We start from the raw sequence: 57,671 nt of genomic DNA, 5'->3' as shown, positions 1-57,671 counted from the left end.
ATGAACCATCTCAGTCCTTCGCTTTTAGTATTCTTATTTTTTTTGGACACGGAGAATCAGGCAGGAATAATCCCCTTTTCTTTCATGCTGTAATATCGATGATCCCCGATAATGATATGGTCCAACAGCTCAATTCCGACAATCTGTCCCACCTCGACGAGGCGTTCCGTCACATGGATGTCCTCCCGGCTCGGTGTGGGATCCCCACTGGGATGATTATGTACGCAGATCACCCCCGCCGAGCTCCTGCGGATCGCCTCACGAAACACCTCCCGTGGATGAACCACCGACGAATTGAGACTGCCCACAAATATGCATTTTTTATCGATGACCCGGTTTTTGGTGTTCAGAAACAGACAAAGAAAATGTTCCTGGGACAGATGCCGCATCTCATCCATCACATAATCAGCGGCATCACCGGGAGATCGAATCTGGGTCCGCTCCGCAGGCAATGCTCGGTAGACCCGGCGCCCCAGCTCGATTCCTGCCAGGACCTGAATCGCTTTGGCTGGGCCGATCCCTTTAATCTGGACCAACTCGTTCAAGGTGGAATCGGCCAGTCCCTTCAATCCTTCTGACTGGGAGAGAACCCGATTGGCCAGTTGAATCACGGACTCTGAAGAGAAACCCGTGCGGAGCAGAATAGCAACCAGCTCCACATTGGAGAGTGAGGCAGGCCCTTCCCGGGACAAACGTTCCCTGGGCCGGTCTTCTACTGGGACATCACGAATCATCAATTGTTCCGGCGCACACAACTTCTAAAAAACCTCCCATGGACCGGTTAATAAGGAGGACCTGTTGCCTAATCTCAGTTGTTACGCCTTATTTTCCGGAGCAAATGATTCCTGGAGAACAGGGTAACCCATCTCATTCATCATGTCATAAAGCAGGGGAAGTGACATCCCCACCACATTGGAATAACAGCCGTCGATCCAATCCACCCAAAGCGAACCGATGCCCTGAATCCCGTATGCTCCCGCTTTGTCCACCGGCTCCCCGGTGGCAACATACCATTGGATCTCATCCATGCTCATGTTTCGAATCATCACTTCCGTCACCCGGTGTTTGATCAAGCGTTGGGATACCTTGCCGTCGTCAACCCTCACCAGAGCAATCCCGGTATAGACCTGGTGGGATTGCCCTTGAAGGCGTTGGAGGGCACGACAAGCGTCTTCCTCATCCTTCGGCTTACCCAGAATCTCATCACCTAGGGCCACGACTGTATCTGACCCGATCACCAAGGCCTGTTTTTTTGTATGAGCCACTGCCAGTGCCTTTTTGGCGGCAAGGATCTCCACCAGTTCCCCCGGCGCCGGATCTCCTGGAACTTCCTCCGTCACAAAACTGGGGTGAACCGAAAAGGAGAGACCCATCATTTCGAGAAGATTTTTTCGCCGCGGGGAGCCGGAGGCGAGTACGAGTTCCGGTTGCATGGGCCCCGACCTCCTTCATGACTGCCATGTTTCAATGGATGGTTTTCCATATATTATATTCGAACAACGATCGCTGCGAGGTGAGGAAGGCTTACCAATCATCCCTCTCACATTGTAAACAGGCTCTGATTTGAAGGAAGTCAGTCCGTGGCGAACCTGTTCCAACTAGATTGAACGTGTCGATAATATATGCAATAGAGTTGCAAACGAAGAAAATCGACCCTGCAAGGTCACCGACGGGATTCCCGGCCGGCCGTCCCGAATCCGGACAGACAGGATCGCTGCAAAGCTTATATCCATGTTCAGTTTAGCAAAATCAACGGAGGGGAACAAGAAAGAATCCCCTGTTAACGTAAAGCCTCCACAAATTTTTCATAAGCCAAGGCATAGCGGATCAGACCTTCCTGCATTTGCCACAACATGGCGCTTTCCAGTTGCTTCGGATTGGTTTGCCCACTTTGTACTACCTGATCCATCCCCCGTACCATCTGAACCAGCTGTGGCTTGGCTTTTGCCGGGATCCCCTTTTCTAGTTGGGGAGCTGTCTGCACCAAACGATTGTAATGTTGGAGAACCTCACTCCAGACCGGTTCCAGAGAAACTTCCTTTTTTTCCGAGACCAGCCCCTCTGCAGTCTTTTTTCCCAACAATTGGAACACTTGATGCCCATGGTTCAACCAAGTGACGAGGTTCTTCCCGTGAGAGTCCGGGATGGAGGAGCGGGGGATGGCTCCCTTCCCGAGCTGAACCGATTTTACATAGGTTTTCGAATCCTTTTTCTCCAGTACCTCTGTCAGCTTACGAGAAGCTTCTCGGTCCAGTCCCACTCCGTGATAGATCCGGTACGGCGGATCTTCCGTCGTAACCGCAGCCCATCCTTCGGATCGGTATTTCCGGACGGTCTCCAAAGCTCCTGCCTTTTCTTTGAAATTGCCACCTTGGACCAATACGGCTTGGAGTACGGGCAACTGCAAGGATTTTGCGGAGGATTTCTTCTTGGACGCTTGCTTTTTCTCTTCCACCTGGGCTTTAGACTCTTGGGCTCTGGACTCTTCTGCGTCCACAGGCCCCCGTCTCATATGGGAATCGATACTCCGGGTGGACAGATCCGGCTCCTCGGAAAAGAAGAGGTTGAGGATCAGTCCTCCCATCAAAATTCCCAACAGCACCGCGCTTGACACAGCTACTAGAATCGATCGGAGCCGCTTGTCCTCCCCCCCTTTTCTCGGCCTGCGTCCGGAATAAGGGCTCCCCCAACCGATCGGATCTCCTTCCTCCACTTCCCGGAGTGCCCACTCCAAGGGGCGTTTCCACCCTGGGGGCCTCCCCTCGGGTAACAGTGCTCCTCCTTCACCCCTACGTCGAAAATCTCGTCCCCCGGTCTGCCGATTCTCCCGATCGGTCTCCCTCTTTTGATTTAGCGGCTCAGTGATCGTAGCATCCTTGGCACGTACATTGATCCGGGGTTTCATCATCGGTTCATCGTCTCCTTCTTCCAACTGGTACTACCATGCCTATGAAATGATAGATTGAGATAGAACCGTCGAAAGACTGCTACAGAAGGAGAAGCGCCGATCCTTAGCTATACAGAGACAAGTAGCTATGGACTAGCTCTTCTCCCCACAGCCAGGATACGTAAAAACCGATCGCCAGATGAGGAGCAAAAGGAAGAGGGGTTTTACGATCCACCTTTCCGGTCAGCAGGAGAAAAAAAGCCCAAAGCCCACCAGATAAAACCGCAAATCCCAACCCCGTCGCCACCTTAAACCCGCCCAAAGCCAGGCCGGCAGCCGCCGCCATCTTCACATCTCCTCCTCCGATCCCTCCTCGAGAAAGAAGTGAGATGATCCCCAGTATGCCACCTCCGAGCAAGCCTGCCCCTAGCAACGGGAGAATCTCCGGACCAGACCAAAGATGAACCAACAAAAATCCAAGGGCCGCCATTCCATTCAGACGATTGGGAATTAAACCCCAAGACAGATCCAAAGCAGCCGCCGCCATTAAAAAGAGGAGTAACAACCCACCTATGAACTGCTCCTCCAGGGGTAAAGAAGAGGCCCCCAATAAATAGAAGCCCCCTGCACTCACTATCGCCATCCCAGGCCGAATGCCCCTCTTCCCCCTGGCTTCCGATAGAAAAAAACGACCAGACACCTCCGGAATCCACCATCCCACGAGACCACCTACGAACCCCATCAGCCATTCCATCGGTTCCCCTCGACCTCCGGCGCATGTAAGAAATTGGATTCCATCGATTTTATTATATTACAAATTACGACAGAATGGAAGCCCCTTTTTGAAAATTCAGCTTGGCCTTTCCCTGGATTTTCTCTGCTAATGGGATCCGGTAAATACATAGAGGATGGATTGCGAGAAAAGCAGAAGAGTGCAAAGCTAGAAAGGCTGGAGGCGATATGGAACCATGAATTGACGAAGGAAATGAATAAATAAGAGATGGTTTCAAATGAAACTGGAGACCCTAAAAGAGATCACGGTTGAAAAGGAAGAATCATTTTTGGAATGTGCCCAACAACTTAAAGACGGGAATTTTTCATGGGACTTATCTAGTCTTATAGCTTCAGATGTAAAAGTAATGGCGATCCAATCGCTTTGGGGTGACAAAGATCATAGAATTTAATCGTCGTCTCTACTTAGCAGCAAAATGTACTGAGGTTAACATCGGCGCGGAGACGAGATTATACGAATGTGGAAAAATTGTGCGCATCCCGACCATCGAATTGGGTTGGCTGACCCGATCGAGAGGGCTCAATGTAAGGATGGATCACCGCTCCCGAGGAAGTCTTTGCATCCCACGATTTCAGCTATCCAGACATGGATTTCCTCCCCAAGGAGATTCGGGAGCGAACGTGGCAGGATGTTGTAGAAGGTTGATGAATGGGTAAGGGGTGTCATAAATACATTCATCAGCCTGGGATTTTCCCCAAACTTTTTCTATTTCCCTCCGTATTTCCTTCGATAATGAGACAGAGCGGTTAGCGGCCAGACATAGCGATAACTGTGATAATGGATGTAAAACTGCCCTGAAAGCCCGCCACCGGTGGGATACTCTGCTTCCTCACCGGGATGCTCACACAACTGCAGGAGGCGGCGAATTCCGGCTTCAAGCGCCGGAGTCGGAGCCTCGTGAAGCTGGATCAAAGCGTCCACAGCCCACGCAGTTTGGACAGGTGTACTCATCTGCAGAGGAATATATTTCTGTTCCACATCGCTGGCACAGGACTCTCCCCAGCCCCCATCCTCCTGCTGCACAGATAACAACCACTGGATCCCCTTGTCGATGGTGGGATGCCCCTGGCGAAACCCTACGGAAGAAAGGCCCGTCAAGGCGGCCCACGTTCCATAAATATAAGTGATCCCCCAACGGCCGAACCAGGACCCATTGGGCTCCTGCTCTTTCATCAGAAAGGAGGCGGCACGATCAACAACAGGATGCCCCCGTTTCCAGCCGAGGTGGTTGCCGATCCACTCCAGTGTGCGGCCGGTCAGATCTGCTGTGGAGGGGTCCGTCCAAACCGTCTGAGCATCGGACTTGGGCAACAATATTTTCGGCCACTTTTTGTCCGTGTTTTTTTCAAAGGCGGACCACCCTCCGTCCCGGTTTTGCATGGACAACTCCCAGCGGGCACCTCGAGCCCAAGTCGGATATACCTGAGCGTTCTTTCGGGCCCAGGGACCAAGAGCCCGTAGGTTGTAAGAGGTGTCATCCACATCGGGATTGATCGTATTGATATCGGAGAACCCCCAGCCCCCGGGAGCCACCCCGTGATTTCGCAAGGCCCAATCCCCGGGACGAGTCTGCTGACGGCTGAGAAGATAACTTCCCGCCTTTTGGATCACCGGGTCCTCGGCAGTCATCCCCGCTTCCTGGAGGGCATAGCTGATCAGTGCTGTGTCCCAGACAGTGGAAGAGGTCTCCTGAAGGTGGAGCCCTCCCTTCACCGGTAAATAAAAACGTTCCAAACCGTTGAGGGCCCGCTGGAGGATCGGGTGGTTCCGTCGGTAACCCATCGCCATCAAAGCAAAGAACATTAAAAAGGTCGTGCTGAAATAACTGTACAAAGTACCGTCGCGTTCGATGCGATCCAGAATGAAGCGGAGGCCGCGTTCTTCGACCAATCGATCCCGTCTGCCCCCGCTGACGCTCAGGTTAAGGTGGGGCAATAATTCCTCAATCTTCTGCTCCAATGCGGAGGTCTCCCCATGTTCACGGGTCCCCCCTGCGCCGATCCACTGTGTCAAGTCCTGGGGACCTCTAGGCAACCGAACAGAGAATTTCCGATGAGACGCCAGTAAAATCGGAGCGATATGGGCCCGGGTAAACCCGACAAAATCGAAAAAATTGATGGGAAACCAGCGGGGGAGAAGAAGAATTTTAATCGGAATCTGGGCGTTCTCTGGCCATTTGTGCAGACCGGTCAAAATCATGGCCACTTTGGTCAGAGATCCCACCCCGTCGATTCCCCCCTGTTCCCGGACAAAAGCCTGGCTGTTTTGGATGAGGGGATCGGAAGCCTCCTTAAATCCAGCGGCCACCAGCGCAACAGACGCTTCCATGGTGGCAGAGGCACTCCCCTCTTTTTCATCGGGATAAGCTCTCCAGATTCCATGATCTGAAAGAGACAGGAGTCGCTGAGCCATCCCCTCTCGGTATTCGGGTCTTCCCGTTCCAAATATTTCGTATAGCAAGAGCATATATGCATCTGTCATGGCTCCGCTCTCAAAACAGAAGATCCACCGTCCGTCTGACTGTTGCTGTTGGACCAACTCTTCGACCAGCTGATTCATCCCCTTGGCTACCGCTTCCAGATGTTCCGGTGAACGCTGCAACTCTCTCCCCCCCTTTACCTCTCTTTACAACCATATGGAGGACTCCAACAGGGTATTCTCCACCTTGAAAAACCTGGACACCAGGGTACTCTCTGAGATAAGATGCAAAAGAGATGAATCGGGAAGGTGTGGTCCGTCTTTGCTGGAAATAACAAAACTGACAGGTGGGTACTCCGCCCGTCAACCGGTCATTCACGATCTTTCCTTTTCCGTTTCCCCAGGTGAGATGGTGGGGTTGATCGGTTTAAACGGAGCGGGGAAAAGCACCACCATCAAACAAATCATCGGATTTCTCCGTCCCAAAGCAGGAGAGATTCGCTTTAACGGTCACCGGATGGATGAAGATCCTGCCGCCTTTAAAAAGAAGCTTGCCTACATCCCGGAAACTCCATATCTATACCCTGAGCTGACCCTGCGTGAGCATCTAGAACTGACAGCAATGGCCTATGAGATTTCCCCGAAGGAATACGAGGAACGAACATCGCGGCTATTGGATATTTTTCAGATGAAAAATAAACTGGACTGGTACCCCGGTACTTTTTCCAAGGGAATGCGGCAAAAGGTGATGGTGATGGCGGCTTTTCTGGTAGAGCCCTCTTTGCTGATCGTAGATGAGCCTTTCATCGGTCTCGATCCGATGGCCATCCACAACCTGCTGGAATGGATGACGGAATTGAAAAAAGGAGGAACCGGTATCCTGCTGTCCACTCATGTACTGGCGACAGCAGAACAAAACTGTGATCGGTTTGTCCTGTTGCGGGAAGGACGCATCGCTCTAGCGGGAACCATGGAAAAGATGAGAAAAGAGGCTGGGATGCCCCAAGCCTCTCTGGACGAACTTTTCATCCATGCTGCAGGGGGGAGCCAACCATGAATCCCGTCGCATCCCTTTTTCAGCAGCGGAGCAAGCAAGCCTGGATCAAAGGGGCCCGTTATACCGCTCTGATCGCCAAGGGCCTTCATTTCCTGCCCATCGCGGTCTTGCTTCTCATCTATTTTGGCTACCGGGCCCTCCTGACGGGACTCCCTCCAGAATTTCCGATCCACCTGCTGTTGGCGATCCTGCTGACTTGGATTCTCTCCCGTACCGGAATCCGCACCTTTGTGAAAGCGGCGGACCCTGTTTTCCTGTTGCCAGCAGAGGAAGGACTCCGGGAGTATTTTCGGAAGAGCCTGTGGTATAGCGGACTTATGCAGTCATTGAAAGTCGTGTTCTGGATGATCTTTCTGTTTCCGCTGTTCTACACCCGGATCGGAGATGTGGGAGACTTTTTGGCAGCCTTGGCCCTCCTCCTCCCCCTTAAAATCTGGAATCTGTGGGCCCATTGGCTGGAGCTTCGGGCAGAGGAACGTCCCATACTTCACCTCCTCTTGCGCGTGGGTAGCAATGGGCTGATCACACTCTGGCTTTTCTCTGGAGGATTATTTGGCTGGCCCCTCCTGGTCGCCATCCTCTGGTTCGCCGCGCTCACTCTACATTATCGGCAGATGTATTCCCACAACCGGATTATCCCTTGGGATCGATTGCTCCTGCGGGAAGAACAGGCTGTCTCCGCCTGGTACCGGCTGGCCGGCCATTTCGTCGATGTTCCTCAGATCAGCAACGAAATCAAGCCACGTCCCCTGTTCAATCCTTTGCTCCGCCGCCTCCCTCGCCCCCAGCCGGAGAATACCTATCTGTATCTGTACTTGCGAACTTTCTTCCGTTATGGGGAACCCTTCGGTGTTTATGTGCGGTTAACGGGAGTGACGGCTCTGCTGGTCGCCTTCCTGCGGGAAGAATGGTGGCTGTCGGTACTGGTGCTACCCCTGGGCATGCTCCTCACTGGCATTCAACTTCCCTGGATTCGTCGAATCCACCGCTTTCAACCCTGGTTTCGTCTCTACCCTCGCCCGGACAGTCAGAAACGAACCGACTGGTCCCGGCTCGCCTTTGCTTTGTTGGCGGTACAAGCCACAGCAGTGGTGATCTTACAATGGTGGTTGTGGAGCCAACCTTTGCCTCTCCTCCCCCTATTGCTCGGGATCGGATGGGGTACAGCCTGGATTCTGGGCCGTCTCTGGTTACCCAAACGACTTCACAAACAAAGCAGCTCTCTCCTGTAGAGGAGAGAGCTGCTTTGTTTGTCATCATTTTTCCAGTTTGCGAATATCTTTCACCAGTTGGTCCAAATCCGGATTCAAACCGTCATAGCGCTCATAAACTTTTCCCTCTGGGTCCACTAGGAAAAAGGAGACGGGGTGACTGATGGTAAGCGGATCTTCCTTGGATTCGGGTTCATTTCTCTGAATACTGCCCTTAAAACCTTCCCGGACCAAAGTTTGGATCTCCTCATCCTTGTATCCGGTCAGAAAATGCCAGTTTCCAAAGTCGGCATCAAATTCTTCCCCAAAGGTTTTCAATTTTTTAGGAGTGTCATGGGCAGGGTCCACACTGAAGGAGACGATCTCTACATTCAGTCCCTCTTTTTTCAGCCGATCCTGGACTTTTTTCATATTAGCAGTCATCGGTGGACAGACATCAGGACAACGGGTGAACATCGCATTGGACAGCCATACCTTCCCCTTCAAATCGGACAGGCCGAAGGATTTCCCGTTCTGGTCCTTATATTGAAAATCGGGAACCTCCCAATTCAATGCTTGCTTCTCCTCCTGCTGTCCGGAATCATCGGTCCCTTTTTCATCTTCCGTCGCGGCTCCGCAACCTGCTGCCACCAGCAGAACCAGGGCCATCAGGAGTGAAATGGGCAAACGAAGCCATTTTGCATCGGACATCGTACGCTCTCCTTTCGGCAGTCTGTCCGCCATTGGAAACGTTGTGATTTAGAACATATCTGATAGGTCTCCGTTTCACATTCCATTGGGGTTGTCTACCGATCTAAAATCACTCCATGTGAAACCCAACCCTTCCTGTGACGGTTTTTCACAACGCTTTTAGGGCCAATCGGTGCAGACTGTCATGGAAATGCCTTTTCTACAGTGTAGCCCAAAGAAGGAACCCATGTCCGCCTCCTGGCAAAGTCGTCACAAACCTTTCAGACACCGATCATATTCCAGAACCCGATCTCCCGGAATCCCAGACGGCGGTAAATGGCCCCTGCCCGAGGATTATCGTAAAAGAGACACAAACTTTTTCCTTCGTCCCAGACTTCCCTACACAAGCGGATCATCAGCTGGGTGGCCAATCCCTGTCGACGGTATGCCGAGTGGGTGCCCACTCCCACCACCATCGCTGATGCGGGGTTTTCCGCCGCAGTCCGAACCATCGCCACCGCTTGATCCCCGTCTTCCACCCAGTATCCCCGAGCCGCCCCTGATTTCAGAGAGGCCCGTAGCTCCTCTGCCTGCCCCCCTCTGTCAAATTCCGCGATCTGTTCCGACAGGTGGGACAACATAGGGACATCTTCCAAGGTCATCCGTCGGATCGAGAAGGGGATTTCTCTCTCCATCTGGCCCCACCCGTCAACGTCTGTGAGGCAGGCAAAATGAGTCTGCCGCCGCTTCTCCCAGCGAAAGGGTAAACCGGGAATCCCCTGAAATTGCTCCGTCACCCGATCCACCCCGGAGAGCATCTCGATCTCTTGTCCGGTGCTGATTACCTCGGCAAATCCCTCCACATCCAAGGCCTCCGGTGCCCAGGGAATCCAGTTGCCCCGATACCGGTGCAACACACCCCGTAGTTGGCCCGTCGTATCAAAATCCCCCCAAAACTGCTGAAATTCCTGATTCAACCCCTGATTATAAATATTCCCGATTAAAAATAGATTGAGGGCACTTTCTGCCTGCAAAAACTGCAACGTCTGCTCCCGGTCTGCCTCCGTCAATTGCCGAATACCCATCTGGATCTCCTCTTCTCCATTGGAAAAATTGGATCTATTATACCGTCAGGAATGGAAGATTGACAAGAGAGAATCAGAACACCGCCCCTCTGCCTTCCTTATCGGACTTCCCCCGCCTCATCCCCGAAAAAGGAGTTTGAGAAGCAACTGATGAATCACACCGACAGGGGATTCCACATTGCTCACTATCACAGGTGGGTCCGGCCAAGTCCATATATGATTCCAACCCTTTAAGAACGCACTGATGCCAACATTTCCAAATGACGCCATAATGGAGGTGGTGTGATGCAGATTCGTCCGATCCGGGAGACCGATTTGAATGGTGTACGAGAGGTGGCAACAACCGCTTGGCTTCACACCTATCGTGGAATCCTGCCGGAGAGAGCTATTCAAGCCTTCCTGGCCCAAGCCTATTCCTTGGACAGCCTGAGAGCCTCCTGGAAAGCAGACTGCCACAGGCCGCAACGTCAGTTTTATGTAGTGGCTGACAAAGACCGAATGATCGGTTATGGAGAAGTAATGGAAAGGGAACCAGCCGTCTACGAATTGACCCGTATTTATCTTCTGCCCGACGTTCAAGGGAATGGCATCGGCAAATGCCTTTTGCAGCAATTGATTGATGCCGTGTCCCCCCTTCGCTCCCTATTTGCCTGGGTGGAAAAGGAGAACCTCGGCGGACGGGCATTCTACCATTCCATGCATTTTCATGCGGAAGAAGAGATCGCAGACCCCTTTTTCGGTACGATTACTCACTTGGTGAAATACGTCCGCGGTGGGAGAACGGGTAACCACAGACAGACTAGTAAAGCACTAAATTTGTCTGGTGAATTTTATGATAATGAGCAGAGAGAAAGCGGGAGAGGGCCAGAGGAGGCTGTTTGCCCCCGGGATTACCGCTCGCTGTAACAACAAGCTGATGTACAGCAACAAAAATCATTTAATAAAATATAATAATTCTCTTGACTGGATTGTGAATTATTGTTACATTTTAAATTGAATTTTAATTAATCTCTTGCTGGATGATAGAGTGGAATCTATGATGACAAAACAGTCAGGGGTCAAAGACATCTTTTCACCTGATTTATATCAATCTGTACGCCTGCCTTGTACCCAAGCAGAAACTCTTCCAACCTGGTGCTACACCTCTGAAGAATGGTACCAACGTGAATTGGAGAAGATCTTTCTCCCTGCATGGCACTTTGTTGGTCGCTTAGAGCAGATTCCGAATCCTGGTGATTACCTTACCGAATCCTTTTTCGGTAAATCGATGATTATCATCCGAGGAAAAGACCATCACATTCGAGCATTTTATAATAGTTGCCAGCACCGCGGCTCGAAATTATTAATCGGTAAAGGTAATTGCAAATTCATACAATGTAAATACCACAATTGGACCTACAAATTAGACGGAACTCTTAACGGGACACCATATATGGGAAAGGTCGAAAACTTTAATAAATGCGATTACAGCCTCGATACCCTCGTTGTGAGGCCATAGAAGGACTGATTTTCATCACCTTTAATAACTCGGCTCCCAATCTAGAAGATTACTTGGGGGATTACAGTACTCTAGTGGCCAAGCCCTACCGATTAATGGACATGGTGTGTGTACGGGAGAAGGAGTACAAGCTTAAGTCTAATTGGAAGTTTTATGTTGAGGTGGACATGGAAACGATACATACTCCAAATATTCACAAGAACTCTATTGGAGTACAGCATGTCGAGCGCCCAGCCACCCGTGGAGAGTGGGTATGCGTTTACCATGAATCTGAGGAGACTGTTGCACTTCATCCCGGAAAGCGGCATTTAGGTTTTCCTCATATTCAGGGTCTGACAGGTCAAGCTGCAAAGGGGACATTCTTCTCAATTCTGTATCCTGGATTTTTCATTGTCTCCACTCAAGATTCGATGTGGTGGATCCATAAAATTCCAGAAGAACCCGAAGAGACTCGTGTGAAAGTCGGGTTTTGTTTCCCACACATGACTGTCGAGCGAAATGACTTCGAAGAAGTGGCCCAGCGCTACTATGCACGGTGGGATCAGGTAATTGAGGAAGACAATTGGATTACTGAATTTCAGCAGGAAGTTATTCGTTCCAGCCGACCAGGTCGTTATTCACACAAAGAATTTGTAGTCCATGAGGTAGACAATTGGATTTTGGATAAAGTACTGGATTAAACAGGACGGCTATCTTGATACGCGACACTGGAAAGGGGGTTCCTATGACTGATCTCTCCAAATTCGGCTTCAACAAGATTCGATGGACCGTTTTCACTCTCCTCACCTTGTCGTTTATCCTCGGTTTCTTTCATCGGTTTGCTCCCGGCGCCTTCGCGGAAGCGGTCCCGGGTGAATTCAACATCTCCGCTGCTGCATTAGGGACCCTGGCCTCCATGCATTTCTATACCTACACGGTGATGCAAATTCCTTCAGGTATTTTAATCGATCGGTATGGAGCCCGAGTGAATGTGAGTATCGGGGCTGTCATTGCCGGTTTGGGTTCGATCCTGTTCGGATGGGCTCCCACTTTTGCCCTAGCAAGCCTGGGCCCTTTTATCGTTGGATTGGGAGTATCGACGATCTTTGTCGGAATCATGAAAAGCAACACCCTCTGGTTTCGGGAAAACCAGTACGGTTGGATCAGCGGCATCACCATGTTACTGGGAAACCTGGGATCGGTTTTGGCCGCGGGGCCTTTGGCAGCCCTCCTCGGATGGTTCTCCTGGCGAAGCATTTTCATCACCGCCGGATGCCTGTCCATAGTCCTCTCCTTTTTCACCTATATATTGGTGCGAGACTCCCCGCAACAAGCAGGGTTTCAACCGGGAAAAGGCTATCTGTCATCTCAAGGGTCTATCTCAACCAACCATTGGTTACGGGATTTAAAAGAAACAGTGGCCAACAAGGATATTTGGTTTACGCTTTGGGCAGGTGTGGGAACCAACTCTACATTTTATGCCTTCGCCGGACTATGGGGCATCCCCATCCTGCGGGATGGATTTTCCCTTTCCAACAACGAAGCCTCTTGGTATACCACATTGGCACTGGCGGCTTATGGATTAGCTTCCCTCGGGATCGGATGGTTTTCCGATAAAATCGGGTTGCGCCGTCCCTTGATCATTTGGGGAAACCTGCTCTCTTTTTTGGGTTGGATGGGTTTGGCCGTCCTTCCCTGGAGCCCAGGATGGAGCGGTTGGCTACTGTACATCCTAAGTCGGACTCTCTGCCTCCCAGATCGTGGTCACCTTTGCGGTAGTGAAGGAAGTAGTCCCCCCTGCCATCAGCGGAATGGCTTTAGCTTTTCTGAATACCGGCATTTTTTTAGGTGTGGCTTTACTACAATCCCTCTTTGGATGGATCATGGACTTTAGCTGGGCGGGATCTGTAGTGAACGGCATACCGCAATACACTCTCCAGGATTACACTTGGGGACTGATTCTCTTTTCCGGAATCAGCCTGATGGGAATCGTCTCCAGCCTGTTCGTCACAGAAACCTACAGTCAAAGTATAGAAGCAAAAGCGTCATAATTTAAACTCCAACCGTCGGGACTCCCCGGCGGTTTCTATTACCAAAATATAAAAAACAACCGTCCATTCCGGACGGTTGCTGTTCTTTCACTTGGCTTTCTCCTGCTGTCTCGCTTTCAGGGCGGGGACCAAATTGTGAGCTACGCGCCAGATGTCGCCAGCGCCCATGGTGATTACCAGGTCGCCGGGGCGGGCATGTTGGAGGAGGTGGAGTTCCACATCCTCCTTCGTAGCCCGGTACACCGTGTTGGGATTGCTATTCTCCCGCACCATTTGCGTCAATCGTTCCGATGTGACTCCAGGGATGGGAGGCTCCCCCGGCGGAGAATAGATATCTGTGATCACTAGTTCATCCACCTCTGGGAAAGCCTGGCTGAATTCCTCCATCAACAGATGGGTACGGGAGTATCGCTGGGGCTGAAAAACACCGAAAATACGACGATTCAAGGCCTTCAAGCCATTGATGGTGGCCTTGATCTCCGTTGGATGGTGGGCGTAATCATCCACAACCAAGATATCGTCCGCTTCTCCGATCACTTGGAACCGTCGCTTGGCCCCACGAAAACGGGACAATCCCTCTGCGATGGTATCGAAGGGAAGACCCGCTTCCAGACAGACGATGATCGCCGCCAGAGCATTGGCTACGTTGTGACGGCCCGGCACCTGAATGGTCACATCCCCGAGGGGGGTTCCCTGATAATTTACGGTGAATTGGGTCCGGTTGAGCACTTGATGGAGATGGGTGGCAGTGTAATCCGCCTCCCGATCCAGAGCGTAGGTGATCACACGGGCTTTGCATTCCCCGACGATCTCCGGGAGATACGGATCATCCCAACCGAGAATAGCCACACCATCTTCCTTCACCTGACTGAGGAAACGGCGATAGGCCCCTTTCAAATTCTCAAAACTGCCCTCATAGTTCTCCAGATGATCCGGTTCAATATTGGTAACCACTGCAATTTGGGGGTAATACTCCAAAAAGGTACCGTCACTCTCATCGGCCTCCGCCACCACATAGGGACTGTTGCCCGCTTTAGCGTTGCTACCGAGACTGACCACCTCACCCCCGATCACGTAAGTGGGATCAGCTCCCCCTTCCTCCATGGTCTGGGCAATCATGGAAGAGGTACTGGTCTTTCCGTGGGCACCCGCCACGGCGATCCCTTGCTTATTGTTAAGCAGAACTGCCAGCATCTGGGAACGGTGCAAAACAGGCATCCCCTGTTCCCGCGCTGCCTTCAGCTCCACATTGTCCCCAGGGATACTGGAAGAGTACACCACCCGGTCTGCACCCTCGATCAATACCGCTTGATGGCCGATATGGATTTCAGCCCCCCGTGTCACCAAGCTCTGCGTTAACTTATTTTCCGCCACATCCGAACCGGTCACCCGATAGCCCATCTCCAACAGGACACGGGCAATAGCGCTCATCCCGTAGCCACCGATTCCGATAAAATGTATATGTTCCTTCGGTTTCAACCAACTCACCCACCCTCAAGGCTTATTCCGACAACATGCTTTCTCTAATCTCTGATACCAAAAACAAGGTGCCAGCCACCACGATACAATCTCGCTCACCAGCTTCCTCCAGCAGACAATGAAGTCCTTCTTCTGCCCGGCTTGCCTGACCGATCTCCAGATCAGGGCGCAAACGGGCGGCTACTTCCCGCAGTCGGTCTGGTTCCAGTCCCCGTGGTTGATCCACTTGGGTCACGATCACCCGGTCCACCAAGGGAAGCAGCGGTTTTAAAATCCCTGTCGCATCTTTATCTTCCAACACGGCGGTCAACAACAGGAGGCGATCACAAGGGAGATCACGAAGGGCTTGGGCCAAAGCCTCCGCCCCTTCCGGATTGTGCGCACCGTCCAACCACACCGACGGCCGTTGTGAAATCTCTTCCAGGCGGCCCGGCCAGCGGACTTTCTCCATCCCTTTCAAAATTTCCGCTTCTTCTAACACCGTGGCATAATATTTCCGCAAAATTTCCAGGGTCATCAAGGCCACTGCCCCGTTTTTTACCTGGTGCTTCCCCCGCAGAGGAATCTGCACCCGATCCAGAGGACGGAAGGGACTGCTGAAAGAAAAGGATTCGCCCTCCTTCCCGCTGATACGGGAATTCACATCAAACTCCTGGTGAAGACGATACAGTCGGCACTGTTTCTCCTCAGCAACCGTGGAGAGGACAGAAAGTGCCTCCTCTTCTTCGCAGGCAGTGATCACCGGAACCCCCGGCTTAATAATCCCCGCCTTTTCCTCGGCGATTTGGGTCAAAGTTCCCCCTAATATATGGGTATGGTCATGCCCGACATTGGTGATGACCGAAACCAGCGGGTAAACCACATTGGTAGAATCCAGACGACCGCCTAATCCCGTCTCCCACACCACAAACCACGGAACCGCTTCCTTGGCGAAATAGAGGATCGCCACCAAGGTCCAGAATTCAAAGGGGCTAATACGACCGACACCTTCACGGTCCATCTCCTCCACCCATTGTGCCACCTGATCCGCCCAATAGATAAAGGATTTCTCCGGAATCGGTTCTCCATCCAGGGTGATCCGCTCCCCCCAATGGTGAAGATACGGGGACGTGAACATCCCCACCGGATAACCCGCCTCCTGCAGTACGGAGGAGACCATCGCCGCCGTGGATCCCTTGCCGTTGGTACCAGCGATATGGATAAACTTCAGACGGCGTTCCGGATGGTTCAGCCGCTCCAGCACCCATTCCATCCGCTCCAGCCCCGGACGGATTCCCTGAGTGCACCCTACCTCCATCCAATCAAAAACCTCTTTCGTTGTGGAAAAAAACGGTGCGTCAGCCATTTTTGTTTCTTCCTTTCCGGGCGCGTTGATTACTCCATGGGAATCGTGGTCTGCCGCGCAACCGTTGTACACCTACTCTCGACTTCCGTTGCGGCGGCGCACGATTCTCATACCATCGTTTATTTCCGCCTAATCAACAGGAGTCTTTCAATGGCCCTTCAGTTCTGCCAGTCGGTTGCGTACTTTTTCCCTTTTTTCCCGATACTCCTGACCTTTTGCTCGCTCTTCCTCTACCACATGGGCAGGGGCTTTGCTGGTAAATCCTTCGTTGGACAATTTTTTCTCCACCCGGTCCACTTCTTTGTCCAGCTTTTTCAACTCCCCTTCCAGTCTGGAGATCGTCTGCTCCAAGTCGATTAATCCTTCCAGGGGGAGGAAGATCTCCGCACCGGTCACGACTGCGGTCATCGCCCGCTCAGGTCGGCGGATCCCGGTGTTCGCTTCCAAACGGCGGACTCCGCACAAACGGCAAATCGCTGCCACGTTATTTTGGAAAACGGGGAGAAATTCTGTTTCCGCACGGATCAGGAGATCGATCTGTTTCTTCGGTGGGACGTCCATCTCCGCACGGATGTTCCGGACCGAATGAATGGTCTCGATCAGGACCTCCATTTCCTGAACCGCTTCCGGAGCTACAAAAGCGGAATCCGCCTGGGGCCAGGAGGCCACCGTAATACTCTCTCCTTCTACCGGCAGATGTTGCCAGATCTCTTCCGTGATGAAAGGCATGAAGGGGTGTAAGAGACGAAGGGAGTGATCCAACACATGGGCCAGCACCGCCTGAGTACTACGGCGGGCTTGCTCATCTTCCCCATACAGTGGCAGTTTGGCAAATTCAATGTACCAATCGCAAAGCTCATCCCAGATAAAGTGATAGAGTGCCTGCCCTGCCTCCCCGAAATCATAACGGTTCAAGCTCCGGGTGACTCTCTCTACCGTCTCGTTCAAGCGGTGAAGGATCCAACGATCTGCCGTGGACAGTTTTCCATCCAGGGAAATCTCTCCTGGTTTCACCCCGTCCAAGTGCATCAGCGCAAACCGGGAAGCATTCCAAATCTTATTGGCAAAGTTGCGGGCCGATTCCACCCGCTCCCAGCGAAAGCGCATGTCATTGCCAGGTGTGATTCCCGTGGACAGCATATACCGGATAGCATCGGCACCGTACTTCTCGATCACTTCCATCGGGTCCACACCGTTACCCAGAGATTTGGACATCTTGCGTCCTTCTGCATCCCGCACCAAACCATGGATGAGAACATCTTTAAAGGGTTTATTGCCTGTAAACTCCAGGGCGGTGAAAATCATCCGGGCCACCCAAAAGTAAATGATATCATATCCGGTCACCAGCACATCCGTCGGATAGTAACGTTTCAAGTCGTCGCTTTCCTCCGGCCATCCCAAAGTGGAGAAAGGCCATAACCCGGAACTGAACCAAGTGTCCAGCACATCCTCATCCTGTCGGAGCTTCCCGCTCCCGCACCGGGAGCAACGGTCCGGAGCTTCCATCTCTACCATCGTATTCCCACAATCGTCACAGTACCAGGCAGGAATCCGGTGACCCCACCAAAGTTGACGGGAGATGCACCAATCTCGGATGTTCTCGATCCAATGGAGATAGATCTTTTCAAAGCGATCCGGCACAAAGCGGACTCCTTCACCAGACCGGGTATCCTGGATCGCCTTCTCCGCCAAGGGCTGCATCCGGACAAACCACTGTGTCGACAGGTAGGGCTCCACTACCGCACCGGAGCGTTCGCTGTGCCCCACAGAGTGAGTGTGCTCTTCGATCTCCGTTAAGATCCCCTGTTCCTGCAGATCGGTGACAATCTTCTTCCGGCACTCAAACCGGTCCAGCCCGGTGTATGGCCCAGCTAACTCGTTCATCAACCCGGTCTCGTCCATCACCAGAATCGGCTCCAGATCGTGCCGTTGACCGATTTCAAAATCGTTGGGATCATGGGCCGGAGTGATTTTCACCGCACCGCTCCCGAATTCCGGGTCCACATGCTCATCGGCGACGATAGGGATTTCCCGGTTCACAATGGGCAGGATTACGGTTTTTCCAACCAGATGCTTATAGCGATCATCGTCAGGGTGAACCGCCACTCCGGTATCCCCTAGCATAGTCTCCGGACGAGTGGTAGCCACCCGGATCTGGCCTGGGCCTTCTTTGAGGGGATAGTTCATATGATACAGTTTTCCTTGAACCTCTTTATGGATCACTTCAATATCTGACAGGGCCGTCCGTGCTACGGGATCCCAGTTGATGATATATTTGCCCCGATAGATCAGGCCTTTGTTGTACAGCTGTACAAAAACCTCCCGCACCGCTCGGGACAGGCCTTCATCCATCGTAAACCGCTCCCGGGAGTAGTCAAGGGAGAGCCCTAACTTCCGCCACTGCTTACGGATGGTCTGGGCGTAGAGCTCCTTCCACTCCCACACCTGCTCCAAAAACTTCTCCCGGCCGAGTTCATGCCGACTGATCCCATCTTCCCGGAGATGGGCTTCCACCCGGGCCTGAGTTGCAATTCCGGCGTGATCTGTTCCCGGGAGCCAGAGGGCATCATACCCCTCCATCCGTTTCCAACGGATCAGGATGTCCTGCAGAGTCGTATCCAAGGCATGACCGATATGTAGATTTCCGGTCACATTAGGCGGCGGAATCACGATGGTGAAGGGCTCTTGATCCGGGTTTTTCCCCGCCTGAAAAAAACCTCCCTCCAACCAATAATCATACCATTTTTCTTCCGCCCGTTTCGGATCGTAGGCGGTGGGCAGTTGGGACTGTTGTTCAGCCATGATTGAACCCCCTCGAAAAATAAATAAAACCTTCCATCCCAAAGGACGGAAGGTTCCGCGGTACCACCTTTATTCATCGAACCCCCTTCGCTGATCCGCTGAGGGAGTCGATACACTCCATCCCTTAACGCGGGAGGACGGACCGCCCTACTCTTCACTTCAGGCGGACGGCTCTAGGGTGACGTTCAGCGGATTGCACCTGAAGACCTTTCAGCCAGGGGTCTTCTCTCTGGAGAGGATCCACCGCCTACTCTCCCCGTCATCACCGGTTCTTTGGCGGAGACTCCTTCTTCCGGCAGCCTCCGATGGCTCTTTTATTCTAACTTGTCAACCCACTCAAGTCAAATGATTCAAGCCCAAGCAGGCGGACAACCCCGTCCCCGCAAAGAATGATTCGGTCGTACCTTCTGACAACACAAAGCTAGACGGGGATGCCACCCACCTGTCTCTTCCACTCACCTGTGGTGAATTTATGGGCATCCCCTTCAGGAGACCACTCCCGACTACCCATTTCAATGAAATAATAACCTGGATCAGATCTGACACCTGCTCTCTCAGCACCTGGTTATTTCGCCATGCCGAAAGCCTGCTGTACAGTTTCCCACATCAGCTGCGGGTTCGCCAAAAAGGCAAGCAACAGCACCGTGCTGAGAAGCAGGAAGCTGAGAGCGAACAATATCAGAAATCCCCGATACACACTCCGTACCGTCGATTTCACCACGGCCAAGACAAAAACCCCCTTTGCCCACCGTACTCTATCGTTTATTTTGCTCCTTTCCCGACAGATTGTCCACCCTTTTTATTCACATTGTACGGGAATCATCCTTTCCATTCCTTTTTTATCGGAAAGCCCTCTTCTTTTCTCGCTGTTTCCTATTGGCAAATCCGAGAAACGCCATCAGTGGATCGTAAAAACTAATCGCTTTTTTCAAAACGGACACATTGTAATGGAGATGAGAAAAACCAACATAGATCATCCCTCGCCCCTTTTCAACCCTCAAGCCCGAACTGGGAAGAGAGAGACGGCATATAGTTGTGTTAAGGAAACTTTGTTGCCTGGGGTGAATTATTTTTTTATAAGAGGGTGTTTCCATGGAAACCATCTGGGCTTTGCTACTCTCACTGATTCTTTATCTTCCATTGCGGGGGATACAAGGGTGGCTGGGAATCTGTCCATACAAAAAACGCCGGTAACTACCGGCGTACCAGAGAAAAAAATAACCAGACCAAATGCATTCTTATCGGTTTTTTCGTCGGCTAGAACGGACACTCGCTGTCTGGCGTTGTTTTTGCGACTGGGGCTGTCTCTTGTTTGTGTTCCAGACACTTTGCACCCAATCCCGAAACAAGCGAAGCCGATCCATCTCTTCTGACAATGTGCGAACCGCCACGGCTTCCTCCCATCGATCCGGACGGGCGTAATAGGAGGAAATCGTCCGGATCGGGCCCTCCGGATACGCCAGATGAAGCGCTAGAAGTTTCTTTTCCTTTGCCTTCAGAGGGTATTCCGCTTCGTATTCTTTCAACAGGGCAAAGGGATCCACCACTTCATCCCGATCAAAAGGGACAAACCGCCGCAAAAACATCGCCAAGTCAGAAACCGGACTGCCGACATGTGCATGGTCAAAATCGATCCACCGCCAACCCGATGTTCCCACCAACAAATTATGAGGGTGAAGACGCCCATGCACCAGTGTGGTCCGAGGCAAAGCCTCCCCTGTACTTTTTTGCTTGCGCCACCCCTCCACAGAGAAGTGTAAGGCTTTTTCCAAATAATCCATATGCGAGAGTACCGCCTTTTCAAAAGGCGAAGCATACTCCCGTCCCCATGCCACCTCTCGCCATTGCCTCAACCGATCCCCGGCTTCCGTTTTCCCTTCCAACCCACTAGTAGCCACGGCGGAAGCCGGTATTTTTTTGTCGGCAAGCAAAGGTTCACTTAGCTTATGAAGCTGGGCCAACCCTCTGACCAGCTCTTCAAGGGGCACCTCGTCCCCCTTTTCCGCCGCCTCCCCATACCAGGGCAGTACGTACCAGCAACTCCCTTCCTCCTCTACAAAAAGAGGGGCCTCCTCTTTCACTTTCACCGGCAACAGCACATGTTCATACCCCTTCTCCTTCAATTGGGAGAGGGTTTCATGGAGAAAGGTGAGTTGTGCTGGTTCCGCCGCTGTTTTTTTTAGGGCGAATACACCGTCTCCGGTATCCACCCGGAGTACTCCCCGGATATAACGGATCTGCACAGGGGACCAACCCAATGCAGCAAACACCCGGGGAATGACAGGGCCATCCGTTTGGGGATCCAGTTTCAACCGCCTTCCCTCCTCTCATTCGACAAAAAGACCACTGCCCGTGAAGGCACACGGCAGCGGCCGTTTCCGGTCCCATTCATTCTTTGGTGGTGGGAAGATAGAGAATCTGCCCTTGTTCCAACAGATTGGATTCCAGCTGGTTCATCGTCATAATTTTGCTGGCAGGTACCTCATAACGATCCGAGATCGACTCAATCGAGTCCTCCTGATGAACGATCACCATACGCATTTGGGCAAATTGCTCCTTCTCTTCCCCCAAAATCCAGCGAGTCCACTCCAGACCAGGCCCATCCGACTTTTCCTCGCTGTCTTCTTCCCCTTCCACTGCTTGCCCGTCAGCCTCTTCTTCCCCTTCGAAAACTGCGGTTTCCTCTTCCAGTTCTCTCTCGACCATTCTCTCGATCCCGAACTTATCCCGTTCATCATTCAATCCTTGAAAGTCAAATTCTTCTGCATAAGGTTGCCGTAAGAGACGATCGGATAAGTTCTTTTCCTCCCGATCCTGAGTCGGGTGTGCCGGTTTGAATACGATGGTCTTCTCATCTTCTTTCGGCTCGTCGGTCGTCTCTACATCCTTTGACGGCTCCTGATCCGTCAGCGTCTCTGGGGGAGTGTGCGCACCGACCTCATGATCCAGAACCGTCTCCCCATCCGACTCCACCTGTTCCGGAGCGAGAGAGGGATCCGACCGATTCTCTTCGTCGCCCTCTTCCTCTCCTGCCCCCGCTTCCGACGAGGCGATCTCTGCTGGCGACTCCAGCTCGTCAGAGCCGCTTCTGGCGACGTGGACAAACTGATATTCCCTTTGCTGAGGCTCTAAATCCTCCCCTCTGTTCATCCGTTCTTCATCTTGCTCCAGCTCTTGTTCCGAGGAACCCTCTGTCCCCATCCCACCCGGATCCGGAACAGAGAAGGTGGCTACCCGATCCACCGTTTCCACATCTGAGTCTGCATCTTTTGCTGTCTCTTCCAAAAGTCCATCGATGGTCAAAACCGCCTCAATCTGGAGTTCAAAGGGCGACAATACCTTGTAATCGAAAGTCTGAACCTCTGAGGAGACCTGATTCATATCCACCCGATCCGCCGGCAGGGTGATTTCCACAGGAATTACATAGGCGATCTCCTCTGTGCCCGCTGATGCAGATATCCGGTCCTGAATCTCCCCTTGACTTTCCTCCCCGTCGGACAACGGCTCCCCACCCACGTATTCCCCGTTCAGACGGAGATAGCCATGGAGTTTCAGGTGAGTTCCCTGGTCTTCGATCTCAACATCCGGATACAGATCCAGATCCAGCAGACTCTGGATCCCCGGCTGCTGGGGATGCAACCGGACCTTTTCCAGAATGTCAAACCGGAGTTGGCTGTGATTGCTCTCCGTCAAAAAAATCCCCCCTCTATTGGATGTCACCCTCGATGAAACCAACGACATCCCAACAGAAGATGACGCCGGTTACCGACTGTACTGTAACTATATGCGGGTCCCGCCGGGATATACTTATGCCCTGTCCGTCCAATTGGAAGAGGAAGCCCCCCTAACATCTAAAAAAAGCCACCGATGGGAATCGGCGGCTTTCATTCTATTTCACAGTTGATTCATCACATGACGGCTGGCTTCCAGGGTCCGTTCAATATCTTCTTCCGTATGAGCCATGGAGATGAACATTCCCTCAAACTGAGAGGGGGGCAAGGAGATCCCTTGTTCCATCATTCCTCTGAAATACCGGGCAAACCGGTCGGTATCCGCCTGTTTCGCCTGTTCGTAGCTGATGACCCGCTCATCGGTGAAAAAGAGGCAGATCATGGAACCGATCCGGTTGATATGATGAGGAATCCCCGCCTGTTCAGCGTTCTGGTTCAAGCCTTCCTCCAGACGGATCGCCCGCTGTTCCAACTGCTCGTAGGCCCCCGGCTTACCCATTTCCTGCAGGGTGGTGTATCCGGCAGCCATAGCCAGGGGATTTCCGGAGAGGGTTCCCGCTTGGTAGACCGGACCATCGGGAGCCACCATCTCCATGATCTCCCGTTTCCCACCGTAAGCCCCCACCGGCAGTCCCCCGCCGATCACCTTGCCCAGGGTGGTCAGATCCGGTTCGATCCCGAACAAACCTTGGGCACAGTGGTAATCCACACGAAATCCGGTCATCACTTCATCAAAAATCAGAAGGCTCCCATAATGTCGGGTTAAGCGACGCAAACCTTCAAGAAAGCCCGGTTCCGGAGGAACCACACCCATATTGCCGGCCACCGGCTCCACAATCACAGCGGCTATATCATGTCCAAACTTTTGAAATGCGACCCGAGTACTGTCCAAATCGTTGTATGGCACCGTAAGCGTATGTTGACCGGTGTTTTCGGGAACCCCTGGGCTGTCGGGCAAACCCAGCGTAGCCACCCCGGACCCCGCTTTGATCAGCAGGCTGTCGGTATGGCCATGGTAACATCCTTCAAATTTGAGTATCTTGTTCCGCTTGGTATAAGCCCGGGCCAATCGGAGAGCACTCATCGTCGCTTCCGTTCCCGAGTTGACCATCCGAACCGTTTCCATCCCGGGAACCCTCTGTGTCACCAACTGCGCCAGTTGGGTCTCCATCACGGTGGGGGTGCCAAAACTGGTGCCCCGAGCGGCGGCCGCAGTCACCGCTTCCACCACGGCTGGGTGCGCATGCCCCAAAATCAGGGGGCCCCAGGAACAGATATAGTCGATATAATCATTGCCGTCTTCGTCAAAAATCCGGGAGCCTTCTCCCCGTTGGACAAATACCGGAGACATTCCCACACTTTTAAAGGCGCGAACCGGGCTGTTCACTCCCCCGGGGATCACCTGTTTTGCTTCCTCAAAATATGCCGCCGACCGTTCAAAACTTCTTGTCAACGGTCCATCCCTCCCTTTTCCTCAGCCCGCTACAAAAGTTCAAATCCATCCAGAAATCCCATCCCATCAAAAACCGCCCGGGCTTGGGGACCCACTGCCAACGAACGGATCCCCACAATTCCACTGAGCTTTTTGCCTCCTTGGGTTTCCATCACCAAAGTCAAAGTTCGGCCCCCATAGTAATAACAGTCGTCCAGCAACTCCGCTCCTGAAGCCTCGATTCCCGTGACGATCACCGACCAGCTCTTCAGATTAAAAGGTCCCGGCATCTCCAGTGAAAGCCAAGCTTCCTCGAAAGGGATGACAACGGAACGGTGCTCCGTTTTTCCCCGCAACAACCGGAGAGAATAGGTTTCGGCCACTCCTCCGCCTCCTTGACATCCGCTGTGTCCAGTACAATCCTTCGACCAATGGTTCTGTCTTCCTATATGAGACCTCAAGGGCGATTCGTCAACCACCGTGCCGCATCTTTGGCGTGATAGGTCAGAATCAGATCTGCTCCGGCCCGCTTCATGCTTGTCAATGTCTCCAAAACCACCGCCTGTTCATCGATCCACCCCTTGTCGGCGGCAGCCTTTACCATGGAGTATTCCCCACTGACATTATATGCCGCCACAGGCAGATGAAAGTTCTCCTTCAACTGATGGATGATATCCATATAGGCCAACCCCGGCTTCACCATCAACAGATCTGCACCCTCTGCCACATCGGAAGTGGCTTCCCGGAGCGCTTCTTTGGCATTGGCCGGATCCATCTGGTAGGTGCGGCGATCTCCAAATTGAGGGGTGGAATGGGCTGCATCGCGGAAGGGGCCATAAAATGCGGATGCGTACTTGACCGCATAAGACATGATCGGGATGTGGGTGAAGCCCGCCTCATCCAAGGCTTCCCGGATCACAGTCACAAATCCGTCCATCATATTGGAAGGAGCGATCAGATCCGCCCCGGCCTGAGCTTGAGAGACAGCCGTCCGGGCCAAGACTTGCAAAGATTCGTCATTGACGATCTCCCCGTTCTCCACCACACCACAATGGCCATGATCTGTATATTGACAAAGACAAGTATCCGCCATCACATACAAATCAGGATACCGCTGTTTCACTTGGCGGATGGCCCGCTGCACAATCCCCTCATCGGCATAGGCTGAACTGCCACAGGCATCCTTCTCCTGGGGTACCCCGAACAGAATGATCGAGGGAATGCCCAGTTCCACCACTTCATCCACCTCTTCGTCCAGGCGATCGAGGGAAAAGTGAAACACTCCGGGCATGGAAGGGACTTCTTCTTTAATATCACTCCCCTCCACGGCAAAAATGGGATAAATAAAGTCATCCGGGGATACCTGGTGTTCCCGGACCATCCGGCGGATATTCTCTCCACTTCTCAGTCTTCGGTGACGGGCAAAGGGTTTCATATTGATTCCTCCTCCAATGAGATTATGGCAATTGAATCATGGCTTCAATCAGACCATCGATAGTATAAACCTTGGCAACCGCATCTACCTGCAACCCGTATTCTTCCGCTGTCTGTGCAGCAATCGGCCCGATACAGACCACCTGAATGCCATCGAGCCATGACATCCATTGGGATTCCACGTTACTGAGGGCCTTCACAAAATTGCGCACCGTTGATGCGCTGGTGAATGTTATAAAATGGATCTCTCTCCGTTTCAACATCCCGGCCACCTCCCCGATTCCCTGAGAAGCGGGGAGGGTATCATATGCATCCACATCGGTCACCTGACAACCACAGTTCGTCAGCTCAGTGGCCAACAGTTTCCGGGCAATGTTGGCACGGGGAAGCAATATCTTTTCCCCTGGACTTACATGGGGTTTCAACGCCTCGATCAGATTTTCGGCCTGGTATGTTTTTGGAAGGATGTCTACCTGGAGACCCTTCTCTTCCAACGCTTGTGCCGTCTGAGAGCCCACCGCCGCTAACCGGGCCCGATGCATTCGCCGGATATCGATGCGCAGACGGTTCAAATGACGAAAGAAAAAGTCCACTCCATTCACACTGGTGAAAATCACCCAGTCAAAGGTCTCCAGACGACGCAGAGCTTGATCCAATAACTCCTGTTGTTGCGGCGGACGAATCTCAATCGCAGGAAATTCCACAGTCTCTCCACCGAGCCGACTGATTTTCTCCCTCATGGACTGATTTTGACCTTTCGCCCGGGTCAATAAGATCCGTCGTCCAAACAAAGGCTTTCTCTCCAACCAGGCGAGATTCTCTCTCGATCTGACCCCGTCTCCGAGGATCCACAGAGCAACATCATGTGACTCATACTCCTTTGTCACCCCACCGAGATAACCCGTCCACACTTTTTGTTCCATTCGACTTCCATTTTCAATCAGGGCCACAGGGGTATCGGGAGATAAACCGGCGTTCATCAGCTTCTCAGCCACCTGTTGAACCCCCTGTCCCTCCGGAAAAATGATCTGGGTACCGGTCGAATCGGCGACTCTTTCCCAGTTGAGGGTCTCCATCTCCGCAAATCGGTACACCGTCCAATTACCGCTCCCCCAGGCTGGGGCGATCCCCGCATAGGCTGGAAGAGTCGTCTCCAACGGCAATCCGGGAACCGGCTCCGTCTGAATTCCCCTGGCTGCCAGCTCCAGAGCTTCAGAGACTGTGCCCCGGTCGAGATAAGGATCCCCGCTCACCAACCGGACCACTTGCTGCCCCTTCTGACAAGCCTGGATGATTTTAAAGCCAGCGGTTCCGGTCTCCGCCGCTACTCTTCGGGCTCCCTCTGGCAAAAATCGGAACAGTGCTGGGGACACCCTTGGATCGTAAAACAGGATGTCTGCCTGCCGCAGTGTATCCCGACCCTTCAGCGTCAACAGATCCGGATTTCCGGGACCTGCCCCCACCAATGGGATGACCTGTTCCCCTTTCATGCTTCCATCCCTTTCTTCACTTCCTCAAGTAGAGACCGGGCTCCTTTCTCCATCAGTTCTTGAGCCAGACGGCCTCCCAGCTCCACGGGATCTGTCCCTTCCGCCTCCTCTCTCAGTATCGGTGTGCCTGAGGGATGCGCTACCAACCCGCGAAGATGGATCCGCTCCCCCTCCACCTTAGCTCGACCAGCAATGGGCAAATGACACCCTCCCTCAAAGGCTTGAAGGAAAGTACGCTCTGCGGCGACAGCCCGTTCCGTCACCGGATCATTCACTTCTGCTAACAGACTCAATAGCTCTTCATCATCCCTTCGACACTGAACCGCGAGAGCACCTTGGCCTACCGCCGGTAGCATCACCTCTTCAGGAACCACCTGGGTCACTTTGTCGGTCCAATCCATTCGCCTAATCCCTGCTTGAGCCAGGATGATGGCGTCGAATTGACCTTCCATCAATTTTTGATACCGGGTGTTCAAATTTCCCCGAACCGGCTCCACCCGCAAATCAGGCCGATAAGCCAAGATCTGGGCCTGGCGACGCAGACTGCTGGTTCCCACGCAGGCATTCTCCGGCAAACCCTCCAATAGATCCCCTTCCCGAGACAGTAAACAATCCCGAGGGTCTTCCCGCCGGGTAACTGCCCCGAAGGTTAACCCCTCAGGCATCTCACCGGGCATATCCTTCATGCTGTGAACAGCGAAATCGATCCGGCCGTCCAGCAATGCCTGTTCAATCTCTTTGACAAATAATCCTTTTCCACCCACTTTGGACAGGGTGACATTCAGAATCTGGTCCCCACGGGTCACCATCTTCTCCAGTTCCATCTGCCAACCTTGCGGTAGCCGATCCTGTAATTGTTCCATCACCCATTGCGACTGAGTGATTGCCAACTGACTGCGCCGTGTTCCGACAACGATGGTACGCATGATCCTACTCCTCCTTATGGAAACAGTCCAATCGCTTTCCACTCCACTTTACGGGCTGGATAGAATCGCCATTATAACCACCGATGAAAGGAAAAACCCGCGTTGGAAATCAGGTAATTGATCACCACGGTGATAAAAGAGACGAAATTCCACCAAGCGAGACGTTGGCCACTCCAACCCCGGACCGCCCGCTGGTACAGATAGACCAAATAGGTGCATAACACGAGGATCGAGCAAAAGATCTTGGGATCATACCAAAAAGCGCCCCCGATCTGTTTATAGGCCCAGACCCCTCCCAACACCAGTGCTAATAGCAACAGAGGAACTCCGACCATCACCATCCGGTTTGAAAAATGCTGCAGACTACCCAGACTGGGCAGACGGCGAAGAGTCTGGTTCCAACGCTTACGCTTCAGCAACTTGCATCCGATCAGGTACAGCACCGCCGTCACCGCCGACAGGGAAAACAGGGCGTATGCCAGAAAAGCCAAAGTCACATGGACGAACACCAGTTCGGATGACAAGAACTTGGACAAAGGTGCCGATTCCGGAGCGATGTACAGATGAGCCGCTAGAAATGCAAGACCCGGCAAATTGGTGGAAAAGATCAGGAAATCATTTTGATACACCCGATCCATCACCAGAGAGAGTGTCACCAGAACCCAAGAGTAAAACAGGAGGGAGTCCGTTCCCGAAAGTGCTGGAAATCGACTGCTCAAGATCCATGTCAAAAAAACCGTTTGAAAAAACCAAACGGTCATTAAAAGTAGAAGCGCCAACCGGCGCGAACGTCGGCTGGGCTGAAGCAGGTCTGAAAAAGCGAACAACAGGCTCAAAACATAGACATAGATGATTAAATCGTAAAACCACCCCTTGGCAAACACACCGGTCTCCCCCTTCACCCGGGAACGGACAGACCCCTCAACAGGTCCGGGGGGATGGCTTCAGTTGGATATCCCCCGCGGTTTTCCGCCGTGTCGTCTCGATCTCCTTCGCCTCCAGCTGTTCTTCCAACGCAAAAACATGGGCAAACAGCTCAAGCGCCTCATCCCGGTTCTTGGTGACGGCAAGCTCCTTGATACGTGCCAATGGGTCGCGAAGCATCTGGTTGACGATACTCTTGGTATGCTTGCGCAAGACCCGTTTCTCCCGTTCAGTCAGATCGGGCAACTTCCGTTCAATACTGTCCATCGTCTCCGCCTGAATATCCAGCGCTTTCTCGCGGAGGGCTGTAATCAGGGGAACCACACCAAGGGTATCAATCCATTCGCGGAAGTGTTCCGCCTCTTCCCGGATCATCCCTTCCGCCTTCTCAGCTTCCTGTTGTCGCAAGCCCCGATTGGTTTCCACAATACCCTTCAGATCATCGATATCGTAGAGAAAAACATTGTCCAATCCATGAATGGCGGGATCGATATCCCTGGGAATCGCGATATCGATCAGAAACAAGGGGGCGAGGCGCTTATCCACCGCTTTTTCAACCGCATTTTTGGCGATCACCGCCTCTGGTGCTCCTGTGGAACTGACCACGATGTCCGCTTCCCGAATCGATGTCACCAATTGTTGAATCGGTCTCGCCTCTCCATGGAAGCGATCGGCTACTTCCTTCGCTTTTGCAAAGGTACGGTTCAGCACAATCACTCGATCCGCTCCGGATTCAACCAAGTGCTTCGCTGTCAACTCGCCGGTTTCACCTGCGCCGAGCAACAGAACCGTTTTCCCGGTGAAAGTGCTGAACATCTTTTTCCCCAGTTCCACCGCCGCATAACTGACAGAGACTGCGTTTTGGCCGATCTCTGTCGTCGATTGCACCCGTTTGCCCAAGGTGACGGCCTGCTTAAACAGCTGATTAAAGACGGTGCCTGTCACTTGTGCCTCTTGAGCAGTCATGAAGGCATCCTTCACCTGGCCTAAAATCTGCGTTTCGCCCAACACCATGGAATCCAGACCAGACACCACCCGAAAGAGGTGAGAGACCGCCTCGTCATCTTCTTTTACATACAGATTGTCCACAAACTCCTCTTTTGGGATGCCAAATTCACTCTCAAGAAACATCTTGGAGTAATATCGGCCGGTGTGAGGCTGATCACTGACCACATACAGCTCCATCCGATTGCAGGTGCTGAGGATCACGCACTCCAGTATGCTTTTGGTATTGCGGAGCCGCTGGAGGGAACGCCCCAAACCTTCGGCAGAAAAAGTCATCCGTTCCCGAAGTTCCACCGGTGCCGTCTCATGGTTAAACCCTGTTACGATGATGTGCATCAGACTCACCCCGCTCGATCCGGCTCTTCCTTTTGCCGGTTATCCACCTCCGACAGGCCGGTGCTGTCAGCACGTGTAATCCCATGGATTACACCCCGTGGATCGTGTGTATTCATCCCCCATTATAGCACAGGCTATTCTTCCATGAAAAAAGGAGGTTGTGAACAGATTTTGAAGCCGGGCATAAGATACATCAGCCCAGTGCTGTTGATTACCAGAAAACGGGCATCGGAAGGGAGTCGTGTGCTGCCAAAGCGACCTTTGCGCCATGGGCACTACAATCCAAAGGTGCTGAAGCTCTAGATTAAGGTTGCCATCCTACCCAGCGGAGAATCTGGAGGGAGGGCGTTTAGGGGCAACCTCTTCCCTGTGTTGCTTCCGTAAGGCTTTGCCCCTGCCCGATGGTCAGATTTGGAGCGGCCAGTTTTCACTTCCTTGCCGGATGGCAATCCGAGCGTGGTAGAACACGATCTCCCCACCTCAAATATGGCTAATCAACACGCCTGACATCAGCCCATTTTTTTACCGGAGGGAACCGGCATGCAATCTGTCAAAAAAAGTTTCACCCTGTGTCTGGTGCTGAGTCTGCTCCTGCTGATTACAGCCTGCTCGGATGATTCCAACTCTCGTCACGAGCGGGTACGAGTGATGGAAGTGACCCGGTCCATCTTTTACGCCCCCCAGTATGTAGCGATCAATAAAGGTTTTTTTGAGGAAGAAGGGATCCAAATCGAGCTGACCAACGGATTTGGCGGAGATAAAACGATGACTGCCCTTCTATCCAACGATGCAGATGTGGCCCTCGTCGGAGCGGAAACCGGAGTCTATGTCACCTCCCGAGGGGCTCAAAACCCCATCGTCGGTTTTGCGCAAGTGACCCAGACTGATGGCACTTTTCTTGTTTCCCGCAAACCGGTCAAGGATTTTCAATGGAAAGACCTGAAAGGAAAGAAACTCTTAGGGCAACGCAAAGGCGGAATGCCGGAAATGGTGAGTGAACACGTACAACGGAAAAATCATCTCGTACCTCACAAAGAGGTGGAGATTATCCAAAATATCGATTACCAAAACCTAGGCAGCGCATTTGCGTCTGGAACGGGAGATTATGCCCAACTCTTTGAACCCCTCGCTTCCAAAATCGAGCAGGAAGGAAAGGGATATATAGTCGCCTCCTTCGGAGAAGACAGTGGAAAGTTGCCCTACACCATCTACTTGGCGAAAGAGAGTTACCTCAAAGAGAATCCAGAGCTGATGCAGCGATTCACCCGTGCTCTCTACAAAGGGCAACGCTGGGTGAAAAAACATCCTCCTGAGGAGATTGCAGAGGCGATTCAACCTTCTTTCAAAGATGTAGACCGAAAAGTTCTGATCCAGGTGATCCAACGTTACCAGTCACAGGAGACGTGGGCTACAGATCCGGTGATTGACCGGAAGGAATACAACCACTTGCTTCAAGTGATGAAAGAAGCGGGCGAACTTCCAAGCCATGTCCCCTATGACCAAGTGATCCAAAGGGACATTGCCGACAAAGTGGTCAAAAGCTTGAATTGACTACAGTTGGACCGAAGGAGGGATCATTTTTGAGTGACAATCCCATCATGGAAGCCCTACAAGTGACCAAAGTGTACCTGAACCGAAAAGATGAGATCCAGGCACTGGAACCGATCTCTTTTGCCATTCGACCCGGCGAGTTTGTCAGCCTAGTCGGCTCCAGTGGATGCGGAAAGAGTACGATACTCTCCCTTGTTGCCGGTTTGCTCCAACCTACAGAGGGGGAGATTCGGATTGCCGGTGAAAAGGTAAAAGCACCCAACCGGCGTGTCAGCTACATGTTGCAGAGGGATTGTCTGTTGGATTGGCGCACAGTGGAGGAAAATATCGCCCTCGGTCTGGAATTCAGAGGAATGGCAGATTCGAACACCCGAAAACAAGCCCACTCCCTGTTGGAAGAATTGGGTCTGGAACATACAGCGAAGCAATTCCCCTCCCAGCTCTCCGGTGGGATGAAACAACGCGTGGCCCTGGTGCGGACATTGGCAGTCCAACCTGAAATCCTCCTGCTGGATGAACCCTTCTCCGCCGTGGACTACCAGAATAAACTCCACTTGGAAGAACTATTGATCCGGGTTTTAAAAACTCGTTCGATGACGGTTCTGTTGGTTACCCACGATCTGGAAGAAGCTCTCGCCATGTCGGATCGAATCCTGGTGATGGGTGGAAGACCGGGCAAAATCCGTCGCACACTGACAGTCCCTGATGAACTCCGATCCGCTTCTCCATTGGAAGCTCGAGGAAAATCCTCATTTCGCCCCCTGTTTGATGTGTTATGGAAGGAGATGGAGCTGTGATGAAATGGATGGATGCCCGATTGACCCGGGGGGCCCAATCAGAGATTCACGCCCGTTACCTGCGACGTCTCCGACTGATGGATAGATGGGTGAGCATCACCCGTTGGGTCATCCTGATTGTTTTTATTGGTGGATGGGAGATCAGTGCCCGGTTAGGCTGGATCGATCCTTTCCTCTTCAGTAGCCCCCTTCGCGTCTGGAACCTGTTTTTGGAGATGCTGACCGCCGGCGATTTGCTTCACGACATCGGGGTCACCATCCTTGAAACAGTGATCGGTTTTATCCTGGGCACAGCTGCAGGTACGGCTCTAGCCACGTTGATCTGGGCCTCTCCCTTTCTTTCTCGGGTATTGGATCCCTACCTGGTGGTTTTGAACAGTATGCCCAAGGTGGCTCTCGGACCCTTGTTTATTGTCGCCTTCGGCGCCGGATTCGGCTCCATCCTGATGATGGGTGTAGCCCTCACCATTGTGATCACTACTTTAGTGATTCACAACAGCTTTCAGAGTGTGAACACCGACTATCTTAAATTGGCCCGCTCCTTCGGAGCCACCCGGTGGCAACTGTACACCCGGATCATCTTCCCTGCCTGTATCCCGGACATGATCGCGGCATTAAAGGTGAACGTCGGCCTGGCATGGGTTGGAGTGATCGTGGGGGAATTTCTGGTTTCCAAAAACGGATTGGGATATCTGATCATGTACGGATTTCAAGTATTTAATCTCACCTTGGTCATCTTGAGCGTCGTGATTGTAGCCATCTGTGCCACAGTCATGTATGAAGCCGTCTTCCGCCTGGAAAAGCACTTACTTAGACATCGCAATTTGGAATCATGATCGACAAAATCAGAAAAAACCGGGCCAACCTCCGTTGACCCGGTTTTCTATAGAATCAGCGCGACTCCCCTCAATCCAACAACACCAACTCGTGTTGGATCGCATAGATAATCGCTTGGGAGCGGCTTTTGACGCGTAGCTTTTTCAATATGTTACTTACATGGATCTTGACGGTTTTGTCACTGATAAAGAGCTGTTCGGCAATCTCCTTATTGGACAGCCCTTTCACCATCAGATTGAGAACATCCAATTCCCGAGGAGTCAGGGAATCCTCGTTAGAGCCCCGATCCGTTTTTTTGCCTCCACTAATATTGTCCAGCAGTTTTCTGGCCATCACCGGATGGAGGGTAGACTCCCCCCGGAAGGCGGAGCGAATCGCATCGATCACATCAGAGGAGGGGGCATCTTTTAACAGATAACCGGTCGCCCCGGCCCGAATCGACTCATACAGGTATTCATCCCTATCAAACATGGTCAGCACCAGCACTGCCACTTTTTGATCTTTGGCCCGGATGCGCCGGATCGCTTCCACCCCGCTCATCCCTGGCATATTGATATCCATGAGCACCACATCAGGTTGCAATTCTTCGATCATTGTAAGCGATTCCGCTCCGCTGCTCGCCTGTCCAACGACCTCCATGTCCTCTTCCAGACTGATAATATTGGACAGACCATCTCGCAAAACCGCATGGTCATCCACCAATAACACGTTAATGGGCATGGACAGCCGCCTCCTCCTCTTCTCCAATCGGTATGGTCAGGATCACCCGGGTCCCTTCTCCCTCTTCACTATCAAACTGTAGGGCGGCACCTAAATTTTGCGCCCGTTCATTCATCCCCACGATCCCGTAACGCTTTTGCGCTTCCGCTTTATACACCGCTTTAGCCAGGGAAAAACCGACACCGTTATCCTCCACTGTCAACCGTGCCTCGTCGGATTGAAAGTCCAGGGAAACTCGAATGCGGGAAGCTTTGGCGTGTTTGGCGGCATTGGAGAGAGCTTCGTGGCAGACCATATAGATGGTTTCCACCGCATCATCTTGGAGGGAAACTTTTTCTCCCTGGGTTTCAAAGATACCCTCCGCTCCGGTTTCATTTTCAAATGCCTCTACACGCCTGCGCAGAGCCGGGACAAGCCCGATCCGGGCTGCTGGGGAAGGACGGAGTGCCGTGATCGAGTGGCGAACTTCTTTGAGACCGTCTCGCAATTCCACTTGACTCTCCTCCAACCACTCCCGTACTTGCTCCGGTCGGGAATCAAAAATCTTAAGAGATGATTCCACTTTCATCAGTACACCTGCAAAGGATTGAGCAATCCCATCGTGGATTTCCCTGGCCAAGCGATTCCTCTCTTCCGCGACGCCCCGCCGTTCTCTCTCTTCCACCAAGCGCGCGTTTTTGATTGCCACCACCGTCTGACTAGCCAATACTTGCAGAAAGGTGAGATCCACTTCTTCAAAGGCTCGTTGCTCCATTTTCCATAGGGTGATCACTCCCAACACCTCTCCGTCCATCTTGAGAGGGACAGAGAGGACCGAACAGACTTCATCCATCTCCTCCATATCCTCCAGACATCTGGGATCTCGTCCAGCATGGTGGATCAGAGCGGGAACCCCATGGGCCGCGACCCATCCACTGATCCCCTGATTCAACGGAGGTTGCCACTTCTTCAGATGATCCGATACCTCTCCCGCCGTCACCGCGGGATGAAGCCGGCCGTTCTTCAACAGATAAAAGAATCCACGATGGTAGGGAATCACCTTGGATAAGGGCAGAATCGTTTTTTCCATCACTTTGCGCAGATCCAGATTCCGGTTAATTTCTGTGGCTAGAACAAACAGCAATTTCAATTTCTGTTCTTTTCGCGCCAGCCGCACAATGACATTGGACAGGACGGCAAAAGCCGCCAGGGGCGCATAGAAAAACAAAAATGCCAAGGGGTCGGACTCCCGCCCTCCATGGAACATTCCATAGTTTGCGAGAGAGTAGATCAAAGATAAGAGAGCCGCTCCCGATTCCAATTGCCAATTGGCCCACCAAAGCCGTGTCCGCCGCGGATGGGGGCGGATCAGTTCGATGCCGTCGCGAACGCCTTTGCTGATCGTTTCATAGACCAGCACACTTCCCGCAATCGCCAGAAACGGCATTGCCATCCCACCTTGATCGATCCAGCTTGTCCCCACTTCATTCAGGAACCATTGGATCCCGAACAATCCCAGAATGGTATACCCGGTCCGGAAAGCTGCCCGGTACAGGGAGTGCTTTTTGATCAAGGTCACCGTCAGGACGATCGCTGTATATACCACTCCTGTCAATCCCGGAGAAAACATGGAGGTCAGTGTAAACAGAAACGGGAAGTGAACGGTAATCCTTCCCTCCTGACCCGGAAACGGGAAAAATTCCGTAACCATCAATAGAGAAGCCAACACGATCAAGTGCAGCGGACTCCATTGGATATCCAACGGTTGCATCAAAACCGTGAAAACAGAAAGAAACCATGCAAAAAACACCACTGCCCATCGACTGGTTCGTTCTAACCAATTCTGCCATTTCATACAGATCCTACCCGCCAATCTTTTTGTACTCTTGCGAAAGCTTATGTAAATCGATACATCCGGCCATAGAGAGGAACGCCCGAAGTTATGGATCCGACTTGAACTCTTCCCAACCTCCTTCCCCGCTTCTCCATCGGCCGGATCAGCGGCCCTGCGTAATAGTTCTTTGGTCAGAATAAAACTCATTCAAATGTCTTATTCAATCTTAACATAATTTTACCGTAGTTATTAAGACAGGAACCATGGAAACAGCCGGATTCTCCTCGAAAAGTTCTTGTCTGTCCGGATTTCAATCTGTGATACTATGAGATTTGAATCAATTTTTATATATCACCAGATGGTTCCATGACCGGATGGAGTTTGTCTGGAGGTGTTCTCCTCTTTGTCGGGACACAAAAAAACACTGATTGATCGTAAAGGAGAGCCGACATGCGTACAAAAACCATCGGATTATTAATTGTCCTTGCTGGCATATTTTTGTTACTTCGGGAACAGGGAATCGAACTCTCCCTCGACACTCTCTCCTGGGAATTGATTCTGGCATTAGCAGGTTTGCTGATGATTTTCTTCTCTCGCCACAAGCCCAGGCATTCCTATGGGATGATCTGGGGTGGAATCGCATTGGGCTTGGGCGTCCACGCTTGGGGAATGAAGCAGATCAAAGATTGGCCTGCTCATTGGAGCATGTTCCCGGCCATCATCGGTGCCTCTCTTCTCATCTTCGGCGGTCTGCTCAGAAAAAACAGAAGCCACGGCACCATCGGTGCTTTGCTGTTGCTACTCGGATTATTCGCCTGGCCAGGTGTGACGGAAATCCCAGGACTCCATCCGATCGCCCAATTTTTGAACAGCTATTGGCCCGGTATTTTAGTGATATTGGGTACTTATATGGCCTTTAAGAAATAATCCGTCGGTCTCCGGCGATTTTTTACTGCTTCTCCGTGCTAAAAATCCCCGTATCGCGTTGCATACGGGGATTTCAACACCTTACTCCACATCAAAGGTGGTGATCGATTTCTTTTTCTCTCCATGGCGCTCTAAAGCCAAATCGATCAATTTAGAAATCAACTCTTTGTAACTGATGCCAGAATGCTTCCACAGATTGGCATACATGCTGAAAGGAGTAAAACCAGGCATGGTATTGATCTCATTGATCAGAACCTTCGAATCCGAATTTCTGATGAAGAAGTCGACTCGGGCTAGACCGCTACAATCGATGCTCTGATAGGCTTTCAATGCCAATTGGCGGATTTTTTCCTGCACAGGCTCTGGCAGTTCTGCAGGAATCCGCATCTCCGATCGACCATCGATGTATTTCGCACGATAGTCATAAAAATCGTTGGAAGAGACGATCTCACCGGGTACAGAAGCGACTGGCTCATCATTTCCGAGAACAGCTACCTCCACTTCTCGGGCATCAACAAACTCTTCCACAATCACTTTCCGATCATAACGGGCCGCCAATTGAAGGGCTGCCTTCAACTCCTCTCGGTTTTTCGCTTTGGAAATACCGACACTGGATCCCAGGTTCGCTGGCTTGACGAAGCAAGGATAGGGAAATTCGGCTTCGATTTTGGCGATGACTGCCTCCATGCCCTGTTCCATCGACCTCCGCAAACAGAACGTAAAAGCTCCCTGAGGAAGCCCTTCCTGGGCAAAGATTTTCTTCATCAACACCTTGTCCATGCCGACAGCGGAAGCGAGAACACCTGCGCCCACATAAGGGATGTCGGCGAGTTCCAACATTCCCTGAATGGTCCCATCTTCACCGAAAGTACCGTGAAGAACCGGAAACACCACATCGATCTCCTCCCATTTCAACGCCGGCAAGGAGGTGGTCACAGGAAACTGTTCCTTAGTTTTCGTCCGCTGGCCCAATTCCTCCAGCAGTTTGGGTTCCATCTTCCCTTCCAAGGCGGGAAGAGCATAGGCTCCCGGTTGCCAATTCCCCTCTGAGCTGATCCACACCGGTAGAACGTCCATCTGTTCTGGATCCATGGCCTGGATCACCGACGCGGCAGATTGAAGTGAAACTGCGTGTTCTCCGGATTTGCCCCCGAAAAGCACCGCCACGCGAATCTTCTGATCCATCCTGTTCCCCAACCTTTCTCCCAAAGGTATCTGTCTACTGCTCCGGCTCATCATCCTGTCATATGTAATCTATTCAGTCCTGTCCTCATGGGTTCCCTTGTAATTTACATCGGTCTTGGACGATCGGGATGGGTTTCACATGACCTTTTCGTTATTCTTACGCAGGGCTGTTGATGAACCATAAAGTGCATAGGAACGAAACGGCCCTTTCGCTTTTCCCGTTGCCCTTTCACAAAATATCGCTTGAGGGGACGGCTACGATCTCTTGCAAAGTGCGCATAGCGAGACCCGGGAGCGGAAAGCGACCCTGGCGAGACTTGTGCCCTATGGGTGCAAAGGCTCTTCACCGTCCCCCCATCCCGACCTGATTTCCTGCCTAAGATATGGCTAATCAACACGCCTGATTCTTACGAGTCAAAGACGCTCTATTGAAACCCAACCTTTCCTGCATAGTGACCTGGTGTCCTGTAGGTATGACGACTTTTTCACAATGCTTCTAGTTGGAGGATGAATGCTGCTCTGGTATTCTTTTTCGTATTTCCGCCCAAACCTCTTCTTTCCCCTTTCCGGTCTGAGCAGAGAATAGAATCAGAGGGACATCTGCCTCCAGCTGAAGACCCTCCCGGACCTGTTTCAAGTGTTTCTGCCAGCGGCCACGGGGAATTTTATCTGCCTTGGTGGCCACGATCACCGTCGGGATCCGGTAATATTTCAGCCATTCGTACATCGCAATGTCATCTGGGGTAGGTGGATGGCGCACATCGATCACCTGGATCACACCACGAAGTTCATCCCGTTTGCTGAGGTAACCCTCAATCATGCGGCCCCAAGCCACTTTGACCGATTTGGGAACCTTTGCAAATCCGTAGCCGGGCATATCCGCAAAGAACAAGGCCCCGTTGATCCGATAGAAATTGATGGTCTGGGTCTTTCCCGGTTTGGAACTGGTCCGAGCCAAATTTTTTCGATGAATCAAGCGGTTGATCAACGAGGATTTTCCCACGTTGGAACGCCCAGCCAGAGCAATTTCCGGCAGGGCGTCCATAGGATATTGAGCAGGTCCGACGGCGCTGATGACAAACTCCGACTCAGTCACTTTCATGGAGGTCCCTCACCAATGCCAGTTTCAACACTTCATCCATATGGCTGACCGGGGTGATTTTTAAATCTTGACTCACACTCTTAGGGATCTCGTCCAAATCCTTTTCGTTCTCTTGGGGAATCAGAATCCGGGTCAAACCCGCTCGGTGAGCAGCCAGAGATTTCTCCTTCAGTCCCCCGATCGGTAAGACACGTCCCCGCAGGGTGATCTCACCGGTCATCCCGATCTCCCGGGAAATGGGGATCCCTGTCAGCGCGGAAATCAGTGCTGTGGCCATGGTGATTCCAGCAGAGGGACCGTCTTTAGGGATGGCACCTTCCGGCACATGAATGTGAATATCATTTTTCTCATTGAAATCAGGATCGATCTGCCACTCTTTCGCCCGGGAGCGGATATAGCTAAATGCCGCCTGAGCGGATTCCTTCATCACATCTCCCAACTGGCCGGTCAGAGTCAGCTTTCCTTTACCAGGCAGAACGGATACTTCGATGGTGAGGGTATCCCCACCGGCAGCAGTCCAAGCCAAGCCCGTAGCCGCTCCTGTCGGGTTCGTCTCCTCTGCCTTCCCGTAGCGATATTTTTCCGGCCCCAGATATTTGGGGAGATTTTTGGCAGTGATAACCACCCGCTTTCGATCACCGGAAACCAATTGCTTTACGCCTTTACGGGCCAATTTGCCAAAAGTTCGTTCCAGATTTCGCACACCAGCCTCCCGGGTGTAATACCGGATCACATGGCGAATCGCATCTTTGTGGATCTGGAAATTCTCCTTGGTCAGGCCATTCTCCTCAGTCTGTTTGGGAATCAGATATTCCTTGGCGATCTGTTCCTTTTCAATCTCGGTATACCCAGAAATGTACAGGGTTTCCATCCGATCCAAGAGTGGCTGAGGAATGGTGTGCAGGGTGTTGGCTGTGGTGATGAACATCACTTTCGACAGGTCATAGGGTACCTCAATATAGTGATCACTGAAGTTTTTGTTCTGCTCCGGGTCCAACACCTCCAACAGGGCGGAAGCTGGGTCTCCCCGAAAATCCACCGTCATCTTATCGATCTCGTCCAGGAGAAAGACCGGGTTGGAAGTTCCCGCATTTTTGATTCCCTGAATGATCCGTCCGGGCATGGCTCCTACATAGGTGCGGCGGTGGCCACGGATTTCTGCCTCATCCCGGACTCCTCCCAGGGAGATGCGGACAAATTGGCGGCCCAATGCTCGAGCGATAGAGCGACCCAGGGAGGTTTTTCCCACTCCTGGGGGTCCAACCAGACACAGGATGGGTCCCTTCAGCTGCTGTACCATCTTTTGCACAGCCAGATACTCCAATACCCGCTCCTTCGCCTTTTCCAATCCGTAATGATCCTCTTCTAGAATTTTTTCCGCCTTTTTCAGGTCCAGGTCATCTTCGCTCTGTTTTAACCATGGAAGCTCCAGCAACCATTCCACGTAGGTACGGATCACACCACCCTCGGCGGAAGAAGTGGGGATCTTCTCCAAGCGTTGCAGTTCTTTCTCAATTCGTTCCTTCGTTTCTTCAGGCGCCTCCAGCTCTGCCAGCTGCTCCCGAAGTTCCTCCACTTCCCCGAGACGACCTTCTTTTTCTCCCAGCTCTCGCTGAATCGCCTTCATTTGCTCTCGGAGATAGTACTCTTTCTGAGTCTTTTCCATCTGTTTTTTGACACGCTGGGAGATGGTTCGTTCCAGTTCCAGTACTTCCCGTTCATTGTTCAGCATGGACAGGAGAGTCTCCAGACGTTCCTGGATCTCCACCGTCTCCAGAATCTGCTGCTTATCCTCCATTTTGAGGGGAAGTTGGGAAGCGACCACGTCTGCCAGACGACCGGGTTCATCGATATCGGATACCCCTGTCAATGCTTCTGGAGAGATCTTTTTGGACAGCCGCAAATACTGTTCAAAATGATCCAATACCGATCGCATCAAAGCCTCCACATTTATATCATGAACTTCCTCCTGAATGATCTCGCGAACACGTACTTGGTAATGGGATTCAGTCTCCAAAAACTCCAGAAGCCGGGCCCGGGACAAGCCTTCCACCAAAACCCGAATGGTCCCGTTGGGCAATTTGAGCATTTGCCGCACCCGGGCAATTGTACCCATCTTATAAATATCCTCTGGCGTCGGTTCTTCCAGCTGAACCTCATGCTGCGTCGCAAGGAGAATCAGATCATCCTCCACCATTGCTTGCTCCAGAGCTTTAACTGATCGTTCGCGGCCCACATCCAGGTGCAAAACCATGTTGGGGTAAACCAGCAAACCACGAAGTGGCAGCAATGGTAGTACACGTTCCTCCTCTTTTACAGCCATGAATGCACCTCCGAATGCCGTCTCCGATGTCGTTTTGTCGAGCTTTGTACGATTTTATCTTATTCATTCTCTTTTGTCCATGACAGCTGGCCGATTGCGGATTTTCTCAGGTCATCGGCGAAGGGGAGGCCGTCAGTACCGTCGATGCAGACATCGTACCCTGTTGCTCTTCCTCAGTAGCTTCTGTAGGCAGAGCTTGCAACACCTCTTCAATTTCTCTAACAGGGATCACCTGAATCCCATCCATCTCCGAAAACAGCGCCTGCATATTTTCTTCAGGGATTAATACCCGTTTAGCTCCTGCCTCTTTGGCCGCCTCCACTTTGGTCACAATTCCGCCAACAGGTCTCACTTTCCCATGGATACTCAATTCGCCGGTCATCGCCAAGCGATTATCCACCCGGATCCCCCGGATGGCAGAATAGATCGCAGAAGCCATAGCGATTCCCGCTGAGGGACCATCCAAGGGTACTCCGCCGGGAAAGTTGAGGTGCAAATGATAGGCATAAGGATCGATATCCGTTCGGCGCAAAACCGTTAGCACATTGTCCACCGAGCTGCGAGCCATGCTTTTTCTGCGCAGAGTGCGATGCCGCCCTCCCAATTCCTCTTCATCCACCAGCCCGCTGATCTGAATGGAACCCTTCTGTCCAGGGCCTGCCGGGATCGCAGTCACTTCAATCTCCAGCAGAATTCCCATGTTGGGACCATGGATGGCCAGCCCGTTTACCAGACCCGGTTGAGCTTTTTCCGGCACTTTTTTATCCGGGCGCGGTGTTAATTGACTGCTGTGAACCACCCATTCCACATCAGAGGCTCTGATTTCTTTTTTACCTTCAGTCAGTGCTAATCCACCAGCGGTCTGTACCATATTGACCGCTTCTCTGCCGTTAGTGGCATATTTCTTGATCACATCCACTGCGGCAGGCTCATGATCAAACCCAATCCGCTTGATGGCCTGATCTGCAATGCGAGCGATCTCTTGCGCCAGAAGCGGCCGGAAAAAGATCTCCACACAACGGGAGCGAATGGCCGACGGAATCTCCTCTGGCGTACGCGTGGTAGCTCCCACCATGCGAAAATCAGCAGGGAGACCATTTTGAAAGATATCGTGAATATGGGTCGGGGTATTCACGTCTTCTGAACTGTAATAGGCGCTTTCAAAAAAGACCTTGCGATCTTCCAGAACCTTCAAGAGCTTATTCATTTGCATCGGATGCAGTTCTCCGATCTCATCGATAAACAAAACGCCCCCATGCGCCTTGGAAACCGCCCCAGGTTTGGGTTGCGGTATTCCCGCCATGCCCATGGCACCGGCTCCCTGATAAATGGGATCGTGGACCGATCCGATCAGAGGATCGGCGATTCCTCGTTCATCAAAGCGAGCGGTGGTGGCATCGATCTCCACAAACTTCGAAGTGATGTTGAAAGGAGACTGTGGATTTTTTTTGGCCTCTTCCAATACCACCCGAGCTGCAGCGGTCTTTCCCACACCCGGGGGGCCATAGATCAGGATATGCTGAGGATTGGGTCCACAAAGAGCCGCTTTCAACGCCTTGAGCCCCTCTTTCTGACCCACAATCTCTTCAAAGGATGAAGGCCTGGTTTTTTCCGACAAGGGTTCCGTCAAGGAAACACTGCGCATCTTCCTCAACTTGTCCATCTCTTTCCGGGATTCCCGATCCACCGCGGAGCGGCTGGATTGCTGATTCCGAAGCAAATTCCAGAAATACAGTCCGATCACTAGCGAAAAGAAAACCTGCAGAATCATAATCAAGATTGTCCAGTTCAATTCCCTTTCCTCCCCGTCTGTCTTCAGGTCACACAAAGGTCGATACCCTTATATATGGGTGTTAGTATGACCGCCGGTTCCAAGGGATAATCAGGGACAAAAAAACGCCGTTTCCCCCATCAGGGCCACGGCGACAGGCTTGCGCGTTGTTACAGCGCTAGATGAACAGGATTGCCTTTTTCTTCATTTTCACTAGTATCCATCGTCTCCCTCGCTTCTCCCGTCTCCACCCGTCGGTCAAAAGAGGCGGTGGTCATCCGCAATTGCACTGGAAGCTCTTCCCCCACCTCTGGGAGAGGAGAACCGGCAGGAAATAAAAGGACACTGGTCTGCATATGTGGCGGTTCAGCGAACCACAGTCGTTTTCCACGATAGGTGAAGGGGCTGAGATGGCGATTGAACAAACCCAGCACCCAAAAGGCCGTCAGCTTCAACCAATCTTTCAGTCCCCGGGAAAAAGTGGGCGCTTCCAAACCGACACCATTCGCCGTTCCACCAGCCAGAAACACCAGATGCCCGTTTTTGCGGGCGCGCTGTTGTTTGTAGCCAAAGCGCTCCCCTTTGCTTATGGGTTGTACATCCAATACGGTGCTCTTGGTTTCAATAAAGGATTTATCAGCAAGCCAGAGATCGGTTCCCAGGCGCATCGCAAACCCGACCTCAGGCCATTTTTCCGCCAACTCCTGATACTGTTCCGAAGACAGGTGACTCACATACATGCGACGGGGAGGAAGGCCCACCCGACTCATCGTTTCCAACCAATCCTCGACACACTTCTCTTTTACCTGGGAAGTTGTTTTTTCTTTGGGAAAATGAATGGAAAGACCTTCGATCTCCAGTTTGATCCGATCCGTCTCTGCCTTTTGGATCCATTCCGGCAACAGACCGGCATCCTCCAGGGAAAAACCGTATCGTTTCATCGGAGATTGGCCCTTGAGCAAAAGTTTCAATCGAAAGGGCTCCTCCATTCTTTCTCCACGGGAGAGCAATCCATCGATGGCAGTGACGAGAAATTGCAGATGATCCCGACTCCCCACAGTGTACACCCGTTCTGAAACCAAGTCGGCTTCCCTCAGTTCCGACATCACCGGTGTCAGTACAATCACCTGCTCGAAAGGATGAGTCGCTTGCAACTGTCTCGCTTCTTCCACCGTTCCCACGGCAATTTCTCGCTTGCCGAACTTGCGTGCTGCATCCGCTAACACTTCATTGCCAAAACCATAGCCGTTCCCTTTGATCACCGGAACACAGCCGGGATAGAGTTTCTCCATCTGTTCCATATGCTGAAACCAATCCCGCCGGTCCAGATATAAGGTGAGACTCATTGTCGACCACCTCTGTCATCGCTTCTTCATGTACATGTCAAAGGCCCAATGGAGAACAGGTTGCAAGGGGTAATCCCATTCTCCGATCAATTCACAAGCTTCCCCGCCAAAGCCCAATTTAAAGCGGAGTAAGCCATACAATGGCTCCGATTCATCCAGGGCATCACTGATTCCCCGAAAATCATAAGTATGTGCCCCCAGTTCATGAGCGTCCTGAATCATCCGCCACTGGATCGCATGGTTGGGCATCTTTTCCCGCATCTCATTTCCACTGGCTCCGTAGAGATACCATGTGTGGCCATTAGAATGAATGGCAAGGGTTGAGGCCAGCAGTTGCTCCTCATACTTTGCCAAATACAGCCGAATTCGGTTCGGATCCTCTTTTTTCAGTGACTTGTACATCGTTTCAAAGTAAGAGTAACTCCGAACGGAAAACTTGTCCCGCACCGCCGTTACTTTCAGGAGATCATAAAACTGGGGTAACTCTTCCAGCCCGCCTTCAATCACTTCCACACCTTGTTTTTTCGATTTACGTACGTTACGACGCCAGTTGGAATGAAAGCCGGCAAAAACCTCATCCAGACTCCGATCTTGTAACGGCAATCGGAACACATACTGGGGTTGAATCGCGGAAAAACCGCCCTCTGCCTCTTTTTTCTTCCAGCCCATCGCTGTTAATTCTTGCTGGACATATTCCGCATGGGCATCCACTTCATCCGGACCCAGATCGCGAAAGGTTTTTCCTTTGAGATCGTGATCCCGTACTTCTTTGAGATAATTCTTGATCGTGGGAGTCTTCCATTTGGCCCGTACGACCGGGGGTTCCATTTTGATACTGAACACGTTACGACGACGGAGAAACTCAAACATGGGTTCAAACCATTCATTGATGTTTTTTGCTTCCCAGTCGATCACCGGTCCCCGGGGGAGGTAAGCCAGATACTTATTCAAACCGGGGAGTTTGCGGTATAAGATCAAAGCACAGCCCGCCATTTGCCCCTCTGTGTCAAACCAGCCCAGGAGATCGTTTTTCCACTCGGTTTTCACTTCTGCCCAAGAAGGGTACTGCATGAAATTTCCCAAAGGTTGTTTTTCAATGAAGGACAAATAATCTTCCCGAGAAACCACTTCCACTTGCATACAACCACAACTCCACTTCTGATGATTTCCAATTAAATTATATAATAATAATCTGCCAACAGTATTCTATCACAAATACTCCGGAGAAGTCCCCTTTTATTCAACAGCAGAAAAAAGAAACGCACCCGCTGTCGAATGCGTTTCTTTCATTTCTTTCAGGCGCTCTCTTCTTTTTTGTTCACTGAGCGTCCTTTGCGGGTGGTCAGGCTGGGGGCCACCTTGTTTCGGACGGTGGCTTCCGTTACCACGCACTCAGACACATCGTCGCGGGAGGGAAGATCGAACATGACATCCAGCATGATCGATTCGATGATCGCACGCAGACCCCGAGCACCGGTGTTGCGCCGGATCGCCTCATCCGCGATCGCCTTCAAGGCATCTTTTTCAAAGGTGAGTTTCACATTATCCATTTCCAAGAGCTTCTGATATTGCTTGACGAGGGCATTCTTCGGCTCGGTCAAGATACGAACCAGAGCATCCTGATCCAAGGGTTCCAGGGTGGAGATTACCGGCAGACGGCCGACAAACTCCGGAATCAGACCAAACCGGAGCAGGTCTTCCGGCAAGACCAGCTTCAGGTACTCTCCCTCTTTCAGATCATCGGTATTGCTGTCGGAACCGAAACCAATCACTTTTTTACCGATCCTGCGTTTAATGATCGGTTCCAAACCATCAAATGCACCACCACAGACGAACAGGATGTTGCCGGTGTCGATCTGGATAAACTCCTGATGAGGATGTTTCCGTCCTCCCTGAGGAGGCACACTGGCCACGGTGCCCTCGAGGATTTTCAGAAGTGCCTGTTGAACCCCTTCACCGGAAACATCTCGGGTGATAGAGGGGTTTTCAGACTTGCGGGCCACCTTGTCAATCTCGTCAATATAGATAATCCCCCGTTCCGCCTTTTCCACATCGTAATCCGCAGCCTGGATCAGTTTGAGAAGAATATTCTCCACATCTTCCCCCACATACCCGGCTTCAGTCAAAGAAGTAGCATCGGCGATTGCAAAGGGAACATTCAAGATCTTGGCCATCGTTTGGGCCAACAATGTTTTCCCGCTGCCCGTCGGTCCGATCATGACGATATTGCTTTTGTGCAACTCTACATCGTCGGACTTTTGAGAGCTGTTAATTCTTTTATAGTGATTGTAGACGGCAACAGAGAGCGATTTTTTAGCTTGCTCCTGTCCGATGACATACTCATCCAGGATGGTATTGATCTCCTGAGGCTTCGGCAGGTTCTCCAGATCTAGATCCTCTTCACTGCCCAATTCCTCTTCCACGATCTCATTGCAAAGCTCAATGCACTCATCACAGATATAGACACCGGGACCGGCCACCAGCTTCCGGACCTGATCCTGTGATTTACCGCAGAAGGAACATTTCAGTTGCCCTTTCTCCTCATTGAATTTAAACAACCGTATCACCCCTCTCAAAGTCTGTCAGCGGGTGATCATTACCTGATCCACCACCCCGTATTCCATGGCTTCCTGAGCATCCATAAAGAAATCGCGGTCAGAATCCCGTTCAATTTTTGAAAGGGGTTGACCGGTCCGCCCAGCCAAAATTTCATAAATCCGCTTCCTGGTCTGAAGAATCCATTCGGCGTGAATCTGTATATCGGCGGCCTGACCACGCACTCCCCCGAGTGGTTGGTGGATCATCACCTCACTGTTCGGCAATGCATATCGTTTCCCTTTGGTTCCGGCCGCCAGCAGGAATGAGCCCATACTGGCAGCCATCCCCACACAGATGGTGGAAACGTCGGATTTTATGTACTGCATGGTGTCGTAAATCGCCATTCCCGCCGTGATCGATCCTCCCGGGGAATTTATGTACAGAGAGATCTCTTTGTCCGGATCATCCGCCGCCAAGAACAGCATCTGCGCAACCACCGTGTTGGCAATCGTATCGTCGATCGGACTCCCTATAAAGATTATGCGGTCTTTCAAAAGACGGGAATACAGATCGTATGCCCGCTCTCCCCGACTGGTCTGTTCTACAACCATGGGGACCAAGTTCACGATTTCCCCTCCCTTCAGGACATAGGTTTAAAAACAAGGCACGCTCTTCACGTGCCTCGCTTTTGTTCCGTCCTATACTCATTATGCCGCATTTTTACTGTTGGATACAAGTAGGTCAATCGTTTTTCGGATCTTCACTTCATCTCGGATCTGAACGAAAGCGCCTTGAGCCTCAAGGAGTTTACGGATTTCTTCGGTGTCGCGGCCCATCTCTTCTGCCAATTTTTTCACTTCCGCTTCCGTCTCTTCGTCACTCACTTCCACATTTTCCTGAGCGGCGATGGCTTCCAATACCAGGTTGGCCCGCACCTTCTTTTCCGCATCCTCTTTAAACTGTTCACGGAGCTCGGACTTCTCCTGTCCAGTAAATTGAACATACTGATCCAGATTGATCCCTTGCATCTGGAGTTGCTGTTCAAAATGTTGCAGCATATGATCGATCTCATGCTCCACCATCACATCCGGCAGGTCGATCTCCGCCAGTTCGGAGGCTTTTTCAACCAAAGAGTTCCGTTTGTAGTTCTCTTCTTCCTTAGACTTCTGTTCTCTCAATTTATTCTCAATATCCTTTTTCAATTCATCCAAGGTGTCCAATTCGCTGACATCCTGAGCAAACTCATCGTCTAACTGCGGCAACTCCAAGCGTTTGATTTCGTGCACCTTCACATGAAATACCGCTTCTTTGCCTGCCAGTTCTTCAGCATGGTACTCCTCGGGAAAGGTCACCTGGACTTCTTTTTCCTCTTCAGGTTTCAGCCCGATCAGTTGCTCTTCAAAGCCAGGAATGAACTGACCGGATCCCACTTCCAGAGTGTACCCTTCCGCCTTGCCGCCTTCAAAGGATTCCCCGTCGACAAATCCTTCAAAATCGAGGGTGACCCGGTCCTTTTCCTCTACAGTTCCCTCTTCCACCGGGTTCAGTTGCCCCTGGCGTTCCTGCATCCGCTTCAGCTCGGCTTCCACATCTTCCTCCGTGACGGAGAAGTCTTTTTCCGGAACTTCCAGCCCTTTGTAATCGCCTAATTTCACTTCCGGCTTGACGGTCACCGTCGCTTTGAAAATGAAAGGAGTTCCCTTTTCCAGTTGCTCAATGTCAATCTCTGGTTGATCCACAGGTTCAATTCCTGTCTCTTCCACCGCAGACTGATATGCCTCTGGAACCAGGATCTCCACAGCATCTTGATACAAGGCCTCCACACCAAAGCGTTTTTCAAAGATCGGGCGCGGAACCTTGCCTTTACGGAATCCAGGTAGATTCACATCTTTTACCACTTTTTTAAATGCTTGATTGAGGGCTTCCCCCAGCTTCTCTTCATCCACCTCAACCGTGAGTACACCACGGTTGTTCTCATTCTGATCCCAGTTTGCCTTCATCAGTATTTTCCCTCCTGACGAACTCTATTACCAACCATGCAGGCACAACAAAGATAGCACCCACAAGGAACCCGTGCATTTAAGCAACTGCTTCATTATACCATATGCGGATTCTGTTGCAATAGAGACCCACCACCCGGCAATCAAAACAAAAACCCCGGGCAGGGGCCTCTTTGCTGACAAAGTTGTAACTCCATCCGATCCACCCGAAAGCTGTAATTGAGTTGATTCGAGATGGGGTTTCACGATGAAACCCCATCCTACTTTCAGAGCTGTTTGGCATCCCAGGAGGGATTCGAACCCCCGACCGACGGCTTAGCATACCACCATGGCTTTCGCCACCAAGAAAGATTGTTTGTGGTCTGGACTATATCTTCACCATTTCAGGTGCGGCACGTATAGTCTCTACGGAACCTCACGATCATTCCCACGCCATCTCGTGGCCTCGAATGATACTTCAGAGTCTCTACCCTCGGGCACAATGACCCAAGCCTTTGAAACTCCTGAATCCCCTCTAGAGGGATCGTAAGTTTCCTCGGTGTCGCCATCAGCATCATCTGTTAAGGGTTCACCGATACAGTGCCGTCCACTCTGCAGGTTTCTGTTTTCCTACAGAGGCTCCAAATTAAAGGCCGTTGCTCTATCCAGCTGAGCTACTGGGACCCGGCGGAGAAGTTACAACTCATGAAATTGATTATACCATAGATATCCAAACCGTCAAGGGGTTACTCCCCTTTAACAGCGGGGAATTTCCCACCCAATCCGGGAAGACGCTCCCCATCCGGTGTGAAGAATGAGACGATGACATCCGCTCCCTCGGTGGTCTCCAACATCGCATAAGACGGTTGGGGAAATCCCCCCCGAGGACTCACCAAGCTCCCAGGATTGATCAATAACACACCGCCTACCCACTCTGACAATGGAATATGAGTATGTCCGAAACAGGCGATCTCTGCACCTACCTCTTGCGCACGATACTGCAAGGGAAGAAAAGAAGAACCAACTTGGAGTCGGTGCCCGTGGGTGATCAGGAAGCGGAGGCCAGCGCCTTCCCAGTGTGCTTCCCAAGGAGCTTCCACCCAATCACAATTCCCCCGGACTGCTGTCAATCCTCCCGGAAGTTGGGCACTTTCAGTGCAGAAGTCTCCGCAGTGAATCACATGATCTGCTTGTTCCCGATTCACCACTTCCCGCAGAAGATCCTCTTCCCCATGGTTGTCACTCACAATCAGAACCCTCACGACAGATTCACCTCCCTGTCGTCCCTTCCGCAGAAAGGGAATCTTTTAACAGGTCGCGTAACTGCTGGACCGCCCGGGATCGGTGACTGATCCGATTTTTCATCTCGGCAGGCAGCTCGCCCATGGTGCACCCCTGTTCCGGGAGAAAAAAGAGCGGGTCATAACCGAAGCCATGCTTCCCCCGGGGTTCTTCAGCAATGCGACCTCTGCACTCCCCACGAAAGGTTTTCGTATCTTTTCCTGGGATCGCCAGAGCGAGTACACAGACGAACCTAGCCCCTCTCTTCTCTTGCGGAACTCCTTTTAATGCTTGTAACAACTTTTCATTGTTGGCCTGATCTGTCGCTTCGGGACCCGCATAGCGAGCCGAATACACACCGGGCGCTCCCTTTAAAAAGTCGACACACAATCCAGAATCGTCAGCGACTACCGGAAGACCTAAAATTGCGGCGATCGTCTCCGCTTTTTTAATAGCATTTCCTTCAAAAGAGTCGCGATCCTCCACAATCTCAGGCAATTCTTCGAAGTGATCCAGCCCCACCACGTGGATCCCGAAAACGGAATGAAACATGGCATCCAGCTCTGCCACTTTGTGCAAATTGCGGGTGGCAAACACCCATTCAGTTTCCGGTTGGGCGGTGGTTTTTACTTCCCCCATCCTTCTTCCCCCCAATCCCACGTGCAGCCTCTTGTAGCACTTCTTTCTGCATACGGATCAGCTGCTCCGTCCCGTGACTCGCCAAAGACAGAAGCTGTTGGAGTTCCTCCGGGGTGAAGGGGGATTCCTCACCGGTTCCCTGAATCTCTACATACTTCCCAGAACCGGTCATCACCACATTCATATCCACTTTCGCCTTGGAATCTTCTTCATAGCAAAGATCCAGACTAGGTTGACCATTCACGATCCCTACACTGGTCGCTGCCAGGAAATCAGTGATCGGCATCGTGTTCAAAGTTCCCGATTTCACCAGCCCGTGAATCGCCTGGGTCGCGGCTACGAAGGCCCCGGTGATGGAGGCGGTACGGGTACCTCCGTCCGCCTGAATGACGTCACAGTCCAGCCAGATAGTCCGCTCTCCCAACCGATCTAGTTGAATCACTGATCGCAGACTGCGCCCGATTAGGCGTTGGATTTCCATCGTCCGTCCGCCTACTTTGCCTTTGCTGGATTCGCGGATGGTCCGAGATTGAGTGGCACGGGGCAACATGGAATACTCCGCAGTCACCCACCCCTTCCCAGATCCTCGCAAAAAAGGGGGTACACGTTCTTCCACCGATGCAGTGCAGATCACTTTGGTATCTCCCACACACACCAAGACGGACCCTTCTGCATGCTTGATGTAATCGGACATCATCTCCACTTTTCTCAACTCGTTGTATTGTCGTCCGTCCACCCTCAACTTGTACCCCTCCATTATGTATATTTTATGAAACAGCAGGGGAAAACCCGCTTGTCAATCATACACCACGACAAGTAGTTTATTATTATATCACAGCCCAGAGGCCGGTGCGAGCTTCCTGATCAAAAGAAAAAGAGGCGGGTTCACCTCTTTAGCCTGACCGGATCCCGATAAATCCATGCGGGAAAGATTAGAGTCCGACGGGGTTTACTCGTTTGGGACGAAGAACCGGTTTGTTAAACAGCTCGCCCCCCTCACTGTCCACACTGGATTTACCCTCCACAGTAATCTTCACTTTTTTGGCCGCCGTGTTTTCTGTCAGAGATAGAACGATCGCATGGAGAGCATCCTGGGAAGCTTTCTTTTCATCGCTGTATTGAAGCAGTTCTTTTCCAAAATCAGCAATGGCTGTATCTCCCTTCATCTTGACACTGTTCACCTGGGTGGATTCAACCAGAGCGCTGACTAATTCGGAGCCGTGTTGAGGGCCTTTAATCAACTCTTTCATCGCCGCCACTGCTCCGTGATCCTGACGTTGGATCATCCGCGTGACTGGAACATAGTATACGGTATTATCTTTTGTCTGTCCCAAGAAATACAAGGTGACCGGCATGCTGTTACTCACCTCGACCCCCTGAGCTACCTCCAGATTGATGCCTCCGTTACGAGTCATCCCTTGAGCCGGTGTCTTCCCTTTCGGCATGACCTTCAGTGGCTGTCCATTCACTCGAATATCCACTCGTTTCACAGAGTCAAATCCGGTCAGGGTCCATGTGACTGCACTCAGGATCTTCTCTTCCATCTTTGCATCGTAGTCGAGGAATTTTTTTGAGAAATCGATGACGGCGGTCCCATCCTTGATGTCCAATCCCTTCACTTCGGTCCCCTTCGGTAGAATTCCGCTGAATCCTTCTGGAAGATCCGACTCGGCAGGGCCCCCTTTCACCATGTACTTCATGGCCTCTTTAGCAATCCCCTCCACTTTGGGAACATTCATGGAGTAGGGGACCAGATAACCCGTATCTGACAGGAAATATAGCTCCAATTCATCCTGTTTCCGGGACACTGCCTTCTCTTCCGAGGCTCCCGTATCTTTGTCTTTTTGCTCCATCTCTTTGGGGGGTGGATCGATGGGGGGTGATTCGTTTTCAGGACCGAACAGACATCCTGACAAGGCTAGGGATAGAATCAGCAAAGGGGCAAGCCCTTTGAACCATTTGTTCCACATGTGTATTTTCCCCTCCTGGGACAAAAGTATCTGGTACATGTATACGAGCCCTGAGGGAAAATATCACACTTGTTTGGTTTATGACTGGATTCATAGAAAAACCCCCGCCATATCGGCGGGGGAAAAGGGCAAGGTGCTCGGTTTTCATCCGACACGACTTTCATCCAAAGCCGGCAGGACCACCTGCTCCACCTGCAGGGGCTGGTGGAGCCAATGCTCCGCAATGTTGCGGAAGGATGCCGGGTGACCGCTGGTGAAGAAGTGATGTTCCTCGGGACGGCGGGAAGGACCTTCCCGAAGGAGTCCATCCCTACGCAGGATTGCAATCAGTTCTCGGGTGGTTTCCTCAGCGGAACTGATCAGAGCCACCCCCGGCCCCATCTCCTGGGAGATCATGGAGGAAATCAAGGGATAGTGGGTGCACCCCAGAATCAACGATTCCAGTCTGTGACCCTTCAATGGAGCCAGGGATTCCCTCAAGATTTTACGTGATTCCTCATTCTCCACCCCCCCGCTCTCTACCAAGGGAACCAAGGCGGGGCAAGCGAGACTGACCACATACAACCTGGGGTCGATCCGCTTCAATGCCCGTTCATAAGCAGAACTTCGGATCGTTCCTTCGGTGCCGATCACCCCGACCCGTCCTTGTCGCGACACTTGGATTGCCGCCCGGGCTCCCGGTTCGATCACTCCCAACACCGGAACATTCACCTGATGTCGTACCTCATCGAGAGCGCAGGCTGTGGCAGTATTGCAAGCGATCACGAGGGCTTTCAGAGGAGACCCGGACAAATAGCGGACGATTTCCAGCGTGAATCTACGAACCTCATCAGAGGATCTGGGACCATAGGGACAACGGAGGGTATCCCCGAAATAAAGAACTTTTTCCTTGGGTAATTGCCGAAAAACCTCCCGGACCACGGTGAGACCTCCGACACCGGAATCCAGAATGCCAATGGCACTATCTACAGAATGTTGATGAGTCAAAACCTTCCATCCCCCATGAACCAGGTTGGCTCCGTTTTTCTTGCTGTCACCTTTGTTCAGAATATGTAGCTCGTAACAAAGCGGTTTGTGCGGGTTTCCGGGAGTGTGGTGATTCTATCAAATATCCCCTTCCCGGAAATAGAGCCTTACATCCGCCGAATTAAAAAACTTCCCTTCAAAGTCCGGGAAAGTTCTCCGGAGGAAAAAACATTCCCTCCGGAGATCAGACCTATCCGTTTAAACAGGGAGAGGAGTGTATCTCTCAGGAGATCTACTTGATTTCAAGATGGAGAAGCGAGAGGTGCTTGGTCATCTCCCGCACTTCCTCTTCGGAAAAACCGGACAGCACTTGAGACAAGTAGGACCGACGGGCCTCCATCACATCTTCGATGATCTCTTTTCCCTTCTGCAACAGTTGGATCCGTACCACCCGCCGGTCCCGGTTATCACGAATTCGATCCACCAACTCGTTTTTTTCCATCCGATCCACCAAATCAGTCATCGTACTGCATGCCAGATACATCTTCTGACTTAGATCACCGATGGTCATGTCCCCTTCATCATTTAGCAACAATAAAGCGGTGAATTGTGGAGGAGTGATCGGGAATTCATTGAGAATCTCCCGACCTTTTCGTTTCACTACTGTACTGATCTCTCTGAGCAAGCATTCAATTTCGGCCACCAGCTCTTTTGACAAACCCGCTTGATTATCCATTTCCGTTAACCCCTTTAACGGCTCCTTGCCGATCTGTTCCCCCCAAGTTCGCTTGCAACGGATAGGGTCTGTCCTATTCAATATAGTAACGGGTGAATCCGCCTGACACAAGTGTGCACAAAAATGGGACAAGAAATCCTCATCCATCCGCCCCAGGACCCTCAACGGATCCAATATCCATATAAAGTCTCAAGACCGCACGCTCACACCATGATATGATTCTATCATCCCCAACCTTTTCCATCTAACGTTGTCAAGAAAGAACACACTTCTGTCAGGGCTGTTGATAAACCATAAAGTGGATAACGGGTACGAAACGACCCTTTCACTCTTCCCATTGCCCCCATCGCAAAATATGATTTGAGAGGACGGGGATGGCGGGACGGCTCCGATCTCTTGCAAAGAACGCATAGCGAGACCCGGGAGCGGAAAGCGACCCTGGCGAGACTTGTGCCCTATGGGTGCAAAGGCTCTTCATCGCCCCCCATCCCCACCTTATTTCCTACCTAAAATATGGCTAATCAACATGCCTACGTTTCTATATCAATATTTATCCCCCCACAAGGAGGGAACCTCATGGATGTATCCACTTACCTTCACCGGATCGGGATCTCTACCGTCAGCCATCCGGATCGACGATTTCTCTCCCGGCTGCAGGAGAACCATCTGCTCCATATTCCCTTTGAAAATCTGGATATCTCTCTTCACCGACCGATTCGCTTATCATTGCCCCAAGTTTATGAAAAAGTGGTGGAGCGGGGCCGGGGCGGCTTTTGTTATGAACTGAACGGATTGTTCCAATGGCTCTTACAGGAGTGCGGATTTCATACGAGTCTTATCTCCGCTCGCGTGCGGGAGGCAGATGGTTCCTTCGGTCCCGAATTTGATCATTTGGCTGTGTTGGTCTTATTGGAAATACCTTATGTGGTGGATGTGGGTTTCGGTGACTCCTGTCGACATCCACTGCCTTTAACCGGGGATGAGGTGGAAGACATCAGCGGTCGTTACAGGGTGGTGGCAACGGATGATGGAGAAGGCTATGTCCTGCAAAGAAGGATAGAAGGCCATTGGATGACAGAATATCGTTTTACAACTCTCCCCTATAAATTACAAGACTTCACCTCCATGTGCCAGCATCACCAAACCTCCCCTGCATCCACGTTTACACAGAAAAAGATGTGCTCCATCGCCACTGAGCAGGGAAGGATCACACTCACTCAGGATTTTTTGACTATCGCCCGGGACGGGGCCAAACAGAAACACCCGGTTACATCGGACCAGCAGTTTCATGACAAGCTCCTGCGTTATTTTAGAATAAAGTTGTGATGAGTGAATGGGAACAGACACCATCCACCCCACACATAAAAAAACCCTACACTGGTGTAGGGCAAAGGGATGGGGTTAAATTTTCAATTCACCGAGCCGGACCAACTCCACCACTGCTTGCGACCGTCCTTTCACATTCAACTTCTGCATTACGTTGGAAATATGATTTCGGACGGTTTTTTCGCTGATAAAGAGTTGCTGTGCGATCTCTTTGGTCGTCTTGTCCTGCACCAACAGCTCAAACACTTCCCTTTCCCTGTTGGTTAACAAAGGCTTCCCTTTCTGGTTGCTCGTCAAGTGTGTCACCCCTCCTTGCTCGGGCTCTTGGAACACGAGGGTCAGGGACTCAGTCAGGTTATCTTATGAACGGGCTTATCACGTGGTGCGGTGGCCGACGAAAATTAGGCTGTTGGGGCTCGGGAAAGCTCGTTTATTTCAAGGGTACCCTGTATCCTATGCCTGCCTAAATTCGGGGGGACTCTCTCCCGCTTCTCAGGTGGGATCTCCACTACCCTTCCTTCAAGAATATAAAGGGAAATCGTGCAGGAATTACTCTTCTCCAACTTTTCTGATCTATATGAGGTCTTGGGTTAGTCTATCCTACCATGACATGGTAATCTATTCATAGGCAAGAGAGAACGGAAAAGCCTCACCGCCTGGGCCGAGTTTACGGCAAAGGGGGTGAGGCGCATGGAATGGCTTCAGGTAATCGCGGCGTTGCTCGTCGCCCTTGTGGCCGTTGCTCGCTTCTTCCTGGACTGGCAGAGTTGCCACCGGAAGAAGTAGCGTTGACCCCTTGTTTTTGGGCACTTAAAAGCCGTAAGTAAAGCTGGCACTTTACCTACGGCCACAGGCCCACGGTGGGGCTTCCCTGAGCACGTTCTCTCTTGCCAATATTATATACACTTTGTATGGTGATATGCAAACAACCAAAAAAAGCTGGCAAGATCAATTCCAACTCGGCTTCTCTCATTTCACGTCTACGAGCAGGGCTGTTGATGAACCCTAAAGTGAATGATAGGAACGAAACGATCCTTTCGTTCTTCCCATTGCCCCCGTCGTAAAATACCGCTTGGGGGGGAGGGCTACGATCTCTTGCCAAGAGCGCAAAGGCGAATCAAAGCCCCACCATCCCAACCCTATTTCCTACCTGAAATAGGGTGAATCAACACGCCTGATGCATCAGAATGGAAATATGATTTCGGATAGGTTTCAGCTGCAGGGCTGTTGATTAACCAGAAAATGGGCGGCGGAAGGGAGTCGTGTGCTGCCATAGCGAGACCTGGGAGCGGAAGCGACCTTGGCGAGACTT

Annotated in this window: 53 protein-coding genes and 1 other annotated feature (1 of these 54 running past the window's edge); of the genes, 14 read left to right on the top strand and 39 right to left on the bottom strand. The window is 51.8% G+C overall.

Annotated features, from left to right (window positions below; translation table 11 throughout):
* The 5 genes from JOD24_RS03705 to JOD24_RS03685 form a co-directional block, all read right to left on the bottom strand.
* Positions 1 to 2, bottom strand: a 2-nt sliver of a protein-coding gene (locus tag JOD24_RS03705) for a rod shape-determining protein (RefSeq protein ID WP_380163537.1). 1,099 nt of this gene lie to the left of the window's left edge; a 2-nt sliver of its 1,101-nt coding sequence is all that appears in the window; its start codon straddles the left edge of the window (only 2 of its three bases are visible, at positions 1 to 2); its stop codon lies beyond the left edge, outside the window.
* A 54-nt stretch (positions 3 to 56) separates the two neighbouring features.
* Positions 57 to 734 (bottom strand): RadC family protein, encoded by a 678-nt coding sequence (gene radC, locus JOD24_RS03700; protein ID WP_380163771.1) that lies wholly within the window; start codon positions 732 to 734, stop codon positions 57 to 59.
* A gap of 81 nt (positions 735 to 815) precedes the next feature.
* Entirely contained in the window at positions 816 to 1,433 is a 618-nt protein-coding gene (locus tag JOD24_RS03695; protein ID WP_380163535.1) for a Maf family protein, read from the bottom strand.
* Between the two features lie 347 nt (positions 1,434 to 1,780).
* Complete coding sequence (locus JOD24_RS03690) at positions 1,781 to 2,908, bottom strand: hypothetical protein (protein WP_429246365.1); 1,128 nt, start codon at positions 2,906 to 2,908, stop codon at positions 1,781 to 1,783.
* Between the two features lie 103 nt (positions 2,909 to 3,011).
* A complete protein-coding gene (locus JOD24_RS03685; RefSeq protein WP_380163531.1) occupies positions 3,012 to 3,641 on the bottom strand; it encodes a prepilin peptidase in 630 nt (209 codons plus the stop codon).
* 256 nt (positions 3,642 to 3,897) lie between these two features.
* Between JOD24_RS03685 and JOD24_RS03680 the strand changes: the two genes are divergently transcribed.
* Complete coding sequence (locus tag JOD24_RS03680) at positions 3,898 to 4,071, top strand: hypothetical protein (protein ID WP_380163529.1); 174 nt, start codon at positions 3,898 to 3,900, stop codon at positions 4,069 to 4,071.
* A 314-nt stretch (positions 4,072 to 4,385) separates the two neighbouring features.
* Here the strand turns inward: JOD24_RS03680 and JOD24_RS03675 are convergent, their stop codons facing one another.
* The gene (locus JOD24_RS03675; protein WP_380163527.1) at positions 4,386 to 6,281 is read right to left on the bottom strand and encodes a terpene cyclase/mutase family protein; all 1,896 of its coding nucleotides are present in this window, start codon (positions 6,279 to 6,281) and stop codon (positions 4,386 to 4,388) included.
* Between the two features lie 139 nt (positions 6,282 to 6,420).
* Between JOD24_RS03675 and JOD24_RS03670 the strand changes: the two genes are divergently transcribed.
* Positions 6,421 to 7,155 (top strand): ABC transporter ATP-binding protein, encoded by a 735-nt coding sequence (locus JOD24_RS03670; protein WP_429246364.1) that lies wholly within the window; start codon positions 6,421 to 6,423, stop codon positions 7,153 to 7,155.
* Positions 7,152 to 8,387, top strand: coding sequence for an ABC transporter permease (locus JOD24_RS03665; RefSeq protein ID WP_429246363.1), 1,236 nt, complete (start codon positions 7,152 to 7,154; stop codon positions 8,385 to 8,387). Before JOD24_RS03670 ends, JOD24_RS03665 begins: the two co-directional genes overlap by 4 nt.
* A 24-nt stretch (positions 8,388 to 8,411) precedes the next feature.
* Here the strand turns inward: JOD24_RS03665 and JOD24_RS03660 are convergent, their stop codons facing one another.
* On the bottom strand, positions 8,412 to 9,056 hold the full coding sequence (locus JOD24_RS03660) for an SCO family protein (protein ID WP_380163521.1): 645 nt from the start codon (positions 9,054 to 9,056) through the stop codon (positions 8,412 to 8,414).
* 260 nt (positions 9,057 to 9,316) lie between these two features.
* On the bottom strand, positions 9,317 to 10,120 hold the full coding sequence (locus JOD24_RS03655) for a GNAT family N-acetyltransferase (RefSeq protein ID WP_429246362.1): 804 nt from the start codon (positions 10,118 to 10,120) through the stop codon (positions 9,317 to 9,319).
* Positions 10,121 to 10,405: 285 nt separating this feature from the next.
* On the opposite strand from JOD24_RS03655, the gene JOD24_RS03650 reads away from it, so the two are divergent.
* The 5 genes from JOD24_RS03650 to JOD24_RS03630 all read left to right on the top strand — a co-directional run bounded on the left by JOD24_RS03650 (position 10,406) and on the right by JOD24_RS03630 (position 13,648).
* Positions 10,406 to 11,026, top strand: a complete 621-nt coding sequence (locus tag JOD24_RS03650; RefSeq protein ID WP_429246361.1) for a GNAT family N-acetyltransferase — start codon at positions 10,406 to 10,408, stop codon at positions 11,024 to 11,026.
* A 130-nt stretch (positions 11,027 to 11,156) separates the two neighbouring features.
* The gene (locus JOD24_RS03645) at positions 11,157 to 11,618 is read left to right on the top strand and encodes an aromatic ring-hydroxylating oxygenase subunit alpha (RefSeq protein WP_429246360.1); all 462 of its coding nucleotides are present in this window, start codon (positions 11,157 to 11,159) and stop codon (positions 11,616 to 11,618) included.
* Between the two features lie 74 nt (positions 11,619 to 11,692).
* Positions 11,693 to 12,298, top strand: a complete 606-nt coding sequence (locus JOD24_RS03640) for an RHO alpha subunit C-terminal catalytic domain-containing protein (RefSeq protein ID WP_429246359.1) — start codon at positions 11,693 to 11,695, stop codon at positions 12,296 to 12,298.
* Positions 12,299 to 12,342: 44 nt separating this feature from the next.
* Positions 12,343 to 13,491 (top strand): MFS transporter, encoded by a 1,149-nt coding sequence (locus tag JOD24_RS03635; protein WP_429246358.1) that lies wholly within the window; start codon positions 12,343 to 12,345, stop codon positions 13,489 to 13,491.
* A 16-nt stretch (positions 13,492 to 13,507) separates the two neighbouring features.
* Positions 13,508 to 13,648 carry a hypothetical protein gene (locus JOD24_RS03630; protein WP_429246357.1) on the top strand — a complete coding sequence of 47 codons (141 nt, stop codon included), beginning with the start codon at positions 13,508 to 13,510 and terminating at the stop codon, positions 13,646 to 13,648.
* Between the two features lie 87 nt (positions 13,649 to 13,735).
* Here JOD24_RS03630 and murC read toward each other — a convergent pair whose 3' ends face one another.
* The 6 genes from murC to JOD24_RS03600 all read right to left on the bottom strand — a co-directional run bounded on the left by murC (position 13,736) and on the right by JOD24_RS03600 (position 22,967).
* Positions 13,736 to 15,127 (bottom strand): UDP-N-acetylmuramate--L-alanine ligase, encoded by a 1,392-nt coding sequence (gene murC, locus JOD24_RS03625; protein WP_429246356.1) that lies wholly within the window; start codon positions 15,125 to 15,127, stop codon positions 13,736 to 13,738.
* A 22-nt stretch (positions 15,128 to 15,149) separates the two neighbouring features.
* Positions 15,150 to 16,472, bottom strand: a complete 1,323-nt coding sequence (locus JOD24_RS03620) for a bifunctional folylpolyglutamate synthase/dihydrofolate synthase (RefSeq protein WP_380163509.1) — start codon at positions 16,470 to 16,472, stop codon at positions 15,150 to 15,152.
* Between the two features lie 147 nt (positions 16,473 to 16,619).
* Entirely contained in the window at positions 16,620 to 19,274 is a 2,655-nt protein-coding gene (locus JOD24_RS03615; RefSeq protein ID WP_429246355.1) for a valine--tRNA ligase, read from the bottom strand.
* Between the two features lie 38 nt (positions 19,275 to 19,312).
* Positions 19,313 to 19,546 (bottom strand) — a binding site (T-box leader).
* 293 nt (positions 19,547 to 19,839) lie between these two features.
* A complete protein-coding gene (locus JOD24_RS03610) occupies positions 19,840 to 20,001 on the bottom strand; it encodes a hypothetical protein (RefSeq protein ID WP_380163505.1) in 162 nt (53 codons plus the stop codon).
* A gap of 511 nt (positions 20,002 to 20,512) precedes the next feature.
* A complete protein-coding gene (locus JOD24_RS03605; protein WP_429246354.1) occupies positions 20,513 to 21,586 on the bottom strand; it encodes a phosphotransferase in 1,074 nt (357 codons plus the stop codon).
* A gap of 76 nt (positions 21,587 to 21,662) precedes the next feature.
* The gene (locus JOD24_RS03600) at positions 21,663 to 22,967 is read right to left on the bottom strand and encodes a LysM peptidoglycan-binding domain-containing protein (RefSeq protein ID WP_429246353.1); all 1,305 of its coding nucleotides are present in this window, start codon (positions 22,965 to 22,967) and stop codon (positions 21,663 to 21,665) included.
* On the opposite strand from JOD24_RS03600, the gene JOD24_RS03595 reads away from it, so the two are divergent.
* Positions 22,954 to 23,178 (top strand): hypothetical protein, encoded by a 225-nt coding sequence (locus JOD24_RS03595; protein WP_380163499.1) that lies wholly within the window; start codon positions 22,954 to 22,956, stop codon positions 23,176 to 23,178. The two genes, JOD24_RS03600 and JOD24_RS03595, sit on opposite strands and share 14 nt — an antisense overlap.
* On the opposite strand, the gene hemL is transcribed toward JOD24_RS03595, so the two are convergent.
* The 7 genes from hemL to hemA form a co-directional block, all read right to left on the bottom strand.
* Positions 23,169 to 24,458, bottom strand: coding sequence for a glutamate-1-semialdehyde 2,1-aminomutase (gene hemL / locus JOD24_RS03590; RefSeq protein ID WP_380163497.1), 1,290 nt, complete (start codon positions 24,456 to 24,458; stop codon positions 23,169 to 23,171). The genes JOD24_RS03595 and hemL overlap by 10 nt on opposite strands.
* 29 nt (positions 24,459 to 24,487) lie before the next feature.
* Entirely contained in the window at positions 24,488 to 24,820 is a 333-nt protein-coding gene (locus JOD24_RS03585) for a hypothetical protein (RefSeq protein ID WP_380163495.1), read from the bottom strand.
* A 74-nt stretch (positions 24,821 to 24,894) separates the two neighbouring features.
* Complete coding sequence (gene hemB / locus JOD24_RS03580) at positions 24,895 to 25,872, bottom strand: porphobilinogen synthase (protein WP_380163493.1); 978 nt, start codon at positions 25,870 to 25,872, stop codon at positions 24,895 to 24,897.
* A 22-nt stretch (positions 25,873 to 25,894) separates the two neighbouring features.
* Positions 25,895 to 27,361 carry a uroporphyrinogen-III synthase gene (locus JOD24_RS03575; RefSeq protein ID WP_429246352.1) on the bottom strand — a complete coding sequence of 489 codons (1,467 nt, stop codon included), beginning with the start codon at positions 27,359 to 27,361 and terminating at the stop codon, positions 25,895 to 25,897.
* Entirely contained in the window at positions 27,358 to 28,287 is a 930-nt protein-coding gene (hemC, locus tag JOD24_RS03570) for a hydroxymethylbilane synthase (RefSeq protein WP_380163489.1), read from the bottom strand. The genes JOD24_RS03575 and hemC overlap by 4 nt, the downstream gene beginning before the upstream one ends.
* A gap of 71 nt (positions 28,288 to 28,358) precedes the next feature.
* Entirely contained in the window at positions 28,359 to 29,171 is an 813-nt protein-coding gene (ccsA, locus tag JOD24_RS03565; RefSeq protein WP_380163487.1) for a cytochrome c biogenesis protein CcsA, read from the bottom strand.
* Between the two features lie 37 nt (positions 29,172 to 29,208).
* The gene (hemA, locus tag JOD24_RS03560) at positions 29,209 to 30,552 is read right to left on the bottom strand and encodes a glutamyl-tRNA reductase (RefSeq protein ID WP_380163485.1); all 1,344 of its coding nucleotides are present in this window, start codon (positions 30,550 to 30,552) and stop codon (positions 29,209 to 29,211) included.
* Positions 30,553 to 31,092: 540 nt separating this feature from the next.
* Between hemA and JOD24_RS03555 the strand changes: the two genes are divergently transcribed.
* Genes JOD24_RS03555 through JOD24_RS03545 form a run of 3 tightly spaced genes read left to right on the top strand, consistent with a single transcriptional unit; the run spans position 31,093 to position 33,736 of the window.
* Positions 31,093 to 32,103: an ABC transporter substrate-binding protein gene (locus JOD24_RS03555; RefSeq protein WP_380163483.1), complete on the top strand. Its 1,011-nt coding sequence runs from the start codon at positions 31,093 to 31,095 to the stop codon at positions 32,101 to 32,103.
* Positions 32,104 to 32,132: 29 nt separating this feature from the next.
* Entirely contained in the window at positions 32,133 to 32,900 is a 768-nt protein-coding gene (locus JOD24_RS03550) for an ABC transporter ATP-binding protein (protein WP_380163481.1), read from the top strand.
* Positions 32,900 to 33,736: an ABC transporter permease gene (locus JOD24_RS03545; protein WP_380163769.1), complete on the top strand. Its 837-nt coding sequence runs from the start codon at positions 32,900 to 32,902 to the stop codon at positions 33,734 to 33,736. The genes JOD24_RS03550 and JOD24_RS03545 overlap by 1 nt, the downstream gene beginning before the upstream one ends.
* A 70-nt stretch (positions 33,737 to 33,806) precedes the next feature.
* Here the strand turns inward: JOD24_RS03545 and JOD24_RS03540 are convergent, their stop codons facing one another.
* Together JOD24_RS03540 and JOD24_RS03535 are read right to left on the bottom strand one after the other, a co-directional pair.
* Positions 33,807 to 34,457, bottom strand: coding sequence for a response regulator (locus tag JOD24_RS03540; RefSeq protein ID WP_380163479.1), 651 nt, complete (start codon positions 34,455 to 34,457; stop codon positions 33,807 to 33,809).
* On the bottom strand, positions 34,447 to 36,291 hold the full coding sequence (locus JOD24_RS03535) for a GAF domain-containing sensor histidine kinase (RefSeq protein WP_380163477.1): 1,845 nt from the start codon (positions 36,289 to 36,291) through the stop codon (positions 34,447 to 34,449). The genes JOD24_RS03540 and JOD24_RS03535 overlap by 11 nt, the downstream gene beginning before the upstream one ends.
* A 429-nt stretch (positions 36,292 to 36,720) precedes the next feature.
* Between JOD24_RS03535 and JOD24_RS03530 the strand changes: the two genes are divergently transcribed.
* Positions 36,721 to 37,197: a LiaF transmembrane domain-containing protein gene (locus JOD24_RS03530; RefSeq protein WP_380163475.1), complete on the top strand. Its 477-nt coding sequence runs from the start codon at positions 36,721 to 36,723 to the stop codon at positions 37,195 to 37,197.
* Positions 37,198 to 37,278: 81 nt separating this feature from the next.
* On the opposite strand, the gene JOD24_RS03525 is transcribed toward JOD24_RS03530, so the two are convergent.
* From JOD24_RS03525 to JOD24_RS03455, 15 genes are all read right to left on the bottom strand, one after another.
* A complete protein-coding gene (locus JOD24_RS03525; RefSeq protein WP_380163473.1) occupies positions 37,279 to 38,382 on the bottom strand; it encodes a D-alanine--D-alanine ligase in 1,104 nt (367 codons plus the stop codon).
* A gap of 496 nt (positions 38,383 to 38,878) precedes the next feature.
* Entirely contained in the window at positions 38,879 to 39,484 is a 606-nt protein-coding gene (gene yihA, locus JOD24_RS03520; RefSeq protein WP_380163471.1) for a ribosome biogenesis GTP-binding protein YihA/YsxC, read from the bottom strand.
* Positions 39,471 to 41,807 (bottom strand): endopeptidase La, encoded by a 2,337-nt coding sequence (gene lon, locus JOD24_RS03515; protein ID WP_429246351.1) that lies wholly within the window; start codon positions 41,805 to 41,807, stop codon positions 39,471 to 39,473. Before lon ends, yihA begins: the two co-directional genes overlap by 14 nt.
* 106 nt (positions 41,808 to 41,913) lie before the next feature.
* Complete coding sequence (gene lonB, locus JOD24_RS03510; RefSeq protein ID WP_380163467.1) at positions 41,914 to 43,599, bottom strand: ATP-dependent protease LonB; 1,686 nt, start codon at positions 43,597 to 43,599, stop codon at positions 41,914 to 41,916.
* Between the two features lie 149 nt (positions 43,600 to 43,748).
* Complete coding sequence (locus JOD24_RS03505; RefSeq protein ID WP_429246350.1) at positions 43,749 to 44,924, bottom strand: alanine racemase; 1,176 nt, start codon at positions 44,922 to 44,924, stop codon at positions 43,749 to 43,751.
* Between the two features lie 15 nt (positions 44,925 to 44,939).
* Positions 44,940 to 46,064 carry a lipid II:glycine glycyltransferase FemX gene (locus tag JOD24_RS03500; protein WP_380163463.1) on the bottom strand — a complete coding sequence of 375 codons (1,125 nt, stop codon included), beginning with the start codon at positions 46,062 to 46,064 and terminating at the stop codon, positions 44,940 to 44,942.
* 155 nt (positions 46,065 to 46,219) lie between these two features.
* On the bottom strand, positions 46,220 to 47,482 hold the full coding sequence (clpX, locus tag JOD24_RS03495) for an ATP-dependent protease ATP-binding subunit ClpX (protein ID WP_380163461.1): 1,263 nt from the start codon (positions 47,480 to 47,482) through the stop codon (positions 46,220 to 46,222).
* A gap of 24 nt (positions 47,483 to 47,506) precedes the next feature.
* Positions 47,507 to 48,088, bottom strand: coding sequence for an ATP-dependent Clp endopeptidase proteolytic subunit ClpP (gene clpP, locus JOD24_RS03490; RefSeq protein ID WP_429246349.1), 582 nt, complete (start codon positions 48,086 to 48,088; stop codon positions 47,507 to 47,509).
* A gap of 81 nt (positions 48,089 to 48,169) precedes the next feature.
* On the bottom strand, positions 48,170 to 49,462 hold the full coding sequence (gene tig, locus JOD24_RS03485) for a trigger factor (RefSeq protein ID WP_429246348.1): 1,293 nt from the start codon (positions 49,460 to 49,462) through the stop codon (positions 48,170 to 48,172).
* Between the two features lie 725 nt (positions 49,463 to 50,187).
* Positions 50,188 to 50,703: a metallophosphoesterase family protein gene (locus JOD24_RS03480; protein ID WP_380163455.1), complete on the bottom strand. Its 516-nt coding sequence runs from the start codon at positions 50,701 to 50,703 to the stop codon at positions 50,188 to 50,190.
* 7 nt (positions 50,704 to 50,710) lie between these two features.
* The gene (locus tag JOD24_RS03475; protein WP_429246347.1) at positions 50,711 to 51,361 is read right to left on the bottom strand and encodes an XTP/dITP diphosphatase; all 651 of its coding nucleotides are present in this window, start codon (positions 51,359 to 51,361) and stop codon (positions 50,711 to 50,713) included.
* Entirely contained in the window at positions 51,324 to 52,103 is a 780-nt protein-coding gene (gene rph, locus JOD24_RS03470; protein WP_380163451.1) for a ribonuclease PH, read from the bottom strand. The genes JOD24_RS03475 and rph overlap by 38 nt, the downstream gene beginning before the upstream one ends.
* A gap of 190 nt (positions 52,104 to 52,293) precedes the next feature.
* The gene (locus tag JOD24_RS03465) at positions 52,294 to 53,331 is read right to left on the bottom strand and encodes a GerMN domain-containing protein (RefSeq protein WP_380163449.1); all 1,038 of its coding nucleotides are present in this window, start codon (positions 53,329 to 53,331) and stop codon (positions 52,294 to 52,296) included.
* 144 nt (positions 53,332 to 53,475) lie between these two features.
* Positions 53,476 to 54,318, bottom strand: coding sequence for a glutamate racemase (gene racE / locus JOD24_RS03460; protein WP_380163447.1), 843 nt, complete (start codon positions 54,316 to 54,318; stop codon positions 53,476 to 53,478).
* Positions 54,319 to 54,589: 271 nt separating this feature from the next.
* The gene (locus JOD24_RS03455) at positions 54,590 to 55,033 is read right to left on the bottom strand and encodes a MarR family winged helix-turn-helix transcriptional regulator (protein WP_429246346.1); all 444 of its coding nucleotides are present in this window, start codon (positions 55,031 to 55,033) and stop codon (positions 54,590 to 54,592) included.
* 576 nt (positions 55,034 to 55,609) lie between these two features.
* Here JOD24_RS03455 and JOD24_RS03450 point away from each other — a divergent pair.
* Positions 55,610 to 56,359 (top strand): arylamine N-acetyltransferase family protein, encoded by a 750-nt coding sequence (locus JOD24_RS03450; RefSeq protein WP_380163443.1) that lies wholly within the window; start codon positions 55,610 to 55,612, stop codon positions 56,357 to 56,359.
* Between the two features lie 75 nt (positions 56,360 to 56,434).
* Here JOD24_RS03450 and JOD24_RS03445 read toward each other — a convergent pair whose 3' ends face one another.
* Entirely contained in the window at positions 56,435 to 56,656 is a 222-nt protein-coding gene (locus JOD24_RS03445; RefSeq protein WP_040387081.1) for a helix-turn-helix domain-containing protein, read from the bottom strand.
* Positions 56,657 to 57,671 lie beyond the last annotated feature (1,015 nt).

Origin of the sequence: Kroppenstedtia sanguinis (assembly GCF_050433445.1) — a bacterium.
Lineage (GTDB): Bacteria > Bacillota > Bacilli > Thermoactinomycetales > DSM-45169 > Kroppenstedtia > Kroppenstedtia sanguinis.
This window is presented reverse-complemented; position numbering and strand designations above follow the sequence as displayed.

Bases quoted from the DNA above. Each gene is read 5' to 3' on its own strand.
- JOD24_RS03535 (WP_380163477.1), bottom strand. From the start codon at position 36,291: ATGAAATGGCAGAATTGGTTAGAACGAACCAGTCGATGGGCAGTGGTG.
- JOD24_RS03450 (WP_380163443.1), top strand. From the start codon at position 55,610: ATGGATGTATCCACTTACCTTCACCGGATCGGGATCTCTACCGTCAGC.
- JOD24_RS03455 (WP_429246346.1), bottom strand. From the start codon at position 55,033: ATGGATAATCAAGCGGGTTTGTCAAAAGAGCTGGTGGCCGAAATTGAA.
- JOD24_RS03665 (WP_429246363.1), top strand. From the start codon at position 7,152: ATGAATCCCGTCGCATCCCTTTTTCAGCAGCGGAGCAAGCAAGCCTGG.
- JOD24_RS03635 (WP_429246358.1), top strand. From the start codon at position 12,343: ATGACTGATCTCTCCAAATTCGGCTTCAACAAGATTCGATGGACCGTT.
- hemA (WP_380163485.1), bottom strand. From the start codon at position 30,552: ATGCACATCATCGTAACAGGGTTTAACCATGAGACGGCACCGGTGGAA.
- yihA (WP_380163471.1), bottom strand. From the start codon at position 39,484: ATGAAAGTGACTGAGTCGGAGTTTGTCATCAGCGCCGTCGGACCTGCT.
- JOD24_RS03620 (WP_380163509.1), bottom strand. From the start codon at position 16,472: ATGGCTGACGCACCGTTTTTTTCCACAACGAAAGAGGTTTTTGATTGG.
- JOD24_RS03680 (WP_380163529.1), top strand. From the start codon at position 3,898: ATGAAACTGGAGACCCTAAAAGAGATCACGGTTGAAAAGGAAGAATCA.
- JOD24_RS03575 (WP_429246352.1), bottom strand. From the start codon at position 27,361: ATGAAAGGGGAACAGGTCATCCCATTGGTGGGGGCAGGTCCCGGAAAT.
- hemC (WP_380163489.1), bottom strand. From the start codon at position 28,287: ATGCGTACCATCGTTGTCGGAACACGGCGCAGTCAGTTGGCAATCACT.
- JOD24_RS03475 (WP_429246347.1), bottom strand. From the start codon at position 51,361: ATGGGGGAAGTAAAAACCACCGCCCAACCGGAAACTGAATGGGTGTTT.
- tig (WP_429246348.1), bottom strand. From the start codon at position 49,462: ATGAAGGCAAACTGGGATCAGAATGAGAACAACCGTGGTGTACTCACG.
- JOD24_RS03500 (WP_380163463.1), bottom strand. From the start codon at position 46,064: ATGCAAGTGGAAGTGGTTTCTCGGGAAGATTATTTGTCCTTCATTGAA.
- radC (WP_380163771.1), bottom strand. From the start codon at position 734: ATGATTCGTGATGTCCCAGTAGAAGACCGGCCCAGGGAACGTTTGTCC.
- JOD24_RS03615 (WP_429246355.1), bottom strand. From the start codon at position 19,274: ATGGCTGAACAACAGTCCCAACTGCCCACCGCCTACGATCCGAAACGG.
- hemB (WP_380163493.1), bottom strand. From the start codon at position 25,872: ATGAAACCCTTTGCCCGTCACCGAAGACTGAGAAGTGGAGAGAATATC.
- JOD24_RS03685 (WP_380163531.1), bottom strand. From the start codon at position 3,641: ATGGAATGGCTGATGGGGTTCGTAGGTGGTCTCGTGGGATGGTGGATT.
- JOD24_RS03540 (WP_380163479.1), bottom strand. From the start codon at position 34,457: ATGCCCATTAACGTGTTATTGGTGGATGACCATGCGGTTTTGCGAGAT.
- JOD24_RS03525 (WP_380163473.1), bottom strand. From the start codon at position 38,382: ATGGATCAGAAGATTCGCGTGGCGGTGCTTTTCGGGGGCAAATCCGGA.
- JOD24_RS03530 (WP_380163475.1), top strand. From the start codon at position 36,721: ATGCGTACAAAAACCATCGGATTATTAATTGTCCTTGCTGGCATATTT.
- JOD24_RS03655 (WP_429246362.1), bottom strand. From the start codon at position 10,120: ATGGGTATTCGGCAATTGACGGAGGCAGACCGGGAGCAGACGTTGCAG.
- JOD24_RS03505 (WP_429246350.1), bottom strand. From the start codon at position 44,924: ATGAGTCTCACCTTATATCTGGACCGGCGGGATTGGTTTCAGCATATG.
- JOD24_RS03465 (WP_380163449.1), bottom strand. From the start codon at position 53,331: ATGTGGAACAAATGGTTCAAAGGGCTTGCCCCTTTGCTGATTCTATCC.
- lon (WP_429246351.1), bottom strand. From the start codon at position 41,807: ATGGCTGTAAAAGAGGAGGAACGTGTACTACCATTGCTGCCACTTCGT.
- JOD24_RS03660 (WP_380163521.1), bottom strand. From the start codon at position 9,056: ATGTCCGATGCAAAATGGCTTCGTTTGCCCATTTCACTCCTGATGGCC.
- JOD24_RS03695 (WP_380163535.1), bottom strand. From the start codon at position 1,433: ATGCAACCGGAACTCGTACTCGCCTCCGGCTCCCCGCGGCGAAAAAAT.
- JOD24_RS03645 (WP_429246360.1), top strand. From the start codon at position 11,157: ATGATGACAAAACAGTCAGGGGTCAAAGACATCTTTTCACCTGATTTA.
- JOD24_RS03545 (WP_380163769.1), top strand. From the start codon at position 32,900: ATGAAATGGATGGATGCCCGATTGACCCGGGGGGCCCAATCAGAGATT.
- JOD24_RS03690 (WP_429246365.1), bottom strand. From the start codon at position 2,908: ATGATGAAACCCCGGATCAATGTACGTGCCAAGGATGCTACGATCACT.
- JOD24_RS03650 (WP_429246361.1), top strand. From the start codon at position 10,406: ATGCAGATTCGTCCGATCCGGGAGACCGATTTGAATGGTGTACGAGAG.
- JOD24_RS03555 (WP_380163483.1), top strand. From the start codon at position 31,093: ATGCAATCTGTCAAAAAAAGTTTCACCCTGTGTCTGGTGCTGAGTCTG.